The organism is Roseococcus sp. GW821-FHT12F05 (assembly GCF_058806835.1).
The window spans coordinates 1-55,496 of record NZ_JBXAQB010000012.1; the positions used below are offsets into that span (position 1 = coordinate 1).

55 protein-coding genes (1 of these 55 running past the window's edge) are annotated in these 55,496 nt (G+C 70.5%); 23 read left to right on the plus strand and 32 right to left on the minus strand.

Annotated features, from left to right (window positions below):
- The 8 genes from AC1ROY_RS23905 to AC1ROY_RS23940 form a co-directional block, all read left to right on the plus strand.
- Positions 1-747, plus strand: a 747-nt coding sequence (locus AC1ROY_RS23905) for a hypothetical protein (protein ID WP_493151410.1), incomplete at its 5' end; no start/stop codon positions are given.
- Between the two features lie 141 nt (positions 748-888).
- The gene (gene tolB / locus AC1ROY_RS23910; protein ID WP_493151602.1) at positions 889-2,211 is read left to right on the plus strand and encodes a Tol-Pal system beta propeller repeat protein TolB; all 1,323 of its coding nucleotides are present in this window, start codon (positions 889-891) and stop codon (positions 2,209-2,211) included.
- Positions 2,212-2,428: 217 nt separating this feature from the next.
- A complete protein-coding gene (gene pal, locus AC1ROY_RS23915) occupies positions 2,429-2,908 on the plus strand; it encodes a peptidoglycan-associated lipoprotein Pal (RefSeq protein WP_493151411.1) in 480 nt (159 codons plus the stop codon).
- Between the two features lie 12 nt (positions 2,909-2,920).
- Complete coding sequence (locus AC1ROY_RS23920; protein ID WP_493151412.1) at positions 2,921-3,754, plus strand: tetratricopeptide repeat protein; 834 nt, start codon at positions 2,921-2,923, stop codon at positions 3,752-3,754.
- Position 3,755: 1 nt separating this feature from the next.
- Positions 3,756-4,943, plus strand: a complete 1,188-nt coding sequence (gene tilS / locus AC1ROY_RS23925; RefSeq protein WP_493151413.1) for a tRNA lysidine(34) synthetase TilS — start codon at positions 3,756-3,758, stop codon at positions 4,941-4,943.
- Positions 4,944-5,034: 91 nt separating this feature from the next.
- Complete coding sequence (gene ftsH / locus AC1ROY_RS23930; protein WP_493151414.1) at positions 5,035-6,957, plus strand: ATP-dependent zinc metalloprotease FtsH; 1,923 nt, start codon at positions 5,035-5,037, stop codon at positions 6,955-6,957.
- Complete coding sequence (folP, locus tag AC1ROY_RS23935; RefSeq protein WP_493151415.1) at positions 6,954-7,985, plus strand: dihydropteroate synthase; 1,032 nt, start codon at positions 6,954-6,956, stop codon at positions 7,983-7,985. Before ftsH ends, folP begins: the two co-directional genes overlap by 4 nt.
- On the plus strand, positions 7,985-8,269 hold the full coding sequence (locus tag AC1ROY_RS23940; protein WP_493151416.1) for a hypothetical protein: 285 nt from the start codon (positions 7,985-7,987) through the stop codon (positions 8,267-8,269). Before folP ends, AC1ROY_RS23940 begins: the two co-directional genes overlap by 1 nt.
- Here the strand turns inward: AC1ROY_RS23940 and AC1ROY_RS23945 are convergent.
- Entirely contained in the window at positions 8,266-8,646 is a 381-nt protein-coding gene (locus AC1ROY_RS23945) for a cupin domain-containing protein (protein WP_493151417.1), read from the minus strand. The genes AC1ROY_RS23940 and AC1ROY_RS23945 overlap by 4 nt on opposite strands.
- Positions 8,647-8,780: 134 nt before the next feature.
- Here AC1ROY_RS23945 and AC1ROY_RS23950 point away from each other — a divergent pair, with 134 nt between their 5' ends.
- The 8 genes from AC1ROY_RS23950 (at position 8,781) to AC1ROY_RS23985 (ending at position 16,951) form a co-directional block, all read left to right on the plus strand.
- On the plus strand, positions 8,781-9,344 hold the full coding sequence (locus tag AC1ROY_RS23950; protein WP_493151418.1) for a MarR family winged helix-turn-helix transcriptional regulator: 564 nt from the start codon (positions 8,781-8,783) through the stop codon (positions 9,342-9,344).
- Positions 9,345-9,363: 19 nt separating this feature from the next.
- The gene (locus AC1ROY_RS23955) at positions 9,364-10,839 is read left to right on the plus strand and encodes a 4-hydroxyphenylacetate 3-hydroxylase family protein (protein ID WP_493151419.1); all 1,476 of its coding nucleotides are present in this window, start codon (positions 9,364-9,366) and stop codon (positions 10,837-10,839) included.
- Positions 10,836-11,711 carry a branched-chain amino acid ABC transporter permease gene (locus AC1ROY_RS23960; RefSeq protein WP_493151420.1) on the plus strand — a complete coding sequence of 292 codons (876 nt, stop codon included), beginning with the start codon at positions 10,836-10,838 and terminating at the stop codon, positions 11,709-11,711. Before AC1ROY_RS23955 ends, AC1ROY_RS23960 begins: the two co-directional genes overlap by 4 nt.
- Entirely contained in the window at positions 11,708-12,544 is an 837-nt protein-coding gene (locus AC1ROY_RS23965) for a branched-chain amino acid ABC transporter permease (protein ID WP_493151421.1), read from the plus strand. The genes AC1ROY_RS23960 and AC1ROY_RS23965 overlap by 4 nt, the downstream gene beginning before the upstream one ends.
- Complete coding sequence (locus AC1ROY_RS23970) at positions 12,541-13,317, plus strand: ABC transporter ATP-binding protein (protein ID WP_493151422.1); 777 nt, start codon at positions 12,541-12,543, stop codon at positions 13,315-13,317. The genes AC1ROY_RS23965 and AC1ROY_RS23970 overlap by 4 nt, the downstream gene beginning before the upstream one ends.
- Positions 13,310-14,053, plus strand: coding sequence for an ABC transporter ATP-binding protein (locus AC1ROY_RS23975; RefSeq protein WP_493151423.1), 744 nt, complete (start codon positions 13,310-13,312; stop codon positions 14,051-14,053). The genes AC1ROY_RS23970 and AC1ROY_RS23975 overlap by 8 nt, the downstream gene beginning before the upstream one ends.
- Positions 14,050-15,243, plus strand: a complete 1,194-nt coding sequence (locus tag AC1ROY_RS23980) for an ABC transporter substrate-binding protein (protein WP_493151424.1) — start codon at positions 14,050-14,052, stop codon at positions 15,241-15,243. Before AC1ROY_RS23975 ends, AC1ROY_RS23980 begins: the two co-directional genes overlap by 4 nt.
- Before the next feature lie 124 nt (positions 15,244-15,367).
- Entirely contained in the window at positions 15,368-16,951 is a 1,584-nt protein-coding gene (locus tag AC1ROY_RS23985; protein WP_493151425.1) for an ABC transporter substrate-binding protein, read from the plus strand.
- Here the strand turns inward: AC1ROY_RS23985 and AC1ROY_RS23990 are convergent.
- The 12 genes from AC1ROY_RS23990 to AC1ROY_RS24045 all read right to left on the minus strand — a co-directional run bounded on the left by AC1ROY_RS23990 (position 16,948) and on the right by AC1ROY_RS24045 (position 27,971).
- On the minus strand, positions 16,948-17,439 hold the full coding sequence (locus AC1ROY_RS23990; RefSeq protein WP_493151426.1) for a cupin domain-containing protein: 492 nt from the start codon (positions 17,437-17,439) through the stop codon (positions 16,948-16,950). The two genes, AC1ROY_RS23985 and AC1ROY_RS23990, sit on opposite strands and share 4 nt — an antisense overlap.
- 39 nt (positions 17,440-17,478) lie before the next feature.
- Positions 17,479-18,282: an enoyl-CoA hydratase/isomerase family protein gene (locus tag AC1ROY_RS23995; protein WP_493151427.1), complete on the minus strand. Its 804-nt coding sequence runs from the start codon at positions 18,280-18,282 to the stop codon at positions 17,479-17,481.
- A 124-nt stretch (positions 18,283-18,406) separates the two neighbouring features.
- Positions 18,407-20,044: a class I adenylate-forming enzyme family protein gene (locus AC1ROY_RS24000; RefSeq protein WP_493151428.1), complete on the minus strand. Its 1,638-nt coding sequence runs from the start codon at positions 20,042-20,044 to the stop codon at positions 18,407-18,409.
- Positions 20,045-20,054: 10 nt separating this feature from the next.
- Positions 20,055-20,750, minus strand: coding sequence for an ABC transporter ATP-binding protein (locus tag AC1ROY_RS24005; RefSeq protein WP_493151429.1), 696 nt, complete (start codon positions 20,748-20,750; stop codon positions 20,055-20,057).
- Positions 20,750-21,499, minus strand: coding sequence for an ABC transporter ATP-binding protein (locus tag AC1ROY_RS24010; RefSeq protein ID WP_493151430.1), 750 nt, complete (start codon positions 21,497-21,499; stop codon positions 20,750-20,752). Before AC1ROY_RS24010 ends, AC1ROY_RS24005 begins: the two co-directional genes overlap by 1 nt.
- Positions 21,496-22,413, minus strand: coding sequence for a branched-chain amino acid ABC transporter permease (locus tag AC1ROY_RS24015; protein ID WP_493151431.1), 918 nt, complete (start codon positions 22,411-22,413; stop codon positions 21,496-21,498). Before AC1ROY_RS24015 ends, AC1ROY_RS24010 begins: the two co-directional genes overlap by 4 nt.
- A complete protein-coding gene (locus AC1ROY_RS24020; RefSeq protein ID WP_493151432.1) occupies positions 22,410-23,279 on the minus strand; it encodes a branched-chain amino acid ABC transporter permease in 870 nt (289 codons plus the stop codon). The genes AC1ROY_RS24015 and AC1ROY_RS24020 overlap by 4 nt, the downstream gene beginning before the upstream one ends.
- A 10-nt stretch (positions 23,280-23,289) precedes the next feature.
- Positions 23,290-24,486 carry an ABC transporter substrate-binding protein gene (locus tag AC1ROY_RS24025; protein WP_493151433.1) on the minus strand — a complete coding sequence of 399 codons (1,197 nt, stop codon included), beginning with the start codon at positions 24,484-24,486 and terminating at the stop codon, positions 23,290-23,292.
- A 52-nt stretch (positions 24,487-24,538) separates the two neighbouring features.
- On the minus strand, positions 24,539-25,303 hold the full coding sequence (locus AC1ROY_RS24030; RefSeq protein WP_493151434.1) for an SDR family oxidoreductase: 765 nt from the start codon (positions 25,301-25,303) through the stop codon (positions 24,539-24,541).
- Positions 25,293-25,922 (minus strand): TetR/AcrR family transcriptional regulator, encoded by a 630-nt coding sequence (locus tag AC1ROY_RS24035; RefSeq protein ID WP_493151435.1) that lies wholly within the window; start codon positions 25,920-25,922, stop codon positions 25,293-25,295. Before AC1ROY_RS24035 ends, AC1ROY_RS24030 begins: the two co-directional genes overlap by 11 nt.
- Before the next feature lie 135 nt (positions 25,923-26,057).
- Positions 26,058-27,293 carry a CaiB/BaiF CoA transferase family protein gene (locus tag AC1ROY_RS24040; RefSeq protein WP_493151436.1) on the minus strand — a complete coding sequence of 412 codons (1,236 nt, stop codon included), beginning with the start codon at positions 27,291-27,293 and terminating at the stop codon, positions 26,058-26,060.
- 75 nt (positions 27,294-27,368) lie between these two features.
- On the minus strand, positions 27,369-27,971 hold the full coding sequence (locus tag AC1ROY_RS24045; RefSeq protein WP_493151437.1) for a DUF4189 domain-containing protein: 603 nt from the start codon (positions 27,969-27,971) through the stop codon (positions 27,369-27,371).
- Between the two features lie 298 nt (positions 27,972-28,269).
- Between AC1ROY_RS24045 and AC1ROY_RS24050 the strand changes: the two genes are divergently transcribed.
- A complete protein-coding gene (locus tag AC1ROY_RS24050; protein ID WP_493151438.1) occupies positions 28,270-31,683 on the plus strand; it encodes a PAS-domain containing protein in 3,414 nt (1,137 codons plus the stop codon).
- A gap of 41 nt (positions 31,684-31,724) precedes the next feature.
- Here the strand turns inward: AC1ROY_RS24050 and AC1ROY_RS24055 are convergent, their stop codons facing one another.
- The 10 genes from AC1ROY_RS24055 to AC1ROY_RS24100 form a co-directional block, all read right to left on the minus strand.
- Positions 31,725-32,438, minus strand: coding sequence for a response regulator (locus tag AC1ROY_RS24055; protein ID WP_493151439.1), 714 nt, complete (start codon positions 32,436-32,438; stop codon positions 31,725-31,727).
- 118 nt (positions 32,439-32,556) lie between these two features.
- A complete protein-coding gene (locus AC1ROY_RS24060) occupies positions 32,557-33,207 on the minus strand; it encodes a DUF4189 domain-containing protein (RefSeq protein ID WP_493151440.1) in 651 nt (216 codons plus the stop codon).
- A gap of 103 nt (positions 33,208-33,310) precedes the next feature.
- Complete coding sequence (locus tag AC1ROY_RS24065) at positions 33,311-34,576, minus strand: Hsp70 family protein (RefSeq protein WP_493151441.1); 1,266 nt, start codon at positions 34,574-34,576, stop codon at positions 33,311-33,313.
- 59 nt (positions 34,577-34,635) lie between these two features.
- The gene (locus AC1ROY_RS24070) at positions 34,636-35,691 is read right to left on the minus strand and encodes a 2Fe-2S iron-sulfur cluster-binding protein (RefSeq protein WP_493151442.1); all 1,056 of its coding nucleotides are present in this window, start codon (positions 35,689-35,691) and stop codon (positions 34,636-34,638) included.
- Positions 35,688-36,440, minus strand: a complete 753-nt coding sequence (locus AC1ROY_RS24075; RefSeq protein WP_493151443.1) for an FAD binding domain-containing protein — start codon at positions 36,438-36,440, stop codon at positions 35,688-35,690. Before AC1ROY_RS24075 ends, AC1ROY_RS24070 begins: the two co-directional genes overlap by 4 nt.
- Positions 36,437-38,749, minus strand: coding sequence for a xanthine dehydrogenase family protein molybdopterin-binding subunit (locus AC1ROY_RS24080; protein WP_493151444.1), 2,313 nt, complete (start codon positions 38,747-38,749; stop codon positions 36,437-36,439). The genes AC1ROY_RS24075 and AC1ROY_RS24080 overlap by 4 nt, the downstream gene beginning before the upstream one ends.
- Before the next feature lie 2 nt (positions 38,750-38,751).
- Positions 38,752-40,020: an amidohydrolase/deacetylase family metallohydrolase gene (locus tag AC1ROY_RS24085; protein ID WP_493151445.1), complete on the minus strand. Its 1,269-nt coding sequence runs from the start codon at positions 40,018-40,020 to the stop codon at positions 38,752-38,754.
- A gap of 13 nt (positions 40,021-40,033) precedes the next feature.
- Positions 40,034-40,864 carry an ABC transporter permease gene (locus tag AC1ROY_RS24090; RefSeq protein ID WP_493151446.1) on the minus strand — a complete coding sequence of 277 codons (831 nt, stop codon included), beginning with the start codon at positions 40,862-40,864 and terminating at the stop codon, positions 40,034-40,036.
- Entirely contained in the window at positions 40,861-41,625 is a 765-nt protein-coding gene (locus AC1ROY_RS24095) for an ABC transporter ATP-binding protein (protein ID WP_493151447.1), read from the minus strand. The genes AC1ROY_RS24090 and AC1ROY_RS24095 overlap by 4 nt, the downstream gene beginning before the upstream one ends.
- Entirely contained in the window at positions 41,622-42,692 is a 1,071-nt protein-coding gene (locus tag AC1ROY_RS24100; RefSeq protein ID WP_493151448.1) for an ABC transporter substrate-binding protein, read from the minus strand. The genes AC1ROY_RS24095 and AC1ROY_RS24100 overlap by 4 nt, the downstream gene beginning before the upstream one ends.
- An 84-nt stretch (positions 42,693-42,776) precedes the next feature.
- Between AC1ROY_RS24100 and AC1ROY_RS24105 the strand changes: the two genes are divergently transcribed.
- From AC1ROY_RS24105 to allE, 5 genes are all read left to right on the plus strand, one after another.
- Entirely contained in the window at positions 42,777-43,271 is a 495-nt protein-coding gene (locus tag AC1ROY_RS24105) for a MarR family winged helix-turn-helix transcriptional regulator (protein WP_493151449.1), read from the plus strand.
- Between the two features lie 81 nt (positions 43,272-43,352).
- Positions 43,353-44,330 carry a Bug family tripartite tricarboxylate transporter substrate binding protein gene (locus tag AC1ROY_RS24110; RefSeq protein ID WP_493151450.1) on the plus strand — a complete coding sequence of 326 codons (978 nt, stop codon included), beginning with the start codon at positions 43,353-43,355 and terminating at the stop codon, positions 44,328-44,330.
- 38 nt (positions 44,331-44,368) lie between these two features.
- Positions 44,369-46,057, plus strand: coding sequence for an FAD-binding protein (locus AC1ROY_RS24115; protein WP_493151451.1), 1,689 nt, complete (start codon positions 44,369-44,371; stop codon positions 46,055-46,057).
- The gene (locus AC1ROY_RS24120) at positions 46,057-46,386 is read left to right on the plus strand and encodes a 2Fe-2S iron-sulfur cluster-binding protein (protein ID WP_493151452.1); all 330 of its coding nucleotides are present in this window, start codon (positions 46,057-46,059) and stop codon (positions 46,384-46,386) included. The genes AC1ROY_RS24115 and AC1ROY_RS24120 overlap by 1 nt, the downstream gene beginning before the upstream one ends.
- Positions 46,383-47,153 carry a (S)-ureidoglycine aminohydrolase gene (gene allE / locus AC1ROY_RS24125; protein WP_493151453.1) on the plus strand — a complete coding sequence of 257 codons (771 nt, stop codon included), beginning with the start codon at positions 46,383-46,385 and terminating at the stop codon, positions 47,151-47,153. The genes AC1ROY_RS24120 and allE overlap by 4 nt, the downstream gene beginning before the upstream one ends.
- Before the next feature lie 100 nt (positions 47,154-47,253).
- Here allE and AC1ROY_RS24130 read toward each other — a convergent pair whose 3' ends face one another.
- From AC1ROY_RS24130 to AC1ROY_RS24150, 5 genes are all read right to left on the minus strand, one after another.
- On the minus strand, positions 47,254-48,072 hold the full coding sequence (locus tag AC1ROY_RS24130; protein ID WP_493151454.1) for an ABC transporter permease: 819 nt from the start codon (positions 48,070-48,072) through the stop codon (positions 47,254-47,256).
- On the minus strand, positions 48,065-48,895 hold the full coding sequence (locus AC1ROY_RS24135) for an ABC transporter permease (protein WP_493151455.1): 831 nt from the start codon (positions 48,893-48,895) through the stop codon (positions 48,065-48,067). Before AC1ROY_RS24135 ends, AC1ROY_RS24130 begins: the two co-directional genes overlap by 8 nt.
- 7 nt (positions 48,896-48,902) lie before the next feature.
- The gene (locus tag AC1ROY_RS24140; RefSeq protein ID WP_493151456.1) at positions 48,903-49,922 is read right to left on the minus strand and encodes an extracellular solute-binding protein; all 1,020 of its coding nucleotides are present in this window, start codon (positions 49,920-49,922) and stop codon (positions 48,903-48,905) included.
- A complete protein-coding gene (locus AC1ROY_RS24145; protein WP_493151457.1) occupies positions 49,919-51,028 on the minus strand; it encodes an ABC transporter ATP-binding protein in 1,110 nt (369 codons plus the stop codon). The genes AC1ROY_RS24140 and AC1ROY_RS24145 overlap by 4 nt, the downstream gene beginning before the upstream one ends.
- Before the next feature lie 72 nt (positions 51,029-51,100).
- Complete coding sequence (locus tag AC1ROY_RS24150; protein WP_493151458.1) at positions 51,101-51,769, minus strand: GntR family transcriptional regulator; 669 nt, start codon at positions 51,767-51,769, stop codon at positions 51,101-51,103.
- 78 nt (positions 51,770-51,847) lie between these two features.
- Between AC1ROY_RS24150 and AC1ROY_RS24155 the strand changes: the two genes are divergently transcribed.
- Positions 51,848-52,738 carry a polysaccharide deacetylase family protein gene (locus AC1ROY_RS24155; protein ID WP_493151459.1) on the plus strand — a complete coding sequence of 297 codons (891 nt, stop codon included), beginning with the start codon at positions 51,848-51,850 and terminating at the stop codon, positions 52,736-52,738.
- Here the strand turns inward: AC1ROY_RS24155 and AC1ROY_RS24160 are convergent.
- The 4 genes in view from AC1ROY_RS24160 to AC1ROY_RS24175 are tightly spaced (at most 50 nt apart) and all read right to left on the minus strand, a layout consistent with a single transcriptional unit that may run on beyond the window.
- On the minus strand, positions 52,724-53,581 hold the full coding sequence (locus AC1ROY_RS24160; RefSeq protein ID WP_493151460.1) for an alpha/beta fold hydrolase: 858 nt from the start codon (positions 53,579-53,581) through the stop codon (positions 52,724-52,726). The two genes, AC1ROY_RS24155 and AC1ROY_RS24160, sit on opposite strands and share 15 nt — an antisense overlap.
- Entirely contained in the window at positions 53,581-54,495 is a 915-nt protein-coding gene (locus tag AC1ROY_RS24165; RefSeq protein WP_493151461.1) for an allantoinase PuuE, read from the minus strand. Before AC1ROY_RS24165 ends, AC1ROY_RS24160 begins: the two co-directional genes overlap by 1 nt.
- A gap of 50 nt (positions 54,496-54,545) precedes the next feature.
- The gene (locus tag AC1ROY_RS24170; RefSeq protein WP_493151462.1) at positions 54,546-55,232 is read right to left on the minus strand and encodes a response regulator; all 687 of its coding nucleotides are present in this window, start codon (positions 55,230-55,232) and stop codon (positions 54,546-54,548) included.
- A protein-coding gene (locus AC1ROY_RS24175) for an ATP-binding protein (RefSeq protein WP_493151463.1) crosses the window boundary here: on the minus strand, positions 55,229-55,496 show its 3' end. It continues 2,402 nt past the right edge of the window; 268 of the gene's 2,670 nt are visible here — the last part of the coding sequence; the start codon falls outside the window, past its right edge; its stop codon occupies positions 55,229-55,231. The genes AC1ROY_RS24170 and AC1ROY_RS24175 overlap by 4 nt, the downstream gene beginning before the upstream one ends.

Consider the following 55,496-nt stretch of genomic DNA (forward strand, 5'->3'; position numbering starts at 1 on the left):
CCCCCTCCACCGCCGCCGCCCGCGCCGGCCGCCACGCCGGCGCCGCCGACTCCGCAGCCCCCGCGTCCCACGGCCGCCGCGCCGCCGCCGGAGCCCGCGCCCTCGCCGGTGCCGCTGCCGCCGCGGCCGCCGCAGCAGGTGGCCCAGGTCCCGACCCCGCCGACCCCGGCCGCGCCCACGCCCGCGCCGCAGCGCCCGACGCCGCCCCTGCCGCTGCCGCCCCCTCCGGTGCCGCCGCCGCCCGAGCCCTCGCAGGCGCCGGGAACCGGCCAGACGCCGCCCGTCCAGCGGCCGCAGGAGCGCAGCCAGTCGGTGCTCAACACGCTGGAGCGGCTGCGCCAGGCGCAGCAGCAGCAGCAGGCGCCCACCGCGCGGGCCAATCCGCGGCCGCCCAGCGCCCCGGCGCAGGCCGGCGGCACGCCCACCGGCGTCGCCAACCTGACGGCGGCCGAGCGCGCCGGCCTCGCCGACAAGATCGGCGAGTGCTGGGCCGTGGACGCCGGCGCGCCCAACATCTCGAGCATCGTGGTCGAGCTCCGCGTCCAGGTGGATGCGGGCGGCGTGGTGCGCCAGGTGCTGCCCAACGGCTCCCCGCCCAGCGACCCGCGGGCGCGCATGGTCTATGAGGCCGCCCGCCGCGCCCTGCTCGACCCGCGATGCAACCCGCTGCCCCTCCCGCGCGATAGGCTGGAGGCGCTGCGGAACACCATCTTCCGCTTCAACCCGAGGGAGCTGGGACTGCGGTGACGCGTCGAGCCCAGATCAACCCTTGACCCGGCCTTCGCAAAGGCCAAGGTGCGCCCCCGGAGGGGCCCAGGTAACCGGAGTATCCGAATCGTGACGCTCAACGTGAATCGCCGCTCGCTGCTGGCCGGCGGCGCCGCCGCCATGGTGGCGCCCGGCATCTGGACGACGCCGCTGCCCGCCCTGGCGCAGACCAGCGGCGGCAGCCCGCCGACCATCGTGGACATCACCCGCGCGCGGACCGAGCCCATCCCCATCGCCATCCCCGACATGGCGGGCACGGGCGCCGAGGGCGCGCGGCTCGGCCAGCAGATCTCGCGCGTCATCACCAACAACCTGCGCAGCTCGGGCCTGTTCCGGCCGGTGGACCGGCAGGCCTTCATCCAGACGCCGGAGGCCGCGGCCGCGACGCCGCGCTTCCAGGACTGGCGCGTCATCGGCGCGGTGGCGTTGGTCACGGGACGGGTGGACGGCAGCGGCGACCGGCTGCGCGTGGAGTTCCGCCTCTGGGACATCCTGCCGGAGCAGCAGGCCCTCGGCACGGCCTACAACGCCACCAGCAGCAACTGGCGGCAGATCGCGCACATCATCTCGGACGACATCTACAAGCGGATGCTGGGCGAGACCGGCTACTTCAACACGCGCATCGCCTATATCGCCGAGACCGGCCCGCGCGACCGGCGCGTCCGGCGCCTCGCCATCATGGACCAGGACGGCGAGAACAACCGCTTCCTGACCGACGGCCAGTTCCAGGCGCTGACGCCGCGCTGGCATCCGGACGCGACGCGCATCGCCTTCATGTCCTACCAGCGCAACGAGCCGCGCGTGTACCTCTTCAACCTGCAGAGCGGGCGGCAGGAGGTGCTGGGCAATTTCGGCGGCATGACGCTCTCGCCGCGCTTCTCGCCGGACGGGCGCTCGGTGGTGCTCTCCGCGATCCGCGGCGGCGACGCCAACATCTTCCTGGTGGACCTGGGCTCGCGGCGCGAGCGGCAGCTCACCAGTGGCGGCGGGCTGGACGTCTCGCCCAGCTTCTCGCCGGATGGCACGCAGATCGTCTTCAACTCCGACCGGGGCGGCGACCAGCAGCTCTACGTCATGGATGCGGGCGGCGGCGGCGCGCGGCGGATCAGCTTCGGCAACGGGCGCTACGCCACGCCGGTCTGGTCGCCGCGCGGCGACCTGATCGCCTTCACCCGGATCGGGCGCGGCCAGTTCGCGATCGGCGTGATGCGGCCGGACGGCTCGGGCGAGCGCATCCTCTCCGAGGGCTGGGGCATGGAGGGACCGACCTTCGCGCCCAATGGCCGCGTGCTGATGTTCTACCGGGAGTCCCCCGCGCGGGACAATCGCGGCGCAGGCTATTCGGCCCGGATCTCCTCGATCGACATCGCCGGCTTCAACGAGCGGCAGATTGTGACGCCGACGGATGCAACCGATCCGAGCTGGTCACCGTTGATCAGCTGACTTCGGCGGCAGGTCGTTTCGGCTGCTTATCGATTTGCGCCTTCGTCCAGTCGTCGTGGCGGCATTGTAAAGAATAGTCGCCCTGCGCGTGGCGCGCGGCCTTCCGCCTTGATTGCGCCATGGGGGAGGGTTAGTGCTGCACCGCGCGATGTTGCGCCTGCGAAGGCGGGACGGTCGCGGTAAGATGGTAAGATAGCAAGGCAGTAAGGAGAATATCATGGCCGCCACGAAGACCTTCCTCGCTGCCGTCGCGGCCGCAGGGCTGCTCGCCGCCTGCTCCTCCGACCCCGAGACGACGGCCTCCACCGGCGGTGCGGGCGCGGGCAGCGGCACGATCCGTCCCGGCAGCCAGGAGGACCTGGTCGCCAATGTCGGCGATCGCGTCTTCTTCGACTTCGACCAGAGCAGCGTCCGCGCCGACCAGCGGCCGGTGCTGCAGCGCCAGGCCGCCTGGCTTGCGCAGTATCCGCAGAACCAGGTCATCGTCGAAGGCAACACCGACGAGCGCGGCACGCGCGAGTACAACCTCGCCCTCGGCCAGCGCCGCGCCAATTCCGCGCGCGACGTCCTGGTGGCGAGCGGCGTGGCCGGCTCGCGCATCCAGACCATCAGCTACGGCAAGGACCGTCCGGACGCGCTGGGTTCCAACGAGGAAGCCTGGGCGCGCAACCGGCGCGCCGTCACGGTGGTCCGCTAAGCGGTTCGCATCATGCGGCGCATTGCGGTCCTGCTCGGCCTGACGTTGCTGGCGGCGCAGCCCGCCAGCGCACAGATGGACAGCCGCGAGGGCATCGCGCTGCAGAACCAGATCCTGCAATTGCGGCAGGAGATGGAGCAGCTGCGCCGCAGCGGGGGCAGCGTGCCGCCGCCGGCGCCCTCGCGCGGCGGATCCGGCGGCAGCGGCGAGCTGGTCGGCTCCCTGCTCGATCGGGTGAACAACCTGCAGGAAGAGGTCAGCCGCCTGCGCGGCCGGGTGGACGTGCTGGAGAACCAGAACCGGCGCCTCCGCGAGGATTTCGAGAAGTACCAGGGCGACATGGAGTTCCGGCTCGGCCAGGGCGGCGGTGGGGGTGGCGCTGCGGCGCCCGGCCGGCCGGCCGCGCCCGTCGCCCCCGCGCTCGCCCCGCCTCCCACCACCAGCACCGGCGCGCCGCCGCCGCGCACGCCCGACCGCGCCATCGCGGAGGGGAATGCGGCGCTCGGCCGCCGCGACTATCCCGCCGCCGAGGCCGCGGCGCGCGAGGTCCTGGCCAGCCGCTCCGGCGCGCAGGCCATCGCGGCGCAGATGCTGCTGGCCGACGCGCTGACCGGCAAACGCGACTTCGGCAATGCCGCGATCGCCTACAACGAGGCCTTCACCCGCGCCCGCACCGGGCCGCGCGCGCCGGAGGCGCTGCTCGGGCTGGCCAATTCCTTCCAGAGCCTCGGCAACAAGCGCGAGGCCTGCGACACGCTGAACGACCTGCGCAGCCAGTTCCCCAACCTGCGCCCGCCGCTGGCAACCCAGGCGACGGCGGCGCGGCAACGTTCGCAGTGCCGGTGATGTGACCGGCGCCTCGCCGGTCACGAGCGCGGAATTCGCCGCGCTGATGGCCCCGCTGGGGCCCTTTTCCGATCTGATCGCGGCGGGCTGCTCCGGCGGCCCGGACTCGCTGGCGCTGACGCGGCTCGCCGACACCTGGGCACGGGAGCGCGGGGCCTCGGTGCTGGCGCTGATCGTCGAGCACGGGCTGCGCGCGGAAAGCGCGGCGGAGGCCTCGGCGCTGGCGGAAGGTCTGGCCGCCGAGGGCATCGCGACGCGCATCCTGCCGCTCGGGCTGCCCCCCGGCCCGGGATTGCAGGAACGGGCCCGGCGGGCCCGCCGGGCCGCGCTCCTCACCGCCTGCCGGGAGGCGGGCGCGCTGCATCTGCTGCTCGGCCATCACGCGGAGGACCAGGCGGAGACGGTGCTCTTCCGGGCGCTGCGCGGCAGCGGGGATGCCGGCCTGGCCGGCATGATGCCCGTGACCATCGCGCCCGAGGCGCTCATCCTCCGGCCCCTGCTGCCCATCCCCAAGGCGCGGCTGGCCGCGAGCCTCGAGGGATGGTCGGTCCGCCCCGTCCAGGATCCCTCCAATGCCGATCCGCGCTTCGCCCGGGCCCGGCTGCGCTCGGCCGGCGGGACCGTCGCGGCCTCGGCGGTGGCTGAAAGCTTCGCGCGGCGCCGCGCCCGGCTGGCGGTGCGCGTGGCCGAGCGGCTGGCGGCGTCCGTTCGCCTCCTGCCCGAGGGCTGTGCCGAGATCGCGCCGGACCGGCTGGGACACGACGCCGTGGCGCGCCGGCTCATGGCCGCGCTGATCCGCGCCGTGGGCGGCGGGGAGCACGCGCCGGCCGAGGCCGCGGTGGCCGCCCTGCTGGCCAGCGGCTCCGGCTCCCTCGGCGGAACGACCTGGCTGCGCGGCGGAAGATGGCTGGTCCCGGAGGCCGGGGCCGGACCGGACCGCTTCCGTATGACCGTACCGGAGGGCTTGATCGCCGGCACGATCGGCCCGGATGCCCCCGCCTTCCGCGGCCGGGCGCGGCACCTACCCGCCGCCGCCCTCGCGGCCCTGCCGGCTTTGCGACAATCCGGAGACGGAATGCTGGCCGCGGCGGCACACTTGGCCTATCTTCGTCCTGAAATGGCGGTAAATTCTCCGCCAGTCTTCGCTCCCCCCGGCGGCCCCGTCACCGAATGTCACTTCGCAGGGTGAATTCTCTTCGGCTTCCGGGATTTTTTGGGGCGGCGGACACACTATGTTCACCAGATGCCGGTGCAATGGCCGGCAAAGGGGATCGCGCGACGTGAGCAATTTTGGCCGGAACCTGGCCCTGTGGGTGATCGTGGCGCTGCTGCTGGTGGCGCTCTTCAACCTCTTCCAGCCCTCGGGCACGAGCAGCCGGGCCCAGACGCAGGTGGCCTACAGCGACTTCATCAACGAGGTGAACGCCGGCCATGTGCGGGACGTGGTGATCCAGGGCCGGACGGTCTCGGGCCAGCTCACCGACGGTCGCGCCTTCAGCACCTACACCCCCGAGGATCCGCAGCTCGTCTCGCGCCTGACCGACAAGGGCGTGCGGGTCGTCGCCCGTCCCGAGGAGAGCGAGGTGAACCCGCTGTTCCAGATCCTCATCTCCTGGTTCCCGATGCTGCTGCTGATCGGCGTGTGGATCTTCTTCATGCGCCAGATGCAGGGCGGCGGCGGGCGCGCCATGGGCTTCGGCAAGTCCAAGGCCAAGCTGCTGACCGAGAAGCACGGCCGCGTGACCTTCGAGGACGTGGCCGGCATCGACGAGGCCAAGGCGGAGCTCGAGGAGATCGTGGACTTCCTGCGCGATCCCGCGAAGTTCCAGAAGCTGGGCGGCAAGATCCCCAAGGGCGTGCTGCTGGTCGGCCCTCCCGGCACCGGCAAGACGCTGCTCGCGCGCTCCATCGCGGGCGAGGCGAACGTGCCCTTCTTCACCATCTCGGGCTCTGACTTCGTCGAGATGTTCGTGGGCGTCGGCGCCAGCCGCGTGCGCGACATGTTCGAGCAGGGCAAGAAGAACGCGCCCTGCCTGATCTTCATCGACGAGATCGACGCGGTCGGCCGCCATCGCGGCGCCGGCCTCGGCGGCGGCAATGACGAGCGCGAGCAGACGCTGAACCAGATGCTGGTCGAGATGGACGGCTTCGAGTCCAACGAGGGCGTCATCATCATCGCGGCCACCAACCGGCCGGACGTGCTGGACCCCGCGCTGCTGCGCCCCGGCCGCTTCGACCGTCAGGTGGTCGTGCCCAACCCCGACGTGAACGGCCGCGAGAAGATCCTGCGCGTGCACATGCGCAAGGTGCCGCTGGCTTCCGACGTCGATCCCAAGGTGATCGCGCGCGGCACGCCCGGCTTCTCCGGTGCGGACTTGGCCAACCTGGTCAACGAGGCCGCGCTGCTGGCCGCGCGCACGGGCCGCCGCACCGTCGGCATGGCCGAGTTCGAGGCCGCCAAGGACAAGGTGATGATGGGCGCCGAGCGCCGCAGCCTCGTCATGTCCGACGACGAGAAGAAGATGACTGCCTATCACGAGGCGGGTCATGCGCTGGTCTCGATGCACGAGCCGGAATGCGATCCCGTGCACAAGGCCACCATCATCCCGCGCGGCCGCGCGCTGGGCCTGGTGATGAGCCTGCCCGCTGGTGACCGCTATTCCAAGCACAGGTCCAAGATGGAGGCCGAGCTCGCCATGGCGATGGGCGGCCGCGTCGCCGAGGAGATCGTCTTCGGCAAGGACAAGGTGAGCAACGGCGCCTCGGGCGACATCAAGATGGCGACCAACCAGGCGCGCATGATGGTCACCGAATGGGGCATGAGCGACCGGCTCGGCATGGTGGCCTATGGCGAGAACAGCCAGGAGGTGTTCCTGGGCCATAGCGTGACGCAGTCGAAGAATCTCTCCGAAGAGACGGCGAGGATCATCGACAGCGAGATCCGCAAGATCATCGACACCGCCTATGGCCGGGCGACGACCATCCTCACCGAAAACCGCGACGAGCTGGAGCGGCTGGCCAAGGGGCTGCTCGAATACGAGACGCTCTCCGGCGACGAGATCCGCACGGTGCTGCGCGGCGAGCCGGTGGTGCGCAACCGCCCCGACGAGCCGGCCTCCACGGGCCGTGGCAGCGTGCCGAGCTCGGGCCGCACGCCGCGGCCGGACACCGGTGGTGGGCTCAACCCGCAACCTGCGGGGTGAGCTTGCCCGAGTGGCTCGAACCGCTGGGCCTGCTGAATGGCCCGGCGGCCTTCGCCGCGATCCGTGATGGGCTCGCCCTGCCGCTGCAGGGCGGGCCCATCGCGTTTTCGCTGGTCCGCGGGCCGGAGGGCTCGATCATGCCGCCGCCGGAGGACCACCCGGCGCTGGAGCGGCTGACGCGAGGCATGCCGGAGTTTGCCGGCATCATCAGGCATCGGGCGCGGCCGCTGGTCATGGGCATCGTGAACTGCACGCCGGACAGCTTTTCCGGTGACGGGCTGGGCGAGGGCCATGCCGCCGCCATCGCGCAGGGCCATACCATGCTGGAGGCCGGCGCCGACATCCTGGACATCGGCGGCGAGAGCACGCGGCCCAACGCCGCGCCGGTGACGGTGGAGGAGGAGATCGCCCGCGTGCTGCCGGTGATCCGTGCGCTCGCGACCTCGGCACCGGTGAGCGTCGATACGCGCAACGCCCGCACCATGATCGCCGCGCTGGAGGCGGGGGCCGAGATGGTCAATGACGTGAGCGGGCTGCGTCACGACGCGGCGGCGCTGCGCGTCGTGACGCAGTCGCGCTGCCCCGTGGTCATCATGCACGCGCTCACCACCGATCCGCGCACCATGCAGCGCGACATCCGCTACGAGGATCCGGCCACCGAGGTCGCGCGCTTCCTCGAGGCGCGGGTCGAGACGCTGGAGCGGCTGGGCATCCCGCGCGGCCGGATCGCGGTGGATCCGGGCCTCGGCTTCGGCAAGCGGATCGAGGACAACCTCGCGCTGGTGGCGCGGCTGCCGCTGCTGGCGAATATCGGCTGCACCATCCTGCTGGGGGCGTCCCGAAAAACCTTCATAGGCCGGGTCACCGGGGTGGAGCAGGCGGGGCAGCGCGTGACGGGAAGCCTTGCGATCGCGCTGGCCGGGGCTGCGAACGGCGCGCATATCCTGCGTGTGCACGATGTGGCCGAGACGGTGCAGGCGCTGAAGATGGCCGAGGCGCTGGCGGCAGGATTCCAGGAGGGCGCGTGATGTTCCGAGGGATCGCGGCGATCGTCATCCTCTGCGCCGCGCCGGCCTCCGCGGCGCTGCCGCCGCAGTATCAGCGTGCCGCCGAGCTCCAGGCCGCGCTGCAGGCGGCCCTGCCGAAGCTGGGCATCCGGCCGGTGGACGCCATCGAATATGCCGGCGCCGATCTCTATCGGGTCCGTGCCGGGCATTGCACGCTGGAGGTCCGCATCGTGACGCGGCCCGATGCGCCGGCCATCCCGGGGCCGCGGCAGTTCACCGCGGTCGCCGGGGAGCCCTCCTGCTAGGCCGGATCGTAGGTGTGGCACTCGTAGAGGATACAGCCGTCCTCGCTGCGGAAGGGGCCGTGCCAGGCGCCCGGCGGGCGTGAGGCATAGGTCATCGGCCCGAATTTTTCGCCGCCCTTGCCCTCCGCGTCGTTGCCGACCCAGAGGTCGCCGCTGACGAGGAAGACCTCCTCCCAGTAGTCGTGCACGAAGGGCGCCGTGGTGAAGGCGCCGGGCTGGAAGCGCAGCAACCGTGTGCGGCAGCCCTGCCTGTTCGCCTCGTCCAGCGTTCCGGCCAGGATTTTCTGCTGGATGCCGGGCGGATAGCCCGCGGGTGTTTCCCATCCCGCGTCGAGGTCCAGCGCGTGGAATTCGAGATGGGCCTTGTTGATCGCCACGATGCTGCTCCTGCACGGGTGCCTTTTCCGTCGCCGCAGGATGCCGCCGCTTTGGGCATTTGTCGCCGGGCGGCAGGGTGCGACCCCGAAAATAGGCGTTGAGATAGCTAAGTTAGTTAAACTAGCTTTCCGCCATGGCAAGACGGAAATCCAATCCCGGCGACGCGAAACCGGCGCCCTCCGTGCCGCTCACCGTCACGCGCGCCGAGCTGCTGGAGAACGGGTCCGACGCTGCCTTCCGCCGGCTGATCAACGGGCTGCTCGGGCTCGCCTCGCGGCACCAGGCCTTGCGCGACGGACATGCGGCACGGATCGGGCTCGCGGGGCCGGCCTATTCCATCCTCATCTCCATCCTGCATCTCGGCACGGAGGGCGTCGTCTCGGTGGGCGGCGTGGCCGAGCACATGAAGGTCAGCGCGGCCTTCATCACCGCGGAATCCAACAAGCTCGAGGCGCAGGGGCTGATCGAGAAGCGGCGCGACCCCGATGACGGCCGCCGCGTGCTGCTGGCCGTGACGCCGGCCGGCTTCGCGCGGCTCGCGGCCCTGGCGCCGACGCAGCGGGTGCTCAACGACATCCAGTTCGCGCCGCTCAGCCGCACGGAGTTCCGCACGCTGCTGCGGCTGGTGGACAATCTAAATGCCGCGTCCGACCGCGCGCTCCTGGCGCAGCAGGCGCTGGACGTCGATGCCGCATGACACAAGAACGGAGGAACCCATGGCCGATGTGAAGACGGGGGCGCAGCACGTTGCGAGCCTGCGCGATGGGCGGGCCGTCTATCTCGACGGCGCGCTGGTCGCGGATGTCACGACGCATCCGGCCTTTCGCGGCGCCGTGCAGTCGGCCGGAAAATTCTACGAATACCAATCGCGGCCGGAGAACATCGAGGCCGCGACCTTCGATTGCGGCGGCGGGCGCCGCGCGAGCCGCGCCTGGCAGATGCCGCGCAGCTACGCCGAGCTCGTCACGCGGCGCAAGGCGATGACGGAATGGGCGCGGCTCTCCTGCGGCTTTATCGGCCGCAGCCCGGACCATGTGGCTTCGGCGCTGATCGGCCAGGTGATGGGCATCGAGGTCTTCGAGAAGCACGGACCCGCGCGGGCGAAGGCGTTGCGCGACTACGTCGCCGAGGCGACGCGGCAGGACTGGTTCCTCACCTATGTCATCATCAACCCGCAGGCAGACCGATCGAAGCCCTGGGGCGAGCAGGCGGAGCCGGATCTCTCCGCGCGCATCGTGGACGAGGATGCGTCTGGCATCACCATCCGCGGGGGAAAGATGCTCGGCACCTCGTCGATCATGGCGAACGAGGTGCTGGTGGCGAGCCTTCAGCCGCTGAAGCCGGGCGAGGAGGCGCTGGCCTTCTCCTGCGCGCTGCCGATGAATGCGAAGGGGCTGAAGGTGCTCTCGCGCAAATCCTACGAGGCGCATGCCGTCAGCGAGTTCGACAACCCGCTCTCCTCGCGCTTCGACGAGAACGACGCGGTGATGTGGTTCGAGGATGTGAAGGTGCCGTGGGAGCGTGTCTTCGTGCATCGCGACACCGACATGTGCCGCGCCCAGTTCCACGACACCTGGGGCCACACCATGCAGAACTACCAGGCGCAGATCCGCCTGGCGGAGAAGCTGCGCTTCCTGACCGGTGTGGCGCGGCGCGTGACCGAGACCATCGGCACGGTGGGCATGCCGCCGGTCCGCGATGCGCTGGGACGGCTCGCGGCGCAGGCGGCGGGCGTCGAGGCGACGATGCACGGGATGGAAGCCGCGGGCTCGCAGCAGGGCGAGTGGTACGTGCCCAACAGGCACATGATGTATGCGGCGCAGGTGCTGACGCAGGAGCTCTACCCGCAGATCGTCAACACGATCCGCGACCTGGCCGGCGGTGGGATGATCATGCTGCCCTCTTCCATCGCGGATTACGGCAACCCTGAAATGGCGAAGATCATCCGCACGATGCAGCAGTCGCCGGCGGCAACGCCGGACGAGCGGGTGAAGTTCCTCAAGCTGGCCTGGGATGCCGTCGGCAGCGAATTCGCGAGCCGGCATCAGCAATATGAGATGTTCTATGCTGGCGCGCAGTTCGTCACGCGCGGGCACTCGTTCCGGACCTACGACTGGAAGGGCGCGACGGCGATGGTGGACGGACTGATGGAGAGCTACGCGCTGCCATCAGCGCCGGGGCGTGCGGCATGATCACGCAGCAGCTGGTGAACGGGCTGATGCTGGGGGGCATCTACGTCCTCATCGCGGTGTCGTTCACGCTGTTCTTCGGCTGCCTCAACTTTCTGAACTTCTCCGTGCCGGCGCTGTTCATGATGGGCGGCTTCCTCACCTGGGCCGGCGTGGCGGAGGGGCTGCCCTGGCCGGTCGCGGTGCTGGTTGCGCTGGCCGTGGCCGCGGTCGCGTCGCTGGTGGTGGAGCGGCTCACCTGGCGTCTCCAGCGCGGCGGGCCGCCGCTGGTGCCGCTGGTCTCGTCGCTCGGCTTCCTCATCCTCTTCGAGAATCTGGTGCTGGTGCGCTGGGGCTCCGACGCCCGTGCGATCCGTTCGCCCTTCGGCGATGCGAACATCCGGATCGGCGATCTGGTCATCGGCGTGCCGCAGCTGGCGGGGCTGCTCATTTCCATCGGCCTCGTGATCGCGCTGCAGCTTCTGCTGTCGCGCACCAAGCTCGGCCGCGGCATCCGCAGCGTCGCGGAAAACCCTGAAACGGCGACCATGCTGGGCGTGGAGGTCGGGCGCGTGGTGCCGCGGCTCTTCGTGCTGGCCGGGCTCTTCTGCGCGCTGGCGGGGGTGCTGTTCTCGCTCTCCTACCAGCTCGTCTCGCCCTTCATGGGCGATCAGGTGGCGCTCAAGGGCCTCTCCGCCATGGTGCTGGGCGGGATGGGCAATATATGGGGCGCGGTGATCGGCGGGCTGATCATCGGGCTGGCGGAAATCTTCGCGGTGAGCCTGCTCTCCGCCGACCACGTGAACGTCGTCGTCTTCGGCATCCTCCTGGCGAGCCTGGTCATCAGGCCGACGGGCCTGTTCGGCGACCCCGCGCTCGGTCAGCAAAAGCTGTGAGCGGCTACACCGCCGCCATCCTGACGCTGCTGGCGATCAACGTGATCGCGGCTTATGCGGCCTGGCTGCCGCTGGCGGCGGGGCAGGTGAATCTCGGTACGGCCGGCTTCATGGCGATCGGCGCCTATGCCTCGGCCGTGATGTCCAACGAGTACGAGTGGTCCGTCGCCGCTTCCGTCGCGACGGGCGCGGCGGCGGCAGGGCTGCTCGCCTTCCTCATCGGCGGGCCCGTGCTGCGCACGCGAGGGCTCTACCTCGCTTTGGCGACGCTCGCCTTCAACGAGGTGGTGCGCGGCATCCTCATCAATCTCGACGTGGTGGGCGGCGCGGCCGGCTATCCGGTGATCGAGCATCTGGGACTTGTGCCCATCGCGTCCTGCGCGGCCGGCGTGATCCTGCTGGGCTGGTGGCTGAGCGCGAGCCGCTTCGGCATGACGCTGCACGCGATCGAGCAGGACGAGACGGTCACCTCCCTCTTCGGCGTGCACGTGCCCTTTACGCAGCTCGGCGCTTTCACGATCGGCGGCGCGTTGGCGGGGCTGGCGGGGGCGCTCTACGGATTCCAGTTCAACTTCGTCGAGGCGCAGCATTTCTCGGTCCTGCTGTCCGTCACGATCGTGCTGTCCGTCGTCCTGGGCGGCACGCAGACGGCCTGGGGCCCGCTGATCGGCGCGGCCTTCTTCACCCTGCTGCCGGAGCTGTTCCGGGGCGCGGCAGCCTGGCGCTACGTGCTCTTCGCGGCGGCCGTGATCCTGGTGATGGCGGTACGCCCGCAGGGCATCGTCACACGCGCGGACCTGATGCGGCTGTTCCGCCGGATGCGCCCCGCATGAAACGCCCGATCTTCGAGATCTGTGGGTTGAAGAAGAGCTTCGGCGGGCTCGAGGTCGTGCGCGGCCTCGATCTCGCGGTGGAGGAGGGCGAGCGCGTCGCGCTGATCGGCCCGAACGGCGCGGGGAAGACGACGGCCTTCAACCTCATCAACGGCTACTACGCGCCGGACGAGGGGCAGATCCTGCTCGACGGCGACGACCTGGTGCCGATGAAGCCGCGCAACCGCATCCGGCACGGGCTCGCGCGTTCCTTCCAGAACATCCGGCTGATCGGCCACCTCACCGTCGAGGAGAACGTGCTGCTGGGTGCGCATATCCGCGCGGGTGGCATGCTCGCGAAGCTCATGCCCATCGGCTTCGGCCCCGGGCGCGCGCTGCGCGAGGAGGCCCGGGCGCGCCTCGCCGAAGCCGGGCTGAGCGCGCATGCGAAGGGCCTTGTCGGCGGCCTCGCCTACGGTCTGCGCAAGCGTGTGGAGATCGTCCGCGCGCTGATGGCGCGTCCGCGCGTCCTGCTGCTCGACGAACCCTGCGCCGGCCTCAATACGCAGGAGCGCGGCGCGCTGCTGGACGAGCTGCACCGCGTGGCGGCGGGCGGCGTCACGCTGCTCGTCGTGGAGCACGACATGCATTTCGTCGGCGGGCTCTGCACCCGCGCGGCGGTGCTGAACTTTGGCGAGAAGATCGCGGAAGGAACGCCGGCCGAGGTGGCGCGCGACCCCGCCGTCATCGAGGCCTATCTAGGCCACGCGCCGGAGCGCTACGCGCATGCTTGAGGCCAGCGCACTCGCCGCCAGCTATGGCCCCATCCGCGCGCTGAGCGAGGTTTCGGTGAGCGTCGGCGAGGGCGATGCCATGGCGGTGCTCGGCGCCAATGGTGCCGGCAAGACGACGCTGCTGCGTACGCTGCTGGGCCTGATGCCCTCCAGCAGCGGCACCGTCCGCTTCGCCGGCGAGGATGTGTCCCGGCTCTCGCCCGCCGAGCGTGTCCGGCGTGGCCTCGTCATGGTGCCGGAAGGACGCCGCGTGCTGACGAGCCTGACGGTGGAAGAAAACCTCCTCATGGGCGCTTATCCGCGCCGCGACACGCCCGCGGCGCGCGAGCTGGACGCGATCTACGACCGCTTCCCCAACCTCGCGCGGCGGAAGCGGATGCACGCGGCCGTGCTCTCGGGCGGCGAGCAGCAGATGCTGGCCATCGGCCGCGCGCTGATGGCCAGGCCGCGCCTCATCATGCTGGACGAGCCCTCGCTCGGCCTCTCGCCGCGCCTCACCGCCGAGGTCTTCGAGCTGATCGCGACCCTGAACGCCGAGGGCATCGCGATCCTGCTGGTCGAGCAGAACGCGCTGCTGGCGCTGGAGGCCAGCCGGCATGCGCTGGTGCTGGAGCTCGGCCATGCGGTGATCTCCGGCGCTTCGAAGGACTTGTTGCGCGACGACCGCGTGCGCGGCGCCTATCTCGGCGGCGGCGCATCCCATACCGAACCCCACCAGGAAGGAGTTGCCCCATGATCCGCCGCCGTCCATTTCTGCTCGCCGGAGCGCTCGCGCTGCCGGCGCTGCAGGCCCGCGCGCAGGGCGCTCCCCTGCCGCTCGGCTTCACCACGTCCAAGTCCGGCAACTGGGTCTCGCTTACCCGCCGCAACGAGATCGCGGTGACTCTCGCCGTCGAGGAGGTGAACGCGGCCGGTGGCGTGAACGGCCGCCCCATCGCCATCCGCACCTTCGACGCCGCCTCGCGCCCCGAGCAGGCCGCCATCGCCACGCGGCAATTCGCCGAGGATGACGGCGCGCTGGCCATCATCGGCCCCTTCAGCAGCAGCGAATGCCGCGTGGCCTTCCCGGTGGGCGACCGGCTCGGCATTGCGCAGATGGCGATCGCGAGCTCCGCGCCGGGCCTGGCGGCGCCCTTCAAGTTCGCCTTCCGCAACACCTCGGACGAGGCCTATCTCTTCGAGCGCCTGTTGCCCATCGCGCGCGAAAAGGGCGTGCAGACGCGCAACGCGGGCATCGCCTACACGACGGACGAGGTGATCGGCCGCTCCATGGGCACCGACGTCTTCCCGCGCCTGCTGCAGGCGGCGGGCATTCCCGTCACCGGCACCGTCTCCTTCCCCGTCGCGGCCTTCGACATGTCGGCGCAGGTGGCGCAGCTGCGCGGCGCCAATCCGGACCTGATCTGCATGGGCGGCCCGCCGGAGCCGGCCATCGTGCTGGTGCGCGAGATGCGGCGCCAGGGCATGACCGGCCGCATCGTCGGCGGCACGACCATCGTGGACGTGAACCTGCCCTCGCGCATGGGCACCGATGGCAACGGCACGCTGGTGGCCTCCACGCATTTCTACAACTTCGACTCGCCCACCGCGCTCGCCTTCCGCGACGAGTTCGTGAAGCGCGCCCGGGCCGCCGGCGAGACGGGCGATCTGCGCCCCGGCATGTACGACGCGGCCGCGCACAGCATCGTGCATCTCTACGCCGAGGCGATGAAGCGCGCGCGCGTGACCGGCGAACGCCCGCGCCTCGCGGCCGAGCGCGCGGCGATCCGCGACGAGCTGCGTGCGCTGCGCAACGTGCAGACCATCGAGGGCACGCTGGCTCGCTTCACCGAGCAGGGCGACGCGCTGAAGACCACCTATGTGCTGGAGGTCCGGGACGGCAACTTCGTGCTCGTCGGCACCCGCCCCCCGCCCGGCAATGCCTGAGTCCTCATAAGGCTTGCCGCGCCCGGCGCGGCAAGCCAACCTGTGTCCGGGAGAGGGGGCGAGAGTTGCATGGAGAGGCCGGGCCGCGAGGCACCGGCCCTGCTGTCGTTCCAGGGAGGCTCCGATGTCGATTGCCCGCCGCCATCTTGCCGCCGCGCTCGCGGCGCCCGGCTTCCTCAGCGCGGCAACGCGCCAAGCCATGGCGCAGGATCCGCGCAAGGTGGTCCGATCCGTGCCGATCGGCGACCTTCGCGCGCTCGATCCGATCTGGACGACCACCTACCTCACGCGCAACCACGCCTATCTCGTCTTCGACACGCTCTTCGCGCTGGACGCGCAGAACAAGCCGCAGCCGCAGATGGTCGGCGGCTTCGAGCGCAGCGGCGATGGGAAAACCTGGACCTTCCAGCTCCGCGACGGCCTCCGCTGGCATGACGGCACACCCGTCACCGCCGCGGACTGCGTCGCCTCCATCCGCCGCTGGGGCGCGCGCGACGCGATGGGCCGCGCGCTCATGGCCGTGACCGACAGCCTGGAGGCCAGGGATGCGCGGACCTTCGTGCTCACGCTGAAGCGGCCCGTGGGCTTCGTGCTCGACGCGCTCGGGAAAATCGACAGCAACGTGCCCTTCATGATGCCGGAGCGGCTGGCGCGCACGGACCCCAGCACGGCCGTGACGGAGATGGTCGGTTCCGGCCCCTTCCGCTTCCTGCGGGAACAATGGATTCCCGGCGCGAAGACCGTCTACGAGCGCTTCACCGACTACGTGCCCCGCAGCGAGCCGCCGAGCCAGGCGGCGGGCGGCAAGGTCGCGAAGATCGATCGCGTCGAATCGCTTTACACGCCGGATTCCGCCACCGCCGCGGCGGGCCTCGCGACGGGCGAGTTCGATATCATCGAGAGCCCGGCGCCCGACCTCCTGCCGCGGATGGCGCGTCAGCGCGACGTGGTCGTCGCGCCCAATGATCCGCTCGGTTACACGCTCTTCGTCGCGATGAACCATCTCTTCCCACCCTTCGACAATGTGGGGGCGCGTCGGGCGCTGATGATGGCGATCAAGCAGTCGGACGTGATGAAGGCGACGGTGGGCGATTCGCCCTCGCGCGACTGCGGCGCGCCCTTCGGCTGCACCAGCGAGGAGGGCGCGCAGTTCGCCGAGCTCGGTTGGCCCGAATACAACATCGCCGCGGCGCGCGAGGCCTTCCGGGCCTCCGGCTATGACGGACGTCCCGTGGTCGTGATGGATCCGGCCGACAACGCCACGCTGCACCCGCCGGCGCTGATGCTCGCCGACGCGCTGCGGCAGATCGGCGCCAATGTCGACCTGATCGCGATGGACTGGAGCGGACTGGTGCAACGCCGCGCCTCGCGCAGCCCGCCGGCGCAGGGCGGCTGGAACTGCTTCATCACCAATGCGACGATCACCGGCATCCAGAACCCGCTGCTCAACACCTTCCTCGCCAATTGCGAGGGCGCCTGGTTCGGCTGGCCCTGCGACACGCGCGTGCCGGAGATGAATGCGGCCTGGGCCAGCGAGACCGATCCGGTGAAGCAGCGCGCGATCCTGAAGGAGCTGGAGCGCCTGCACATCGCGAATGTGACGAACATTCCGCTGGGGCAGTACCGCAGCATGATCGCGCATCGGCGCAACCTGCGTGGGATGATCCCGGCGCCGGCGCTGTTCTATTGGAACATCGAGAAGACCTAACGGGGCGGTACTGCTCCGAAGACGGTCGCCGCCTCGATCTGCAGGGCATCGGCGGGGCGCGGGAAGGGGGCCGGCGAGGCGTCGTCTTCCTGCCGCTCGCGGCCGATGCGCTCGAAGAAGACCTCGAGGCCGCCGGGCATCATCAGCCATAGGAAGACCATGGGGGCGTCCGGCGAGGCCTCGAAGCGGTGCAGGCGGCCCTTGCCGAGGAAGAAGCAGGTGCCCTTCTCCATCGGGTGCCTCGTTTCGCCGTCGAGCAGCGCCTCGCCGCGGCCTTCGAGGACAAGGATGACCTCCTCGTTCTCCGGGTGCATGTGCTCGCGCACGAAGCAGCCGGGATCGACGGTCTGCGTGCCCATGGAGAAGGGCGTCTCCGCGCCGATCTCGTTGGAGGCGAGCAGGCAGCGCACGAAGCCGTTGGCAGGCACGGGCTGCCAGTAGGAGCGGCCGCCCTCGGGCGGCACGATGACGAGCGGGGATGTTGGCATGCGCCGATCCTCCGCGAAGGAGGGCCGGCGACGCAAGCGTCAGACGGGGCTGCCCGGCGGAAATTCCGGCTTGCGGCGGGCGCGCATGGCGGCGACGCCCTCCGGCAGCTCCGGCCCGTTGAAGCCGAGGAATTCCATGGCGACCGCGGCCTCGAAGATCGGGCGCGCCTGCTGCAGCCAGAGGTTCATGGAATGCTTCGTCCAGCGCAGGGCGGATTGCGGGCCTTCGGCGAGCTTCACCGCGACATTCAATGCCTTCGCCTGGAGATCGTCGTCCGGCACGGCCAGGGAGACGAGGCCGATTCGCTCGGCCTCGATGCCGTCCAGCGGTTCGCAGGTCATGAGGTAGTATTTCGCCTTCGCCATGCCGCAGAGCAGGGGCCAGATGATCGGCGCGTGGTCGCCGGCGGCGACGCCGAGCTTGGTGTGGCCGTCGATGAGCTTGGCGGAGTGTCCGGCGATGGTGATGTCGGCCATCAGCGCCAGCACCAGGCCGGCGCCGACCGCGGGGCCGTTGATGGCGGAGATGATCGGCTTGGAGCAGCCGATCATGTTGTAGACCATCTCGCGCGCCTCCTTCCAGACGCGGATGCGCGTCTCGAAGTCCTGCATCATCTCGGTGACGAGATCGAGGTCGCCGCCGGCCGAGAAGCCGCGCCCGGCGCCGGTGATGATGACGACGCTGACGGTGGGGTCGGCGTCAATCTCGCGCCAGACGTCGGTCAGCGCGCGGTGCATCTCGGGCGCGAGGGCGTTGAGCTGGTCCGGGCGATTCAACGTCAGGCGCAGCACGCGCTGATGCGGGCGATCGGCCAGTACGTTCGGAAGGTGGTCGTAGCTCACGGCGTCTTCTCCAGAAATCGTTGGAAGCGGCACGAATTCTTCCTTCGTGCCGAGCGCCCGAACGGGCGCCGCCGCCAGCGCGGCGAAGCCAAGCGCGCGCCCGGCATTTGAGGGCACGAGAAAGTCAAGCCGGCGATCTTTCACCGGCATCGCGGGCGAGGATGGCCAGAGCCAGCTTGTGGCGCTGGATCTTGCCGGTCGGGGTGAAGGGCAGCTCGTCGAGCACGACGAGGCGCTCGGGCAGCTTGTAGGTGGCGAAGCCGTCGCCCAGGAACTCCAGCACGGCCGGCAGGTCGAGCACCGGATGGCCCTCGCGCGGCACGAGGCAGAGGCAGGCGCGCTCGCCGAGCCTGATATCGGGCAGGCCGACGATGGCGCAGTAGAGGATGGCGGGGTGCGTGTAGAGCACCTCCTCGATCTCGCGCGGGAAGAACTTTTTCCCGCCGCGGTTGATCATCTCCTTCACGCGGCCGCTGATGCGCAGGTTGCCTTGTGCATCGACGAAGCCGAGGTCGCCGGAGCGGAACCAGCCGTCGGCGGTGAACGCCTCGGCATTCGCGGCAGGATTCGCGTGGTAGCCGAGATGCACGGAGGGGCCGTCGGCGGCGATCTCTCCCTCGCTGCCATGCGGCACGTCGTTGCCCTCGGGGTCGAGCAGGCGCAGGCCCATATGGCTGGCGGTGCGGCCGACGGAGCCTGCGACCTCTTCCGGATCGTCGGTGGCGCGGGTGTAGGTCTGATAGCCGTCCTCCAGCATGCCGTAGAGCTCGAGGAAATGGCCGGGCGCCGCGGCGCGCCAGGCGCGGATGGTCTCGACGGGCGCGGAGGCGCCGCCGGAGACGACGAGGCGCAGCGCGGAGAGATCGGCCTCCTTCATCTGCGGCAGGGCGAGGATGGCGGTGAGCGAGGCCGGCGCGGTGGGCACGTAGGTGCAGCGCTCGCCGGCCAGCAGTGCCAGCGCGGGTGTGGAGGAGAAGCGCTCCAGCAGGACGGCGGTCGCGTTCGCCATCACCGACTGCACGAGGGTGAGGTAGCCCCAGTTCAGCCCGAGCGGCAGCCAGACCATCATGCGGTCCTCGGCACCGAGGCCGACATCGGTGTTGAGGATGCGCGCGGCGGGGAGCGTGGTGTCATGGCTGTGCATGACGCCCTTGGGATTGCCGGTGGTGCCGGAGGTGAAGGCCATCCGCATCACCGCGTCCGAGGACTGGCGGAACGGTGTGAAATCCTTCGGCGGGCCTTCTGCGGCGATCACATCATCCAGCGCGACAACGCCGTCGCGCGGTGGGGAACGGAAGCTGCCGACGAGCTTCAGCTCCGGCAGCTTCTCCCGCAGGTCGAGCGCCATCGCGAGATGGTCGAAGCCGCGGTAATTCCCGCAGGTGACGAAGCCGCGCGCCTCGCTGAAGCGCAGGATGTATTCCAGCTCGCGCGCCCGGAAGTCCGTGGAGACGGTGACGGCGACGGCGCCCACGCGCTCCAGGGCGAAGAAACAGGGTGCGAACTCGATCCAGTTGGGCAGCTGGATCGCGACCACGTCGGTCTCGCCGATGCCGAGCTCGCGGTAGCGCGCGGCCATGCGGTCGGTGGCGTCGCGCAGCTCGGCATAGGTGACGCGGTTCGTGCCGTCGGTGATGGCGATCTTGTCGGGCGTGGCGTCGGCGGTACGGCTCAGCAGGTCGAAAAAGGTCTCGCCAGTCCATTGGCCGATGGCACGCCATCTGGCGGCGCGGGCCTCGTCGCGTCTGGGCTCGAAACGCATGGTCAGCTCCTCACATCGTCAGCCAGCGGTGGCGCAGATCGTCCTCGGCGGTGCGGAAGGCAGCGGCGCTGTCGTCATGGACGATGCGGCCGCGCGCCATGATGAGGATGCGATCGGCCACCGCCTCGGTCAGCCGCAAATTCTGCTCGACGAGGAGTACGGCGACGCCCTCGCCGGCGAGCTGGCGCAGCACATGGGCGAGTTCCTGCACGACCATGGGCGCCAGGCCCTGGCTCGGCTCGTCCAACAGCAGCACGCGGGGATCGGTGACGAGGGCGCGCGCGATGGCGAGCATCTGCTGCTCGCCGCCGGAGAGCGCGCGGCCGGCATTGGCGCGACGCTCGCGCAGGTTGGGGAGGAGGGCGAAGAGACGGTCCTCGGGCCAGTTGCGAGACGGCTTGCGCTGGCCGACGGCGAGGTTCTCCATCACCGTGAGCTCGGGAAAGATCTGGCGGCCTTCCGGCACATAGCCGAGGCCGGCGCGGGCGATGCGGTGTGTGGGCAGCCCGATCAGCTTCTCGCCGCTCAGCGTGATCTCGCCGGAGAGGCGCGGCAGCAGGCCCATCAGCCCGCGCAACAGCGTCGTCTTGCCGACGCCGTTGCGGCCGATCAGCGCCGTGACCTGGCCGGACCCCGCGCGCAGGTCGGTGCCGCAGAGGACCTGAGCCGGGCCGTAGCCACCGGTGATGCCGCGCAGCTCCAGCATCAGTCGAGCCCGCCGAGATAGGCCTGCTGCACGGCCTCGTTGGCGCGGATTTCGGCGGCGGGGCCGTCGGCGATCTTGCGGCCGCGGTGCAGCACCACGATGCGCGGCGCGAGGGCGAAGACCACGTCGAGGTCGTGCTCCACCAGCAGGACGGCGGTGGCGGCTTGCGCCATCACGCCATGGAGCAGGTCGACGGTGCGGCGCGTCTCCTCGACCGACATGCCCTGGGTGGGTTCGTCGAGGATGAGCAGGCGCGGCTCCTGGGCCAGCGCGACGGCGACCTCCAGCAGGCGCTGGTCACCATGGGCCAGCTCGCCGGCTCGCGTGGCGGCGCGGTCGGTGAGGCCGAGGCGCTCCAGCCAATGCATCGCGCGCGCCTCACCCTCCCGCATCGCGGCGCCACCGCCGAAGGGGCGCCAGCGCAGGGCCTCGCGCGCCTGCACGCCGAGGCGGACATTCTCGAGCGCCGTGAGGCCGGGACAGATCGCGGTGATCTGGAAGCTGCGCGCCACGCCGCGCGAGGCCAGCGCGGGCGCGGAAAGGTCCGACACGTCCTCGCCATGGAAGCGCACGCTGCCGCCGCTCTTGCGCAGGTTGCCGGCGATCATGGCAAAGAGCGTGCTCTTGCCCGCGCCGTTGGGACCGATGACGGCGCAGATCTCGCGCTCGCCGAGGTCGAGGTCCACGCCATCGACGGCGCGGAAGGCGCCCCAGGCGCGGGTCAGGCCGCGGCATTCGAGCAGGCTCATGATGCGCGCCTCGCCAGGCCCATCAGCCCTCGCGGCGCAAAGATCACCACGAGGATGAAGAGCAGGCCGAGGAACAGGCCCCAGCTCTCCGTCAGCGCGGAGAGCTCGTGCTCGGCATAGAAGAAGACGAGCGCGCCCAGCATCGGTCCGATCAGCGTGCCGGCGCCGCCGAGGATGACCATGACCAGCACATGGCCTGAGACGGTCCAGAAGAAGAGGTCGGGCGAGACATAGCCCGCGAAGCCGGCATAGAGAGCGCCCGCGATGCCCGCGAGGAAGTAGGAGAGCACGAAGACCGTCAGGCGGATGCGACGTGGGTCGTGACCGAGGGCCTCCGCGCGCTGCTCGTTCTCGCGCACGGCGGCGACGATGCGGCCGAGAGGTGAGGTGATGAAGCCGTGCGCAACCAGATAGGCGGCGGCGAGGAAGGCGGCGACGAGGAGGTGGTAGCCGTCGCGCCCGGCGAGGAAGTCCCGCAATCCCGCGCGCGGAATTCCGGCGAGGCCGTCGGAGCCGCCCGTCACCGCATTCCACTTGAACACCACGGCATAGCCGAGCTGCGCGAAGGCCAGCGACAGCATGGCGAAGGTCACGCCACCCGTGCGCACGCAGAGCCATCCGATCGGGATCGCCAGAACCGCCGTGCCGAGGCCCGCCAGCAGTACGGCGAGCGGCAGCGGCACCCCCCAGGACAGCATCATCGCCCCGCCCAGATAAGCGCCGAGCGCCCAGGGCCCCGCATGGCCGAAGGAGGTGAGGCGCGCATGGCCCACCAGCAGGTCGAGGCTCAGCGCAAAGAGGGCCAGGATCAGTGCCTCGGTCAGCAGCGTCGTGGCGTGGCCTGGCAGCACGAAGCCCAGTGCGCCGGCGAGCGCGATCAGCAGCAGCACGAGACGGGGATCGGCCGGCCTCATTCCGCGCGCCCGAACAAACCGCCGGGGCGCGCGACCAGCACGGCGATCATCAGCGCATAGGTCATGCCGAGCGCGAGCTCCGGCACGTAGTAGTTGCCGAAGGTCTGCGCGAAGCCGACCAGCAGGCTGCCCGCGGCCGTGCCGATGAAGCTGCCCATGCCGCCGATCATCACGATCACGAAGGCGTCGATGATCACGTTGGAGCCGAGGCCGAGCGAGGCGCTGAGCAACGGCGCGGCCAGTGCGCCGCCGAGCGCCGCCAGCGCGCAGGCCATGGCGAAGACGGCGGCGCGCACGCGGCCCACGTCGTTGCCGAGCGCGGCCGTCATCGTCGGATTCTGCGAGGCGGCGCGCAGCAGCAGGCCTAGGCGCGTGCGCTGTAGCCCGGCCCAGCAGAGCAGCGCGCAGGCGAGGCCGGCGCCGATCAGCAGCAGGCGGTAGATGGGGAAGGGCTCGTCCATCACGAAGACGATGCCCGAGAGGGAGTCCGGCAGTTCTGCCTGACGTGCGTCGGCGCCCCAGATCAGGCGAATGGCCTCGGTCAGCACGAGCGCCAGGCCGAAGGTGACGAGCAGGAAGGCCGAATGCTCGCGCGCATAGAGGCGCGAGAGCGCGCTGCACTCGAAGGCCAATCCCAGCACAGCGGCGGCCAGCGGCGCTGCGATCAGGGACAGGAGAAAGCTGCCCGTCGCCGTCTGTGTCGCCACGCCCACATAGGCGCCCAGCATGAAGAGCGCGCCGTGGGCGAAGTTCACCACCCGCATGATGCCGAAGATCAGGGTCAGGCCCAGCGAGATGAAGAACAGCAGCGCCGAGAGCGACAGCGCGTTCAGCGTCTGCAGCGTGAAGAGGGCGAGCGGATCCACCCGAAATCCTTCAGGTGAAGTTCGAGGCGCGGCAGGCGGGCGTGACCTCGGCGGCCGTGAAGGTCGAGATCACCTCCGGCACCGGATGCGGGAAGCCGTCGCGCCGCGCGACTCGGACCACGAAGCCCTGCTGCTCGGCCTGGCCGTCGCAGGCGCGGACCTTGAGCGGGCCCTTGATGGAGCTGAGCTCGAGGTCGCGCAGCGCGGCGACGACCTGCGGCGTCTCGGTGGAGCCGGCCTTGCGGATGGCGGCGGCCAGCACCTCGCAGGCCTGCCACTGCTCGCCGTCATAGGTGTCGGGCAGCTCGTTGTACTCGGCGCGGAAGCGGCTCACGAAGGTGTTGTTGGCGGGGATGTCGTAGGCGAAGGAATAGCGGCTGCCGCCGACCAGCCCGATCGCCGCGTCGCCGGCGGGGCGGGTGAAGAGCATGTCCACGGTCTCGGTCACCACCGGCATGCGCTCGAAGAGCCGGTACTGCGCGGCCTGGCGCAGGAAGGCGGTGCCGTCGTCGCCGGTGAGCGCGATGTAGAGCGCCTGCGGATTGGCCTGCCGCACGCGGGTGATGAAGCTGGAATAGTCGCGCGTGCCGACGGGTGCGAAGACGCTGCCGATGGAGCGCTTGCCGATGCCGCGCAGCAGCCCCTCGAAGGTCTCCACCGAGGAGCGGCCCCAGGCATAGTCCAGCGAGAGCGAGAAGAAATCGGTCTGCGGCGAGTTGCGCAGCCAGAGCGCCAGCGCGCGCGCGCCCATCGGGCCGGAGGTGTTGGCGCGGAAGGCGTTGGGCACCCAGGATTCCGCGGTGATCGAGCCGGCGCCGTTCACGGAGGAGATGAACAGCGCGTTCCATTCGGCGAGCTTGGGCATCACGGCCAGCGCCTCGCTGCTGGCCATCAGGCCGAGCAGGATGTTCACGCGGTCGCGCTCCACCATCTCCTGCGCCTTGCGGAGGCAGTTGGCGGGCGTGCCCTGCGTGTCCTCGAAGAGGAACTCGATGGGCCGGCCGAGCAGCCCGCCCTCGGCGTTCATTGCCTTCTGCCAGAGCCGGCAGCTGCGCACGACCTGCGAGCCGAGCGCGGCCCAGGTGCCGGTCATGGCGGTGGGCACGCCGATCTTCAGCGGCTGGCCTTGCGCGCGGGCGGTACCCACGCCGATCAGGGTGGGCGCGGCGAGCAGCGCGGCCAGCGGCCGGCGGGCGATCTTGGTCATCTTTGTTCCTCCAGGTTCGGCGCCGGTATTCCGGTCGCCCTTCATTCACGCATCAGCCGGCGATGATCTGGCCCCCGTCGAGCTGCAGCACCTTGCCGGTGAGGTAGCTGCACGCCGCGCTCATCATGAAGCAGGCGACGCCCGCGACCTCTTCTGGCGTCCCGACGCGCTGAAGGGGGATGCCCTTCACGATGCGGGCCGTCGTCTCGGGCCCCCAGGCGTCGAAGGCGGTCTGCGCCATGTCCGTCGCCGTAAGGCCGATGGCGATGGCATTGGCGCGGATGCCGTGCCGTGCCTCTTCCTTGGCCGTGACGCGGATCAGCGCCTCGACGCCGGCCTTGGCGGCCGCGCCCTGGGCATTGCGCGCCTGGCACATCTGCGAGGCGATGGAGGAGATGGCGAGGATCGCGCCGCTGCCGGACTTCCGCAGATGCGGGATGGTCGCGTGCAGCGCGAAGAAGCAGCCGTTGAGGTCGACGGCGATGTAGCGCTGCCAGTCGGTCGGCGACATCTCGGCGATGCTCGCCCACTGGCCCATCGCGCCCGCGGCGTGGGCGAGCAGCGAGATCCCGCCCATCGCCTCCGCCGCCGCGTCGATGGCGGATTGCGTGGCCTCCGGATCCGCGAGGTCGGCCTGCACGGCGTGCGCCTGGCGGCCCTTGGCGCGCACGGCCTCCAGCACGGCCTCCGCTTCCTCGGCTCGGCTGCGGTAGAGGATGGCGACATCGGCGCCGCGCTCCGCGCCGGCCAGCGCGATGGCGCGTCCCACGCCACGGCTGCCGCCGATCACCAGCAGGCGCTGCCCTTCAAGTTCCATCGGAGATGCCCAGTCCGCGCATGAGGAAGGCGACGACCTCCGCCTCAGCCTCTGCGCCGGGCATCATGTCGCGGATGTGCCAGCGACGGAGCGAGAGCATCACCGGCAGGAAGGTCACGATGTCGGCGGCCAGCTTCCCGGCGCCGGGAAGCTCCATGCCGGCCGCGCGCGCTTCCTCGATGAGCTGGCCGAAGCGCTCGATGAAGAGCTCCGTCTGCGCCAGCACCGCCCGACGGGATTCGCCGCCGAGCGCATGCGTCTCCTGGTAGATGAGCGCGATGTCGCCATGGCGCTCGCGCATCGCATGCACGAAGGCGGCGAGGGCGGCGCGCAGCCGCGCGCGCGGTTCCGTGAGCCCGTCGATCGCCGCTTCCACGTCGCGCGCATAGGCCGCCGTCATGTCCTGGTGGACGAGGTAGAGGATATCGTCCTTGGTGCGGACGTAGTTGTAGAGGCTGCCCTGCGAGAGCCCGGCCTCGACCGCGACGTCGCGGATCGTCGCGCTGTGGAAGCCCTTGGCGCGGAAGACGCGGGCGGCGGCCTGCGCGATATGCGCGCGGCGCTCGGTGACGAGCTCGGCGTCCTTCACCTGAGCCGCAATGATGCGGGGCTGTGCCATGCGTTTCCTCTCCGGCGCCGAGACTGCGCCCAGCCTTGTCCCTACGTCAAGAAAAAATGAGTGAGCGTTCAGTCATAATATGAAAGCGACGCTGACCTATCGCTTGGAGCAGGTTTTCAGGAGGTCAGGGGCGCGTCAGGCGCCCCCGTGCAGCACCACGCCTTCCGCGCGCAGTCGGGCCAGTTCCTCGGCGCCGAGCAGCGGAAGCAGCAGCGCGTCATTGTCCTGGCCCAGGGCGGGGGCCGGGTTGCGCAGGAGGCCGGGCGTCCGCGACAGGCGCGGGATCTCGCCATGCATGGGCAGCCAGCCGCCGGGCATCTCGTCGTCCGGCACCTCGATCAGCGCCTCGCGCTCGGCGATGTAGTGGTCCTCGTCGAGGCCGGCGACATCCATGATCGGGCCGATGGTCACGCCGTCGCGGTCGAACTGCTCCAGCGCCTGCGCCATGGTGATGCCGGCGATATAGTCGCGCACCACGCCGTCGATTTCGTCGAGGTGCCGGATGCGGTCTGAATTGGTGCGGAAGCGCGGATCGTCGATGAGCTCCGGCCGGCCGAGGCTCTTCATCAGCTTCACGAACACCCCCTGGGTGGAGCTCGACAGCCCGACCCAGCCGCCGTCCTTCGTCTGGTAGGCGTTGCGCGGCGCGGTGTTGGTGCTGCGGCTGCCGGTGCGCGGCTTCTTCTGGCCGGAGATGCGGTAGTTCGCCATCTGCGGCTCGAGCATCGCGAAGATCGGCTCGAAGAGGGAGACGTCGATCACCTGGCCCTCGCCGGTGGCCTTGGCGTGATGCAGCGCGATCATCGCGGCCGAGGAGCCGTAGAGCCCGGCATAGGCATCCGCCATGAACATGGGCGGCAGCACCGGCTCGCGGTCGGCGAAGCCGTTGATGGCGGCGAAGCCCGAATAGCCCTCGACGAGCGTGCCGAAGCCGGGCTTGTGCGAGAAGGGCCCCGTCTGGCCCCAGCCGGAGACGCGCACGACCACCAGCGCCGGGTTCAGCGCCAGCAGCACCTCCGGCGCCAGGCCCATCTCTTCCAGCACGCCGGGGCGAAAGCTCTCCACGAAGATGTGCGCTGTCGCGGTGAGGCGGCGCACCACCTCGATGGCTTCCGGGTTGCGCAGGTCGAGGCAGAGGCTGCGCTTGTTGCGGCAGAGCGTCTTCCAGGAGGTCTCCACCCCGCCGGTCTTCCAGGCACGGAGGGAATCGCCGGCCGGCGGCTCCACCTTGATGACCTCGGCGCCGTGGTCGCCCAGCACCTTGGTCAGGATATTGCCGGCCACGAGGCGCGAGAGGTCCACCACGCGGAGGGAGTCCAGCGCTCCCTTCGCCTGCGCATCGAATTGGCGCCGGCGCAGCTTCGCGGTCATCGTCACAAACCCCTTCAAGGGCTCAGACGCTATGGGCGGGCAGAGGGCGGGTCAATGCAGGGGCGGAACGCCAGCTCAGCTCCGCGGCGCGCCGCATTGCACCGCCGCGACCCAGCAGGTGGCGCCCGGATCCTTCGAGCGGCACTCAGCCATCGCTTCGGACTCGGCTTCCGCCCGGTCGCCGGCCACGCCGCTGCTGACCGAGGTCACCACATAGGTGTTGGGATCGGAGGTCATGACGAAGGCGCCGCGGGCGCGCCGCACGCCCTGGGCCACCGCCCCGCAGGCCTCCGTGAACTCGGCGATGATCCGGCAGCCGGGGCCGCCGGCGGTGCAGCGCTGCTCGGCGAGCCGGTAGGCGGCGAGGCGATCGTGCTCACCCACCACGAGGCCGAAGCTGCCCGAAGGCTGGCGCGCGGCGTAGATCACGCCATGGCCGTTCGGCGCGGCCGGGACCGGCACGCCGGTGCCGGCGGCGCGGACCCCGCGGCCGGAGAGCACAGCCTCGGAGCGGCCCTCGCCCTCCCCGAAGACGGCCGCGGCGCCGCAGCGGATCGTGCAGGCCTGCGGGGCAAGCGGGTTGACGCTCTGCGCGGCGCGGGAAAGGCAGTCGGCGCGGCAGGCCTGGGCCAGCTCCGCGACCGCGCGGCTGATGCGGTCGCCGCTGCCCAGGGGCATGGCGGGCGAAGGCGGGAAGGCTGAGGAAGACGGCGGTGGTGGCGAGAATGAAGCGGCGCATCGGTCGATCTCCAGGGCAACGTTTCGTGGCCCGGCCTTCTGACGCCCCATCGCCGCAGGAGCATCGCGCGATGCGTGCAAACCTGTCGCATTTGTCGCGCGGGACGTGCGCGCCCGGCCGCGCGACAGACGCGACAGAACGGTCAACCCATCCTATGGCACCCTTCGGCCTAACCCTGTCCCCTCGTGAGACTCCGTGAACGAAGACGCCACGCTCCTGGCTTGCCTCCTGGATCATATGCCCTCCGGTCTGCTGCATATCGGCCCCGACGGGCGAGTGCTGCGGGCGAACGGCCGGCTTGGCGAGTTCTTCGGCGTCACGCCGCCGCGGCAGGGCAGCGCCCTGTCCGCCTGGCTCGACCGCCTGGATGCGGCGGGGCGGCTGCGCCGTCCGCTCGACCGCGCCTCGATGGAGGCGCCCTTCGCCGGTCCGCCCGGCAAGAGCCGCTGGCAGCTGGTGGGCGGCGGCATGCTGGAGCTGTCGGTGCAGGCGCTGCCCGACGGCGCGCGCCTCTGTCTTTGGACCGAGTCGCCGACCGACGAATCGCTGGCCGAAGAGCGCGCCCGGATGGCGCATATGCTGGAGAACATCACCGACAGCGTCGTGCTGATGGATGCCGAAGGCCGCATCCTGCAGAACTCCAACAACAGCGGCGCGCTGCTGGGCATGCCGGACCACCTGGCGCAAGCGGGCAGCACGCACCAGGAGATCATCCGCTTCCTCCACCGCCGCGGCGATTTCGGCTTCGAGCAGGACGAGGAGAGCTTCATCGCCGAGCGCCGCGCGCGCATCCTCGCCGCTGGGCGTCTCACCTATTCCGAGCACATGCCCAACGGCCGCTGGGCCGAGTACAATTTCCGGCCGCTGCCCAACGGCGAGCTGCTCGTCATGGTGCGCGACGTCACCGAGCTGCGCGAGGCGCTGGCCCGCCTCGAGGCCGAGCGCGCCGAGCGCGAGGAGGACCGCCGCCGCGCCAACCTCCTGCTGGAGAACACGCGCGACATCGTGATCCTGACGGCGGCCGACGGGCGCATCCTGGAGAGCTCCAGCCGCAGCAACGCGATGTTCGGCCTGCCGCCGGAGCTCTTCGCGCCCGGCGCCCATCGCCGCGACATCCTGCGCGCGCTCTACCGGCGCGGGGATTTCGGCTTCGAGATGGGCGAAGAGGAGTTCATCCAGGACGTGCGCGCTCAGCTCGCGGCGCCGGTGCCGCTGCAGCGCACGCGGCAGATGCCCGACGGGCGCTGGGCGGAGTTCAACCTCATCACGCGCGAGGACGGGATGTTCGTCATCAGCGTCCGCGACGTGACGGAGCTGAAGGAGGCGCAGCTCGCCCTGGAGCGCGAGCAGGAGAAGCTGCGGCTCGTCGTGGACAACATGTCCGACGGCGTGATGCTCTTCGACGACGAGATGCGCTGGCGCATGCTCAGCCGTCCCCTGATGAAGTTCCTCGAGCTTCCGGAGGAGTTCTACAAGCTCGGCACCAAGGCACGCGACGTCATCGGCTGGCAGATGAAACGCGGCGATTTCGGCCCCGCGCCGGAGGATCCGGACGAGTTCGAAGAGGCGCTGGATTCGCGCATCGCCAATCTCCGCCAGTCCGGCGGCGCGCAGTACATCCGCAAGACGCATGCGGGCTACTGGCTCGACGTGCGCATGCAGCAGCTGCCCAACGGCGGCATGCTGGCCTTCTATCGCGACGTCACGCGCCTCAAGCAGCAGGAGGAGCAGACCGAGGCCGAGCGCTCGCTGCTGCGCGAGGTGCTGAACAGCATGCAGGAGATGGTCGTCCTGCTCGATCCGGAGGCGCGGATCCTCCTCTCCAACGGCTGGGGCCGGAACCTGCTGGACCTGCCGGAAGCCCTGGTGCAGCCAGGTGCCATGATGGCCGACGCGATGGCGCATATGTACCGCCGGGGCGACTTCGGCTTCGACGTACCGGAGGAGCAGATCGTGCACGGCCGGGTGCGGGCGGTGCTGGCCGGCCCGGTCCATCTCACGCGCCGCACCGCCTCGGGCAAGTGGCTGGAGTTCACCTACACGCCGATCTCGGGCGGCCGCGTGGTGACCGTCGGGCGCGACGTCACCTCGCTGAAGGAGAGCGAGCAGACGGCGATCGCGGCGCGCGACGCGGCGGAGGCCGGCGCGCGGGCCAAGGCCAACTTCCTCGCCGCCATGAGCCACGAGATCCGCACGCCGATGAACGGGGTGCTGGGGATGCTGGAGATTCTCGCACGCAGCGAGCTGAAGCCCGACCAGGCGCGCAGCGTGCATGTGATGCGCGAGAGCGCCGAGGGCCTGCTGCGCATCGTCGACGACGTGCTGGACTTCTCGAAGATCGAGGCCGGCCGGCTGGAGATCGAGGAGCTGCCCTTCTCGCTGCGCGGCCTGATCGAGGGCACGGTGGAGACCCTCGCCCCGGCGGCGGCAGCCCGCGGGCTGAAGCTCTTCGCGGACCCGCCTGAGCCGGGGCCGGACTGGCTCTCCGGCGATCCCACGCGCGTCCGGCAGATCCTGTTCAACCTGATCGGCAATGCCCTGAAGTTCACCGAGCGCGGCTACGTGCGCATCTCCGCCGAGACCCGGGTCGAAGGGGGCACGGCGCTTCTGAGCCTGCGGGTCCAGGACAGCGGGATCGGCATGGATCCCGGCACGCTGGCGCGGCTCTTCCAGCCCTTCACCCAGGCCGACAGCTCGACGACGCGCCGCTTCGGCGGCACCGGCCTTGGCCTGTCCATCGTCCGGCGGCTCGCGGAGCTGATGGAGGGCGAGGTGAGCGCCGAGAGCGAGCTCGGCCGGGGCAGCCGCTTCACCGTGACGCTGCGGCTCGGCCTGGCCTCGCAGGCGGCGAAGGCGGAGCGTCCATGGGCCGAGCCCGGCGCGCCGCCGCAAGCCGAGAGCCTGAGCGGCCAGGACGGCGTGCTGGTGGTGGACGACCATCCCGTGAACCGCGAGGTGATCGGCCGGCAGCTCGAACTCATCGGGCTGCAGTCCGACATGGCGGAGGGCGGCGCCCAGGCGCTGGCGCTCTGGCGCCTGCGGCGGCACGGCATCGTGCTGCTCGACATCCATATGCCCGGGATGGACGGCTTCGAGATGGCGCGGGCGATCCGGCAGGAGGAGCAGGCGGGGGACCTGCCGCGCACCACGCTGATCGCCGTCACCGCGAACGCGCTGAAGGGCGAGGCGGAGCGCTGCTATGCGGCCGGGATGGACGGGTTCCTCGCCAAGCCGGTGACGCTGGACGGCCTCTCGCGCATGCTGGGGCGCTGGTTGCCCGGGCTGCCCGGCGCCCATCAGGGCGGCACGCTCTTCGATCCGGACGCGCTGCGCAGCCTTTTCGGCCAGGATCGCGAGCGCCTCTCCTCCATCCTCGAGAATTTCTCGCAGACCGCGACACGCGACCTCGGCGCGTTGCAGGCCGCCCAGGCGCTGGACATCGTGGTGGAGATCGCGCACCGGCTGAAGGGCGCGGCGCGCATGGTGGGCGCGCGGCTGCTGGCCGAGCAGGCGCAGGGCGTGGAGCATGCGGCGCGGGCCGGCGGGCTGGGCGCGGCCCAGGCGGCGGCCTCGCAGCTGCCGGCACTGCTGGAGGAGACGATGCGGGTGGCGCGGCCATCGCTGGCGCCGGTGGAAGAAGCGTCGCGCTGAGGGCTTAATTGCTTCGGGGAAGAGCCTGAAGCGATCCGGGTTCAGTCCGTCGGCGGCACGAAGATGTAGCCGACGCCGCGCACCGAGCGGATCGCCTCCGGCTTGGAGGGATCGGCCTCCACCTTGCGGCGCAGGCGCATGATGCGGTTGTCGATGGCGCGGTCGAAGACCTCGGCCTCGCGATGCGCCGCCGTCTCCAGCAGCCATTCGCGGGTGAGCGGGCGGTTCGGGTGCTTCACCAGCAGCTGCAGCAGGTCGAACTCGCTGGCCGAGAGCTGGTCCTCGCTGCCGTCGGCCATGATGAGGATGCGCCGCTCGAGGTTCAGCCGGGCGGTGCCGACGCGGATCTCGGTGAGCAGCGGCGGCGGCGGCGGCGCCTCGGAGGCGCGGCGCAGCAGGGCCTTGATGCGGGCCAGCAGCTCGCGCGGCTCGAAGGGCTTGGTGACGTAGTCGTCGGCGCCGGATTCCAGCCCGACCACGCGGTCCACCGTGTCGCCGGCGGCGGTCAGCATGATGATGCCGATGCGGCTGGAGCGGGAGCGCGCCCAGCGGGCCAGGGCGAAGCCGTCCTCCACCTCGTTCAGATGGACGTCGAACAGCGCCAGATCGGGCAGGGACTGGGCATGGGCGCGCTTGAACTCGGCACCCGAGGCGTAGGGCTGCGGCCGCAGCCCATGCTGCGCCAGGTATTCCGAGACGATGCGCCGCTGGAGCGGGTCGTCCTCGACGAGCGCAAGACGGAGCGGGCCGCTCATAGGCGACCTCCCCGGACCGGCTTCGCTGCGACTCGCCCTATCGACATGGCGCGCAGGATGACAAGGGCCGGCGGGATTGCAAGTATTTGGTTGCAGCGAAAATACCGCGGCCGTGTCTTCAGGTGCGCGTGCCGCACCGCGCGGCCACGATCCGGCACGACGCGGCCCGGTCGAGCGAGCGGCAGGACGACAGGGCGTCGGCCTCGGCATCGGCGCGGTTGTCGGCCGATCCGCCATGGGTCGAGGTGACGACGTAGGTGTTGGGGTCCGAGGTCATGAAGAGGGCATTCGGGCTGCGCCGGATCCCCTGCGCGACGGCGCCACAGGAACCGGCGGCTTCGGCGATGACACGGCAATCCGGGCCTGTGGAGCGGCAGCGCTGCTCGGCGAGGCGGTAGGCCGTCAGGCGATCCGTTCCCACCCCCATGCCATAGCCGGCCGAGGGGGTGCGGGCTGCGAAGACGACGCTGACATGGCCCGGAACGAGCTGGGCCGCCATCTGGACGGGCTGGACGGAAACGCGGGCGCCACGACCGGACACGACGGCCCGGCTGCGCCCCTCGTCACGTGCGAAGGACAGGGCGGCGGCGCAGCGGATCTGGCAGGCCTGGACCGGCTGGGGACGGCCCGAGCGCGAATTCTGCTGCAGGCAATCCGCCTGGCAATGGCTGGCGAGGGCGTTCCGCGCGCGGCTGGCGCGATCGGCAGGGGCGGCCATGACGGGCAGGGTCAGGAGCGTCAGGGCGGCGGTGAGGACGAGGCGATGCATGGGTTTGCTCCCGTGCATTTGGTTCATGCACCTCCATACAACGTCCGCAACTATTGGTTGAAGGCATGAGGGTCGAAATATATTATTCGAATTGTGTCTGTTCTTAAGGTGCCACTTTAAGTGGTGTAACGGTCGTCTCGCCCATCAGCGCCAGGCCCTCGGCCACCGAGACGAATTCGCCGCCCGCGACGACCCGCCCAGCGCCGAAGCGGTCCTCGAACAGCCGGCGGACGGCCGGGACGAGTGAGGTGCCGCCGGTGAGGAAGACGCGGTCCACCTGGTCCGGCGCCATGGCGGCGTCATCAAGGGCAGCGTCCACGGCGCCGGCGATGGCGGTGAGCTCCGGCGCGATCCAGGATTCGAAATCGGAGCGGGCGATGTCGGTCTCGACGATGAAATCCGCGTGGCGGAAGCTGAGGCGGGCCTGGTCCGCGCCGGAGAGCGCAGCCTTCACGCCCGAGACGGCGCGGTAGAGCGCGTAGCCCGCCTCGTCCTCGATGAGCCGGACGAGATGCGCCAGCTTCTGCGGCTCGGCGGCGGTGCGGGCCACGTCGGCGATGTCGCGCAGCGTCTTCGGCGCGCGCATCAGCGAGAGCAGGTGCCAGCGCGCGAAGTTCACGTACCAGCTGGGCGGGATCGGAAGATCATTGCCCCAGGGCCGGTAGGTGCCGCCCTTGCCGAGCAGCGGCGAGACCACGTGGTCCATGATGCGGAAGTCGAAGGCGTCGCCGGCGATGCCGACGCCGGAATGGCCGAGCGGCGTCACGCGGCGGGGCGGACCGGGATCGAAGCGCAGGACGGAGAAGTCACTCGTGCCGCCGCCGAAATCGGCGACGAGGACGGTGGCAGGCCGGTCGAGCGACTGCGCGAAGCGATGGCCGGCGGCGGCGGGCTCGAAGGCGACCTGGACGTCCGGCAGGCCGGCGGCGGCGAGGGCGGCGACGAGGCGCTGGTTGCCGAAGGCGTCGTCCGCCGTCTCGCCGACGAAGCGCACCGGGCGGCCGACGACGACTTGCGCGCCCGCGAGCTCGTCCTGGAAGGGCGCCAGGAGATGGCGCAGGAAGGCCGCGATCAGGTTCTCCAGGTTCCAGGAGCGGCCGAGGATGCGCGTCTCGGAAAAGCTGCGCTGCGCCAGGTAGCTCTTCATCGACATGATGAGGCGGGCGTCGAAGGGGTCGTCGAGATAGGCCTCGATCGCCCTCGGGCCGGCCGCGTGACGCGTACGCCCTTCGGTGTCCATCCAGAAGCAGAGGACGGAGCGGAAGACCTCGGCGGTGTCGTGCTTCAGCACGGCGACGCTGCCGTCCGCGCGCAGGGCGGTGACCACGCTGTTGGTGGTGCCGAAATCGATGCCGATGACGGGGGACATTCTTGCGACCGGATGGGGAGGGGCGCGCCTTGAAGCCTGTACGCGCCGCTTTGGCAAGCCTACCGGCCGAACCAGCCGCGGACCATCCGCATCATCATCGCCCAGATAGAGGGCTGCGCCGGCAGCGCCTCGCCACGCGCGGCGCGTTCGAGGTTGCGCGCGAATTCGGAGGCGAGGCCGGCGACCAGCCCGCGCACCAGCCCGGGCCGCGAGAACTGCGCCAGCGGGCCGGTCAGGCGCCAGCCGAGATCGAGCTTCAGCAGGCAGCCCTTGCCGGCAGGCTCCAGCCGCCAGGTGACCTCGCCCTCCGCCCCGTTGCCGCCGTCGCGGCCCTGGCCCCGCAGCGTGCCGCTATGGGCCGCGTGATCGAAGGTGAGGGTGCCCTTGCCGGCGAAGCGTGCGGTGAAGGGGCCGAGGGCGGCGGCGACCTCGCCCTCGACAGCCTCGCCTTCCTGGCGGATCAGCCGCGCACCGGGCAGGCAGGCGGCGACGCGCGTGGGGTTGGAGAGGATGGCCCAGGCATCGTCCAGGCCGAGGGCGATCGTCTCCTGGTGCTCCAGCCGGTTGGCGAGCGGCGTCGCGGCGGATTCCATGCGGGGCATGGCGGCGGGTGGCGGCGTCGAAGGCGCCTCGCGACGGGGCTGCGCGGCTACCGTTGCCGGCCGGCTCGCCGCGACCTCGGCGATGGCGCGCACGATGCCGCGATAGCCGGTGCAGCGGCAGAGGTTGCCGGCGAGCTCGTCGCGGATGCGCGCCTCGTCCACGGCGCCGAGACGCGTCACGATGTCACGCGCCGTCATCATCATCCCCGGCGTGCAGTAGCCGCATTGCAGCGCGTGATGCTTGCTGAAAGCGGCGCGCAGGGCCTCGGCGACGGGGTCGTCGTCCAGGCCTTCGATGGTGGTGACCTCCATGCCCGCGGCTTCGTGCGCGTAGAGCAGGCAGGAGCGCGCGGGCGAGCCGTTCACCATCACGGTGCAGGCGCCGCAGACGCCCTGCTCGCAGCCGAGATGGGTGCCCGTGAGTCCGCAATGCTCGCGCAGCACATCGGCGAGATGCGTGCGGGCTGGGGCGGCGAGAGTCCGTGCCTCGCCGTTGACGGTCAGGGTGATCACGGGGCTTCCATCATGGCGATCGCGCGCTGGACGGCGATAGTGGAGAGGCGCTGCTGGGCTGTGTCGAGCCATGTCAGGCGCGCCGGGATGTCGTCGACGGAATCGAGCAGCGCCGGCGGTCCGTCCACCGCGCCGGCGAGGAGGCGGCGCGGCGTCTCGATCGCGACCCCGATGGCCTTGGCGAACTCGCCGATTTTTCTGTTGATCTTGCAGTAGCCCCAGCGTGCAGAGATGCGCGGAATCTCCACGGCGAGGATGATCTCGCCAGGCTTCAGCGCCGTGGTGAAGGAGGCGAGCATGAAGGCGTCGGCGGGGATGCGCCGCTCACCCTCCGCGCCGAGCGCCACGATGGTCGCGCCCAGCGCGGCCATGACGTTGGGCCAGTCGCCAGCCGGATCGGCATGGGCGAGGCTGCCGCCGATCGTGCCGCGGTTGCGCACGGCGCGATAGGCGATGCCATGTGCGACGTGGCGCATCAGGCCATTGGTCACGTCGGGCACGAGGCCGTCCTCGATCTCGGCATGCGTCGTGGCGGCGCCGAGGCGGAGATGGTCCGCCTGCTCGGAAAATCCGCGCAGCCCGGGCAGGCGCTTCACGTCCACGAGCAGCGCAGGCCGCACGAGACGCAGGTTCATCGTGGGCGCAAGCGACTGCCCGCCGGAGAGCGGTTTCGCGCCCGCGCGTGTCAGCAGGGCGAAGGCGTCCTTCGCCTCGGCGGGCGACGCATGCTCGAAGGCGGCGGGCTTCATGCGAGGGCAGCCAGGATTCGCTCGGGGCTGGCGGGCAGGTCCGTGACCTCGCGGCCGAGATGCGCGATGGCACTGTTGATCGCGTTCACGATGGCGGCCGGCGGGCCGATGGCCCCGCTCTCGCCGATGCCCTTCTGGCCGAAGCGGCTGATGGGGCTCGGCGTCTCCATGTGCAGGATCTCGATGTCGGGCACCTCGGCCGCGCCGGGCAGCATGTAGTCGACGAAGGTGGAGGCCAGCGGCTGGCCGGCGCTGTCGTAGGGCATCTCCTCCAGCAGCGCGGTGCCGATGCCCTGCGCGGTGCCGCCCAGCACCTGGCCGTCGGCGATCATCGGATTCAGCAGCACGCCGCCATCCTCGACGATCACGTAGCGCGTCAGCGTCACATGGCCGGTGGCGGCGTCGAGCTCGATCTCCACGGCATGCGCGGCGTAGCTGAAGGTGCCGGTGTCGCGCTTCGTCTTGTGGCCGACGGTGCATTCCAGCCCCTCGGCCTGCATCGGCTCGGTGAGGTTCTGGGGAGCGCGGAAGAAGGTGCGCGCGATCTCGGCGAGGCTGACGCTCGCGCCGCCCACGCGGACGGCGCCGTCCTCGAAAACGGCCTCGGCGGGATCGGCCTGCAGGAGATGCGCGCCCATGGGCAGGAGGCGCCGGCGCAGCTCGGCGCAGGCGTCACCCACCGCGCCGCCGGCCATGACGGCGCTGCGGCTGCCCCAGGTGCCGGTGGAATAGGGCGTCAGTGCCGTGTCGCCGTGGATGAGCTGCACGCGGTCGACCGGCACGCCCAGCACCTCATGCGCGACCTGCGCCAGCGTGGTCTCCATGCCCTGGCCATGGCTGTGCACACCGACGCGCAGCTCCAGCCCGCCATCGGGCGTGAGGCGCGCCTGGCAGGCCTCCGCGCCAGGCACGAAGGGGATGCCCCAGCCGTGATAGACGCTGGTGCCGTGCGCGCCCTGCTCGCAGAAGACGGCGAAGCCCTGGCCGATGAGGCGGCCCTTGTCCCGCGCCTCGGCCTGGCGCGCGGGGAAGCCCGTCGCATCGACCGCTTCCGCTGCGCGCCGCATGGCTTCGGGATAGTCGCCACTGTCGAAGATCTTCTTCGTGACGTTGACGTAGGGCATCGCCTCCGGCGGCGGCAGGTTGCGCAGGCGCAGCGTCACGGGATCCACGCCGGCCTTTCGCGCCACGGCGTCCAGCGTGGTCTCCAGCGCGTAGCACACGCCCGTCCGCGCCACGCCGCGATAGGGCAGGATCGGCGGCTTGTTGGTGGCGACGCTCCAGGTCCGGCAACGGAAGCGTGGCACGACATAGGGGCCGGGGAGGATGGAGCCGATCTGCGCCGCCTCCAGGCAGGCGCTGAAGGGATAGGCGGAATAGGCGCCGCTATCCACATGCGCCTCGCAATCGATGGCGAGGATGCGCCCGTCGCGGTCGGCATGGACGGTGATGTCGTAGTGATGCTCGCGGCAATTCGCCTGGCCGGAGAGCGCCTCGCGTCGGTCCTCGATCCAGCGCAGCGGCGTGCCGCCGAGGCGCCGCGCGAGCCAGCCGATCGCGACCTCCTCCTGGAGGAGGATCCCCTTGTAGCCGAAGCCGCCGCCGACATCGGGGCTGATGACGCGCACCGCGGATTCCGGCAGGCCCAGGCATTCGGCGAGGCCCGTCTTGGTCACATGCACCATCTGCGAGGAGGAGTGCATCTCCAGCTGGCCGAGGCGCGGGTCCCAGCGCGCGACCATGCCACGCCCTTCCATCGGCGCCATGTGCTGGCGGGCCGTGCGCAGGCGCCGACGCACGACGATGTCAGCGTCGATGTCGGAAAGGTCGTCCGCGACGTTGGCTTCCAGCACGACATTGTCGGGCCAGCCCTCGTGGATCGGCGGGCCGGCGCGATGCGCGAGCATGTCGGTGGCCGCGGGCAGCTCCTCGATGTCGAGGGCGATGGCCTCGCAGATGTCCTCGGCCTCGGCCCGCGTCGCGGCCATCACCATGGCGATGGGGTCGCCGACCTGTCGCACGCGGCCATGGGCGAGCGGCCACTGGTCCGTCTTGCGGAAGCCGGGCAGCGAGGAGGGCGCGCGGATGGGCAGCACGCCGTCGAGGTCGGCCATGGTGAAGACCTGTCGCTCGAAGCCGACGGGCTTGCCGATGGACCGCACGATCCCATGCGCCACCGGGCTGCGCAGGAAGGCGATCTCGCGCAGGCCCGGCATCGCAATGTCGGCGACGTAGCGGCCGCGTCCGCGGAGGAAGCGGTCGTCCTCCTTGCGGAGGACGGCCGCGCCGACGCCCTGACCTTCCCGCATGCTCAGGCCGCGATGGCCGCCGGCAGGATGGGCGCCGTGGCATCGTAGCGCACCCCATCCTTCAGGCAGAAGGCGGGCTGCAGCAGGCGGTCGGCGATGACCTCCGTGCCCTCGTTGTCGGCCATGCGGAATTTCCCCCGCAGGTCGTTGAGGACGGAAACATCCGCCGCGGCGCCGATGCGCAGCGTGCCGATGCCGTCGTCCATGCGCAGCATCGCGGCGGGGCCGGTGGTGACCATGCGGATCACCTTCTCGAAGGGCACGCCGAGCGCGAGCATCTCGCTCATCGCCAGGGTCAGCGAGAAGCGGGCCTTGCCGGTGAAGGGATGATCCTCTTCCGGATCCGAATGCTTGTCGGGCGTGCCGGGCGCGGGCATGCGGGTGTTGTAGCCGTGCATGTCGGCGCCCAGCGTGTCCGGCATGATGCCGGCGTCGAGGCTGATCCGCGCCATCTTGAAGGAGAAGTGGGAGCCATGCCCCACATCCGTCTTCAGCCCGGCATCCAGTGCGGCCTGCACGATCTCGTGCACCTTGCCCGTGCGCGCATCCACGAAGCCGCCGGGATGGCGCGTGAAGGGATGCGCGAGGATGTCGCCGGGGCGCAGCAGCGGGATGATCTGCGGCAGGATCTCGTCGGGATCGACGCCGTTGGTGCCGCCGGTCGGCGTCGGCCAGAGCTGACCGAAGTGGCAATAGACCGGCAGGTCCGCCTCGCGCCCGATCTGCGCGGCCTTCTTCATCACCTCGAGGCCGTAGCGCGCGATGCCGCCCAGCTCCGCATGCGCCTTCACGCCGCGCACGAGCCCGGGATGGGCGTGCGCCATCTTCACGGTGGCATCGACATCCACGTTCTCGGGACCGTAGAGCGTCGGGTAGTAGTGCCCCTCCAGCCCGCCCACGACATAGGCGCTGATGAAGCTGAAGACGCGCGATTTCGCGGGCTTGGCGATGAACTCGCGGAAGCCCGGCAGGGTCATGCAGGAGGCGCCGCCCTGATCCACCAGCGAGGTCACGCCGCTGTCCACGCCGGCCATGTCGGCGGGCAGGCCGAAGCGGCCGGACACGTAGGTGTAGATATGCGCGTGGGTGTCGATCATGCCGGGAAGGACGATCTGGTCCTTCACGGAGATGACCTCCTTCGCCGTGCTGGGCAGGATCTCCGTCTCGATGGCGGCGATCCTGCCGTCCTTCACCGCGACGTCCATGACGCCGTCGATGCCGGAGGCGGGGCAGACCACTCGGCCGCCTTTCAGCAGGGTGTCGTATTGCATGGCCTATTCCTCCTCAGTGACCGAATCTGCGCAGGATGATCCGCTCCAGCCCGGCGACGATTCCGTAAAGCAGCAGGCCCACCACGCAGAGCATGGCGATGGAGGCCAGGACGAGCGCCGTCTCCGCCTGGCTGGCGGCGAAGAGGACGAGATAGCCGAGCCCGGCCTGGGCCGTGATGAACTCGCCCACGATGACGCCGATGATGGCGAAGGTCACGGCAATCTTCAGCCCGGCGAAGATATGCGGCAGGGCATAGGGGAAGCGCACCGAGAGGAAGACCTGCCAGGACCGCGCCGTCAGCGCCTTGCAGAGGCGGAGCATGTCCGGCGGCGTGGCGTTGAGCCCGGTCTGGGTCGCGATCACCACGGGGAAGAAGGCGATGAAGACCGAGAAGGCCAGCCGCGAGGAGGAGCCGATGCCGAGCCAGACGATGAAGAGCGGCGCCAGCGCGATCTTGGGGATGAGCTGGAGCAGCACGACATTGGGATAGAGCGTCACATAGGCCCATTTCGAATAGGTCAGCAGCAGGGCGATGCCCATGCCGAGCACGGTGGCGAGCACGAAGCCCAGCGCCGATTCCCCGCCCGTCGGCACCGCGTGCTGCAGCAGGAAGGGCCAGGTCTGCAGGATGCGCCGCCAGACGCGGCTCGGCGCGGGCAGGATCACCTCCGGCACTGCATACCACGTCACCATCGCCTCCCAGAGGCCGATCACCGCGGCCGCGAAGAGCAGCGGCAGCAGCAGGCGCGTCAGCGGGTGGTCGGCGAGGCTGCGTCGCTCGGCCGGAGGCAGGGCGGTAGCCGCCTCCTGCGGCGGGATGAGCACAGTCTCCGTGGCGCTCATGCCGCGGCCCGGATGCTGTGCTCGATCATGCCGCGCAGCCGCGCCACGATCGCGATGAACTCCGCGCTGTCCTGCACGGTCTCGTCGCGCGGGCGGGCGAAGGGGATGCGGATGTCGGCCACGACGACGGCCGGACGGCGCGTCATGACCAGCACGCGGTCGGAGAGCATCACCGCCTCGCGGATGCTGTGGGTGATGAAGATCCCGGTCTTGCGGTGCCGGGCCCAGAGGTCGAGCAGCACCAGCGCCATCTCGTCGCGCGTGATGGCGTCGAGGGCGGAAAAGGGCTCGTCCATCAGCATGATGGAAGGCTGCTGGATCAGCGAGCGGCAGAGCGCCACGCGCTGCCGCATGCCGCCGGAGAGCTCGCGCGGGCGCTTCTCCATGAAGTCGCCGAGGCCGACGGAGGTCAGCAGCTCCTCGGCGCGCGCGACGTAGTCCTGGCGCGGCAGCCGCATCATCTTGATCGGGAAGAGCACGTTGTCGCGCGCGGAGAGCCAGGGCAGCAGCGTCGCGTCCTGGAAGACCAGGCCCACATCCCGGCGGGGTCCCTCCAACGGCTTGCCGTCGATCTCGATGCTGCCGGCGGTGATGCTCTCCAGCCCCGCCAGCATCATCAGCAGTGTGGACTTGCCGCAGCCCGAGGGGCCGAGGATCGAGACGAACTCGCTCTCCGCGATGTCGCAGGAGACGCCCGCCACCGCCTCGACCGGACCGGCCGGCGAGGCATAGGTCTTGCGGACTCCGCGGAGGCGGATCACCCGAGCATCGCCTTGAAGGGCGCGAGGCGTGTGCTCTGTGCTGCCCACTCGGCCGGCGTCAGCTTGATCTTGCCGGCGAAGCGGTTGGTGATGATGGCGTCGGTGGCCGGGCGCTTGGCGTCGGCGGGCGCACCGAACTCCATCACGAGGTCGGTCATGGCGTTCCAGGCGGCCATGTCGGTGATGCCGAGGCCGCCGTCGATCGCCTCGGGCCGCAGGATCGTCGCCTGCATGATGCCCTGGGACAGCCGCGCATTCTCGCGTCCGCCCGAGGTGATGCCGATCTCCGGCACCTGCTTGACGAACATGTCCAGCGCGCGTTCCGGCTCGCGGAGCTGGAAGGCCGTAGCCTCCAGCAGCGCATCGGTGATTGCCTCGGCCTGGGCCGCGTTGGCGCGCAGCGTCTCGGGCCGCGTGCAGATGACGTTGGCGTAGAAGTTCAGCCCGGCGGAGGAATAAGGGATGAAGCGGCTCTGCGCGTTCTGCGCCTGCATCACCGGGATGCTGGAGGAGGCGATGGAGGTGATGGCGTCCACCTGCCGGTCGATCAGCGAGCGCTCCAGCACGCGGTTGTCCACCTGCTGAATCGTGATCTTCGAGAGGTCCACGCCGGCGCGGCGCGCGAAGGCCGGCCAGAAGGGGTATTCCGCTGATGTCGGCACGGCGCCGATGCGCTTGCCATCCAGGTCCTTCGCGGTGCGGATCGGGCTGTCCGCGCGGATCATGATGCCCATGGTCATGTCGTAGTTGACGGTGGCGAGGCCGGTGATGGGCAACTCGCGCGCCGCGGCCAGGATCATCGGGCCGGCGCCGACCACGGCGTAGTCGAACTGGCCCTGCGCCAACGCCTGCGCGGCGGCGACGGAGCCGAAGCCGCGCGAGGTCTCGACGTTCAGGCCGCGTCGGGAGAAGGCGCCCATCTCCTTGGCGATGTAGCAATAGGCGGTCGAGCCCTGGGCCAGCCAGGGCAGCGTCAGCTTGATCGCGGCCTGCGCGCGGGCCACATGCGGCGCGGCCAGCAGCGTGGAGCCGGCGATGAGGGCCGAGCGGCGCGAGAGCGTGGGCATGGCGATCTTCTCCGGCAGATGTTACGTATGCTGAAGATATGCGCGGCGCAATCCGGCCGGCGCAATCGACTTCGGAGGCCTGCCTTGGAGCTCGACGGGACGCCTGCACGGAATCGCGGCAGGGGCGCGGCGGCGACGCCCGATTCCTCGGCAGAAGAGGCCTGGCCGCTCGCCGATCGACCGGGCTTCCTCATCCGCCGGCTGCACCAGCTCCACGTCGCGCTCTTCATGGAGCTCACCGCGGAGTTCGGCGTGACGCCGGTGCAGTACAGCCTGCTCAGCGCCATCGCCGCGCGCGGCACGGCCGACCAGAGCACCCTGGCCGCCGACGTGGCGCTCGACCGCAGCACGGCGGCCGGCACGCTCGGGCGGCTGGAGGCCCGCGGGCTGATCCAGCGCCGGCGCGACGCGTCGGACGGGCGCGCCATGCTCTGCACGCTCACGCGGGCCGGTCGCACGCTGCTGCCGCGCATCGAGCCCGCGGCGCGCGAGGCCCATCGGCGCACGCTGGCTGCGTTGGACGGCGAAGCCGCCGCGCAGCTGCAGCGGCTGCTGCGTGCCGCGCTGGCGACGGCGTAGAAGCCTCTTCCTCGATCCCGCTTCGTCTGCTCATATCCGCCGCAGGGAGAACAACGCCGGCCTTTCCTCACTGGAGGTCCGATGCCCGTTCTGTCCCGCCGCTCCCTGGCCACGCTCACCTTCGGCCTCGCCGCGCCCCGCCTTGCCCTGGCGCAGTCGGCGCTGCCCTCCGGCACGGTGCGGCTGGTCGTGCCTTACAATCCCGGCGGCATCACCGACATCCTCGCGCGCGGGTTGATGCAGCCGATGACGGCGACGCTCGGCCATACCGTCGTCGTGGAGAACCGCCCGGGGGCCAATGGCAGCATCGGTGCGACGCTGGTCGCGCGCTCGCCGGCGGACGGGCTGACGATGCTGGTGGGCGTCACCGACACGCATGCGGTCAACCCGGCGGCGATGCGCAACCTGCCCTACGTGCCGGAGCGCGACTTCATCCCGGTGAACCTCATCACCCGCGTGCCGCTCGCGCTCGCGGTCGGGCCGACCCAGCGGAGCCTTGCGGACCTCCGCGCCTTCGTCGCCGCGGCCAAGGCGCGGCCGGGCGGGCTGACGCATTCGAGCTGGGGCGTGGGCAGCGTCTCGCAGATCGCCATGCTGCGCATCGCCGAGACGGCCGGGATCGAGCTGCTGCACGTGCCCTTCACCGGCGCGGCGCCGGCGGCGCAGGCGCTGGCGGCAGGCCAGGTGGATTCCATGATCCTGCCCGCCGGCGCGGCCGAGGCGCTGGCGCGCGATGGCAATGTCCGCGTGCTTGCCGTGCTCTCGCCGGAGCGCCTGCCGCTGCTGCCCAACGTGCCGACGATGAAGGAGCAGGGCGTGGACCTCTCCGTCAGCATCTTCCAGGGCCTCTTCGCCCCGGCGCGCACGCCGGCGCCGGTCGTGGCGCTGCTCAACGAGGCGGTGGCGCGCGGCCTGCAGGATCCGCAGATGCTGGAGATCCTGCGCGGCCAGGCCTCCGTGGCCGAGCCGATGACCACGCCGCAGCTCGCCGAGCTCGTGAAGGAGGAGCAGGAGGCCTGGGGCCGCGTGATCCGGACCGCGAACATCCACCTCGACTAGGCACGCGCCCGTGCGGGGCTATGCTGCGGCGCATGATCGTGAACAGCACCGCGGACGTGCGGCATCTGGAAGCCGATGTCCTCATCATCGGCGCGGGCGGCGCGGGGATGTACGCCGCGATCGAGGCGGCCCGGCGCGGCGCCGAGCGGGTGCTGCTGCTGGACCGCAGCCTGATCGGCCGCGGCGGCGCGACGGTGATGGCGCAGATGACCGTCGCCGCCGCCGTCGGGCCCGATGACCACTGGCAGCATCACCTCGCCGACACGCTGACGGCGGGGCGCGGGCTCTCCGATCCGAAGCTGGCGGCGCTGCTCTGCGAGGTCGGCGCGGAATGCATCCTGGAGATGGATGCGTGGAAGGTCGGCTGGGCGCGCAGCGGCAACGGCTTCGCCGCGGTCCAGGCGCCGGGGCATGACCGGCCGCGCTGCGTCTATGTGGATTTCCTCGCCACCGGCCCCGCCGTCTCGCGTACGCTGCGCGCGCAGGTGCAGCGCGTGGGGCCGGCGATCCGGCGCATCGGCGAGGTCGCGGTGACGGACCTCATCGTGCAGGACGGTGCGGTGACGGGCGCGGCCGCGCTGCATGTCGCGACGGGCGAGGCGCTGACCATCGGCGCCGGCGCCACCATCGTCGCGACGGGCGGGCTCACGCGGCTCTACGCGCGCAACAGCGCGAGCCTCAACATGTCGGGCGACGGCTATGCGCTGGCGCTGCGCGCGGGCGCCGTGCTGCAGGACATGGAGTTCGTGCAGTTCTTCCCGATCGGGCACCTCGCGCCGCGGCTGATCGGCATGGACCCGATCATGTGGGATCCCTTCCGCTACAAGCTCGGTGGCCGGCTGCTGAACGGCGCGATGGAAGACTTCCTCGACCGCTGGGGCGGCGATGCCGAGAACGGCAAGTACAGCACCACGCGCGACCTCGCGACCTATGCGATCACCAAGGAGGCCGAGGCCGGCCGCGGCTCGCCCGCCGGCGGGGCCTGGCTCAGCTTCACGCATGTGCCGGAGGCGGAGCTCCGCAGCGCCTTCGGTCCGGTGATCGACAGGCTCGCGGCGAACGGCATCGACCTCACGCGCGACGCCATCGAGGTCTCGCCCATCGCCCACTACCACATGGGCGGCGTGCGCGTGGATACGGCGATGCGCACCAACATCCCGGGACTGCTGGCGGCCGGCGAGGCCGTGGGCGGCGCCAATGGCGCGAACCGGCTCTCCGGCAATGCGATCACCGAGGCGCTGGCCTATGGGCGCGTCGCGGGTGCCGAGGCGGCGCGGATCGCGGCCTCCGGGGAGACGCCCGCCTTCTCGCGTGCCGCCGCCGCGACCGCGACCGGGCGCCTGCACGCGAGGGCCCCCGAGGCGAACACCGCCGAGATGCTCGCGCGGCTGCAGCGGCTGATGTCCACGGATGTCGGTCCGTTCCGCACCGCAGCCGGTCTGGCGCGCGCTGCGGCCTCCTTGGAAGCGATGCGCGAGGAGATCGGCGATGCGCCGCCCGGCGTTCCGGGCGTGCCCCATGACCTCGCGCGGCTCGACTGGTTCGACCTGCGCCAGATGATCCTCGTGGCCGAGACGGTGGTGCAGGCCGCGACAGCGCGCACCGAGAGCCGCGGCGCCCATCAGCGCGAGGACTTTTCCGAGACGGACGAGGCCTGGCGCGTGAATCAGCTGCTGGAGATGCGCGGGGAGCGCCTCACGCTCTCTCGCCTGCCGGTGGCCGCCTGATGCCTGTCGCCACGCTCTCCATCCATCGCGGCGGCATCGGCGATGCGCCGCGCCGCGACGAGTTCGAGATCGCTTTCGAGCCCGGCGAGTCCGTCCTCGATGGCCTCCGCCGCCTGCGCATCGCCCGCGATCCGACGCTCGCCTTCCGCTACGCCTGCCTCAACGCGAATGCCTGCAAGGAGTGCATGATGCTGCTGGACGGCAAGGTCATCTACGCCTGCACCGCTCGCCTGGAGCCACGCGAGATGCGGCTCGATCCGCTGCCCAACAAGACCCTGCTGCGCGACCTCGCCACCGTCATCGCGCCGCCCGACGAGAGGCTGGAATGAGCATGCTTCCTGGAACCATCCCGCCCGGCATCTTCGGGAACAACCGCACCATGGTGACGCCGCATTACGCGGTGATGCCGCCGGAGGGCATCCTCGAAAGCCGGCTCCCCGGCTTCGTGAAGACCAAGGTGCATTTCCACACGAGCCCCCAGATGGGCGCGCGCTTCGCCCAGGCGCTGCTGGTGATGGAGCCGGGCGGCGGCACCACGGCACCGCGCGAGGACCGGCTGGAGCACTTCTTCTATGTGTTGGACGGCCAGGTGGAGATCGGCGTGCCCGCGGAGACGCGCTCGCTCTCTGCCGGCGGCTTCGCCTATGTGCCGGCGGGGGCTGCCTACACGATCCTCGCCGACACGGCGGCGCGCATCATCTGGATCAAGCGCCGCTTCGAGCCGGCGCCCGGCCTAGCGCCACCCGGCCATCTCTTCGGCAGCCGCCAGGAATCGCCGCGCGTCGTGAAGCACACCACGGGGCGCGCCTGGCAGTATCTGCTCGGCGAGGCGCGGATGGAGATGGACATGGAGGTCAACATCCTGTCCTTCGCGCCCGGCACCTACTTTCCCTTCGTCGAGACGCATATCATGGAGCACGGGCTCTACATGCTCGAAGGGCAGGGGCTCTACCTCCTTGGGCGCGACTGGCACGAGTGCTGGAAGGACGACTTCATCTGGATGGGCCCCTACGTGCCGCAGCAGTTCTACGCGACCGGATGGGGCGAGACGGCCTATCTGCTCTACAAGGACGTCAATCGGGACGTGGCGCTTTAGACCATGATGCGTTCGCATTCGCTCAGGCATCATGGTCTAGCCTTTTGTTTTAGCGCGTGATTCAGACCCCCGGCGCCTTCGCGCCTTCGGTCATCACGCTTTAGACGGACATCCGCCGCGTCAGCCCGACCGCGCGGTCCATCACCAGCAGCAGAACGAAGGCCACGGCGACGAGGACGCCGGAGGCCGCGGCCACGCGCACGTCCAGCGCCGTCTCCATCATGCCCCAGAGGCGGATCGGCAGCATGTCCGTCTGCGCCGAGGACAGGAACAGCGACACCGGCACGTTGTCCAGCGAGGACACGAAGGACAGGAACGCGCCCGCCGCCACGCCGGGCATGATCAGCGGCAGCACCACCTTGCGGAAGGTACGCCAGGGCGAGGCGCCGAGCACCTCGCTGCTCTCCAGCAGCGCGGGGTTGAGGCTGGCCGCGCTCGCGCCGACGGTGCGCAGCGCGAAGGGTGCGGCGATCATCGTGTGGCCCGCCACGAGCAGGAACAGCGAGGGCGGCTGACGCAGCCAGGAGAAGAACATCAGCGCGGCCAGGCCGAAGGCGATGCCCGGTAGCACCAGCGGCGCGAGGAAGGCGCCCTCGGCGACGCGCGCCCAGGCCGCCCGCGTGCGCGCCACGGCGAGCGCCGCGCCCGTGGCCAGCGTCGTCGCCGCGATGGCCGTGAGCGCGGCGACCATGAGGCTGTTGCCCGCCGCCACATGGATCTGCGCGGACCGCACCGGATCGAAGAGCTCCCGGTACCACTGGAAGGTCAGGCCCGGCGGCGGGAAGCGCAGCGCGCGCGAGCTGGTGAAGGAGGTGATCAGCACGATCAGCACCGGCCCCACCAGGATCAGGAACCCGATCGCGGCCAGCGCCAGGATGACCAGCGCGACCAGCCTGTCCGTGCCCGTGAGCCTATGCATGCCGTGCCCCCCGCCCGACGAGCGACAGCGCGCCCGCCACCATCAGCACTGAACCCATGAGCGTCAGCGCCATCGCCGCCGCCATCGGCCAGTCGAAGACCACCATCGCCTGCTGCCAGACCTGGGACGGCAGGTAGTTGAGCCGCCCGCCGCCGATCACCGATTGGGAGATGAAGGCCGTCGCCGCGCTGGCGAAGACCAGCGTGGCGCCGGCGATCAGTCCCGGCAGCGCCAACGGCAGGATCACGCGGTGCAGGGTGCGGAACAGCGATCCGCCGAGGGAGACCGATGCGTCGAGCAGCGCCGGATCGATGCGCGCGGTGGCCGCGATGAGCGGCAGCAGCATCAGCGGCATCTCGATCTGCGTGAGCGCGATGATCAGGCCGGGCTCCGTCTGCAGCAGTGCGACGGGTGTGGAGGTCAGCCCCGTCGAAAGCAGCACCGAGTTGATGACGCCCTCACGCCCGAGGATGACGATCCAGGCAAAGGTGCGCACCACCACGGAGGTCAGCAGCGGCAGCACCGCCGCGATCAGGATGGCGCGCTTCAGCGCCGGCCCCGCCGCCATGTGCACCAGCGCCAGCGGCACCGCGAGCAGCGAGGTTGCGATCACCGCCAGCGCGCCCAGCCGCAGCGTGTTCAGCAGCGACTGGATGTTGAAGCTGTCGCCCAGCACCTCGCGCCAGGCGCGCAGCGTGAACTGCGTCATGTTCTCGTCAGTGGCGACCGAGGTGCCGACGAGCAGAAGTAGCGGCGCGAGGAAGAACAGCGCCTGCGCGATCGCAAGCGGCAGCGCGAGCCGCCAGACGCCGTTCCCCGTCATGCCCGGTTCAGCCCGCCATCTCGCGGTTGAAGCGCTGGATCCAGGCGTTGCGCAGCGGGTTGATCACTGCCCAGTCATGCGTGACGAAGTTGGTGATGTCGGCGATGGAGCGCATCGGCACGTCCGCGCCCGGCGTCACCTCCTTGTTCACCGGCACGAAGAAGTAGGGGTCGGCGGAGAGCGCGGTCTGCACCGGCGTGCTGATCATCGTGTCGATGTAGGTGTAGGCTTGCGGGATGTTCCGGCTGCCCTTGGCGATGTGCATCGTCGTCACGAAGGCGGCGGCGCCCGTCTCCGGTACCGCGAATTCGATGGGCACGCCGCGCGAGCGCAGCAGCGTCACCGTGTAGGTGTTGGTGTACATCACGTCGATCTGCCCCTGCTGGAACAGGCCGGGCATCGCCGCCGGCTGCGCCACCGCCGCCACGCTCGGGCGGATGCGGCGGAGCTCGGTGAAGAGCGGGTCCATGTTCTGCTCGGAGCCGCCGAGCGCCTTCGCCATTTCGATCAGCGAGATGGTGCCGAAGGTTGTCCCGAAGCCGGTGAGGCCGAGCTTGGACGCGTATTGCGGCGTGAAGAGGTCGCGCCAGCCGGCCGGCTTCGGCACCTTCTGGGGGTTGTAGGCGATGCCCACCACCTGCGCGGCCACCGCCGCGCCGTAGCGGTCCGCGTAGCCGGTCGGCAGCACGCCCGCGCTCGGCAGCTTGGTCGGGTCGAAGGCCTCGAAGAGGCCGAAGTCGATGCCGCTCACGCGCGGGCCCGGATCGAGCACGAAGACGTCGAAGGGCGGCGTCCCGCGCGAGGCGCGGGCCTTGGTGATCTGGTCCACCGCGAAGAGTGGATCGAAGGATACGGCGATGTTGTGCTGCTCGCGCAGCCGCGTGGCGAGCACGGCGCGCAGCGCCTCGTCCCAGCCGCCGGGATAGACGGCGGCCGTCATGGCGGCCTGCGCGCGCGCGTCGGCGAAGGGCAGCGCGGCGCTGCCGAGTCCCGCAGCGAGCAGGCTGCGGCGATGAATCGGGCTCATGCGGATTCTCCTTCGGGAAAGAGGCTGGGGCGCGCGCCGGGCAGGAGGCCGAGGCGGACGGGGCCGGGCGCCGGTGGCGCGCCGCGTCGGGATTCGTGCAGTTTGAGCTCGGCGGTGCCGGCCTCGACGTCATGGATCGTGGCGGGGCCGAGGGGCAGCGAGAGGCGGAGGCGGCCGGACCAGGTCGCGGGATCGGCGTCGTCGGCGGCGCGCAGGGCCAGCTGCTCCGGCCGCGCGCAGAGCAGCACGCGGTCACCGACGGCAAAGCCTCGCGGGCTCTCGACCGGGACGATGGCACCGACATCCAGGCGCACCAGATAGGCCGCGCCCTCGCGCGCCTCGATGCGGCCATGCAGCCGATTCGTGGTGCCGACGAAGCCCGCGACGAAGGCCGAGGCCGGCCTGTCGTAGACCTCGGCCGGCGCGGCGACCTGCTCGACGCGGCCGGCATTCATCACGGCCATGCGGTCGGCCATGCTCATCGCCTCGTCCTGGTCGTGTGTGACGAGGACGCAGGTGACGCCGAAGCGGCGCTGGATGCGCTTGATCTCGAGCTGGAGATCAAGCCGCAGCGAGCGGTCCAGCGCGGCGAAGGGCTCGTCCAGCAGCAGGATCGAGGGCTCGATGGCCAGCGCGCGGGCCAGCGCGATGCGTTGCTGCTGGCCGCCCGAGAGCGCGCCGGGCTTGCGCTCGCCATAGGCCTCCATGCGAACGGCGGCGAGCGCGGTCTCCACGCGGCGGACGATCTCGGATTTGGGGCGCCCGCGCGCTTCCAGCCCATAGGCGACGTTCTGCGCCGCCGTCATGTGCGGAAAGAGCGCGTAGGACTGGAAGACAATGCCGACGCCACGCTTGCCCGGCGGCAGCTGGTCGATCGGCGCGCCGTCCACCAGGACGCGGCCGGCCTCCGCCTTGATGAAGCCGGCGACGGTGCGCAGCAGCGTGGTCTTGCCGCAGCCGGAGGGGCCGAGGAGCGCCAGGATCTCGCTGGGCGCGACGCTCAGCGTGACGTCGCGTACGGCGAGCGTCTGGCCGTAGCGCACGCGGATGCCGTCCATGTCGAGCCGATGCCCGAGGCGGGCCGCACTGTCGGTGCCGTCAGCCATGGGCGGGTGCACCGCGCATCGAGGTCTTTCCAATCTTGTATGCAAGATGGAAGCAATGCTCGTGCCAGCGCGTCATTCCGCGGCGACGAGGGCGCGCCGCAGCCGGCTCAGGTCATCCTCCTCACCGAGGGCCTGCAGCTTCCTCCTCCAGCTGCTCAGATGGAAGGCCATGCATGCCTCCGCCTTGGGCATGTCGCCGGTCTCGAGGGCTTGCACGATGTCCTCATGCTCGGCGAAGGAGTGGACCGCCTCTTCGGGCGTCTGGTGCTGCAGCGCGGCCAGCGTCGTGCAGACCGTGAGGTCGTGCAGCGCGGCGGCGAGCCTGTGGTTCCCGAGGCACTCGGCCAGGCAGACATGGAAGTCGCCGAGCAGCATGGTGCTCTGGCCCGCATCGTCCCGCCCCAGGGCGGCGCGCTGGCGGGTCATGTGGGAGCGGATGCGCTCCATCTCCCGCGGCGCCAGGGCGGGCGAGCAGCGCAGGAGGCCGGTCTCGATCACCAGGCGCGCCTCGAAGGCCTGGCGCACCTCCTCCTCGCCGGGTTCGACGACGAACCAGCCGCGCCGTGGCCGCACCGCGACGATGCGGCGCGCCGCGAGCCGGATCAGCGCCTCGCGCACGATGGTTCGGCTGCAGCCGAACAGGGTCGCGAGCTCGCTCTCGCCGAGGCGCTCGCCGGCCGCGAGCCGGCGCGTCAGCACGGCGCGCACGATGCGTTCGCCGATGTCTTCAGCCGTGGCCATGACCGGGCCCTCCACATGCTCATCTGGTATACAAGCAAGACCTGGGCCGCGCGGCATGCGGCGTGCATGGTGGGCGGCATGATGCGTGACCTTCTCGGCTATGGCGGCGCCTGGCCCGATTTCCGTTGGCCCAATGGCGCCCGCCTCGCCGTCTCGGTGGTGGTCAACTTCGAGGAGGGGGCCGAGCAGCAGGTCGGCGACGGCGACCCGCAGTCGGAGCGCATGGGGGAGGTGCTGAGCGTCGTCGCCCCCGGCACGCGCGACATGGGCCAGGAGCAGATCTTCGCCTACGGCATGCGCGCCGGCCTCTGGCGGATGCTCGACGCGCTGGACCGGCATGGGCTGAAGTCCACCTTCCTGATGTGCGGCCGCGCGGTGGCGCGCGCGCCGGCGCAGGCCGCGGAGGTCGCGCGGCGCGGACATGAATGTGCGGCGCATGGCTGGCTCTGGCGGCCGCATGCCGACTACGCGACATCAGAGGAGGAGGCGCGCGACCTGGACCGCAACATCGCGGCCATCGCAAAGGCCTGCGGCGCGCCCCCGCGCGGCTTCTTCTGCCGTGGCTCCGAAAGCATCTGGACCCGTGGGCTGCTGGCGGAGCGCGGCTTCCTCTACACCTCCAACGCCTTCGACGACGACCTGCCCTATCGCGACCCGAAGCATCCGGGCTTGCTGGTGGTGCCCTATGCGCTCGACACCAACGACATGAAGTTCTTCCATCCGAACGGCTTCGTCCGCGCGGGCGAGATGGTGGAGTATCTGGAGGATGCACTGGAGATCCTGCTGGCCGAGGCCGCCGCCGGGAAGCCGCGGCTGCTCAACATCGGCTACCACCTGCGCATCGTGGGCCGCCCGGCACGCTTCCTGGCCTTCGAGCGCGTGCTGGCGCAGCTGGCGAGCCTCGGCAACCAGGTCTGGGTCGCGCGGCGCGACGCGATCGCGGAGGCCTTCGCCTCAGCGGTGCGCTGAGAAGAAGCGCGCGATCTCGCTCGCGGCGCGATCGGGATCCTCGCGGTGCGGGAAATGCCCGACGCCCTCGAACATGGCGAGGTCGAGGTCCGAGAATGTCTCGCCGAGGCGGTCCGTCCAGGCATAGGGAAAGAGCGGGTCGTGCTCCGCCCAGCGCACGCAGGTGGGCACCGTGATAGGCGGCAGGGCGGGCGTCTCGCCCTTCATCATCGAGATGCGGCCGGCATGCGCGGCGCGATAATAGGCGAAGCCGCCCTCCAGGTTGCCGGGCTTGAGGAAGTTGTCGGTGAATTCCTCCAGCACCTCGTCGAACGCGTCCTTCCGGTGCGACCAGTGGCGCAGGAAATGCGCGAAGTAAGTCCGGCAGGAGTCGCGCGTGGCGCCGACGAGGGCGGGCGCCATCTCCATCTGGTGAAAGGACTGGTACCAGATCTCGCTGAGCCGGTCGGGCAGGCCCATCCGCGCACCGATGCCGGGATAGACGAAGTCGAAGAAGAACAGCCCGGTCCAGCGCTGCGGCGCCATGCGCGCGAGCGGCTGCATCACCGCGCCGCCCACGTCGTGGCCCACGACACCCGCGCGCTCCACACCGAGCGCGTCGAGGATCGCGACCAGATCGGCGGCGTGCTCGACCGCGCCGAAATCGGCGCGCGGCTTGTCGCTGTCGCCGAAACCGCGGAGATCCGGCGCGATCAGCGTGAAACGGTCGGCGAGGCGCTGCATCACCGGCTCCCAGGTCAGCCAGAATTCCGGCCAGCCATGGATGAGCAGCAGCGCCGGCCCCTTTCCGGTCCGTGCGACGTGCAGCGTCGCGTCCCGCACGGAGACGGAAAGGTGCTCCATCACTTCGCCTTGTAGGGGTGCGTCGCCACCCAGTGCTTCGCGATGTCCACACGGCGTGTGATCCAGACGTCCGGCCTGCTCGTCATGTAGTCCAGCAGTCGCTGCAGCCCCATGGCGCGCGCGGGATGGCCGATCAGCCGCATGTGCAGGCCCACCGACATCATCTTCGGCTTTCCTTTGGCTCCCTCGTCATAGAGCATGTCGAAGGCGTCGCGGATGAAGGAGAACCACTGGTCCGAGGTCCCCATCCAGCCCGAATATTTGCCGTCGTTGTTGGTCAGCGAATAGGGAACGACCAGATGCGGCTTGCCCTCCACAGTCAGCCAAAGCGGCAGCTCCTCGCCGTAATAGTCGCTGTCGTAGAGGAAGCCGCCCTCCTCGACCACGAGGCGGCGCGTGTTCACGGAAGGTCCGTAGCGGCAGTACCAGCCGTCCGGTCGATGGCCGACCGTCTGCTGCTGGCTCGCGACGGCGAGGCGGATGTGCTCGCGCTCCTCGTCCTCGCTGAGCTCGAAATGCTTCACCCAGCGCCAGCCATGCGAGCAGACGTCAAAGCCGCTGGCGCGGATGGCGGCGGCCGCTTCCGGGTTCTGCTCCAGCGCCAGCGCGCAGCCGAAGACGGTCATCGGCAGGCTGCGCTCCTGGAAGAGGCGCATCAGCCGCCAGAAGCCGACGCGGCTGCCGTATTCGAACATCCCCTCGCCGGCGAGGTCGCGGCCGGTCTTCACCTGGCCGAGGCCCATGGATTCCGTCAGCCCGACCTCGGTATAGCCGTCGCCGTGCTGGAAGGACGGCTCCGAGCCCTCCTCATAGTTCATCACGAAGTTGACGGCGATCTTCGCGCCGCCGGGCCATTGCGGATCGGGCGGATTCGCGCCGTAGCCGATGAAATCGCGTTGGACCTCGTAGGGCATGGGACCTCGTTCGGAATGTCGGGAAACTCTCCCGGCAATCGGGCGGACGTTCAAGTCTCCTCGAGCAGCCGGTAGCCCACGCCGGGCTCCGTGCGCAGCAGCCGCGCCGCCTCGCCGAGCTTCTGGCGGAGCTGGCCGACATAGACGCGGAGATACTGGCTGTCCTCGGCATGCGCGGGGCCCCAGACCTCGGTGAGCAGGCGGCGCTGCGTCACCACCTTGCCGAGGTCGCGGGCCAGGGCCGCCAGCAGCTCCCATTCGCGCGGGGTCACCGCGACCTCGGCGCCTTCCACGCGCACCATGCGATGCTCCAGATCCACCTCCAGCGGACCGGTGGTGATGGTGGGAGAGGGCGTCTCGGCGATCAGCGCGCGGCGCGTCGCGGCGCGCAGCCGCGCCAGTAGCTCCGCAAGGCCGAAGGGCTTTTCGACGTAGTCGTCGGCGCCGGCGTCGAGGGCTGCGACCTTCTCCGCCTCGCGGTCCCGCGCGCTGACGACGATGACCGGAATCTGGCTGAAGGCGCGCAGCCGCTGCAGCACCTCCTTGCCGTCCATGTCCGGCAAGCCGAGGTCGAGCAGGATGCAGGCCGGGCCGCGCGCGGCGGCGAGGCGTAGGCCCTCGCGCGCATTGTCGGCGCGCAGCGGCGCGTAGCCGGCGGCCTCCAGCGCGGGGCCGAGGAAGCGATGGATCTGCGGCTCGTCGTCGATGACGAGGATGGCGGGCGGTGCGGGGCTCATGTCGGGAATCGCAGGGTGATGCGGGTGCCGCGACCGGCGGCGACAGGGCTTTCCGCGGCGATGCGGCCACCCATGGCGCCGACCAGGCCCTTGCAGATGGAAAGGCCGAGGCCGGAACCGGCGGCCACGCTGTCGCTGCGGTTCGCGCGGAAGAAGGCATCGAAGATGCGCGGCAGGTCCTCGGACGGAATGCCGGGGCCGTCATCCTCCACCGCGAGCACGACCTGCGCGCCGTCCTGCCGCGCGGCCAGACGGACCGTGCCG

Coding starts and splice junctions, on each gene's coding strand:
- tolB (WP_493151602.1), top strand. CDS start 889: ATGGTGGCGCCCGGCATCTGGACGACGCCGCTGCCCGCCCTGGCGCAG.
- pal (WP_493151411.1), top strand. CDS start 2,429: ATGGCCGCCACGAAGACCTTCCTCGCTGCCGTCGCGGCCGCAGGGCTG.
- AC1ROY_RS23920 (WP_493151412.1), top strand. CDS start 2,921: ATGCGGCGCATTGCGGTCCTGCTCGGCCTGACGTTGCTGGCGGCGCAG.
- AC1ROY_RS23940 (WP_493151416.1), top strand. CDS start 7,985: ATGTTCCGAGGGATCGCGGCGATCGTCATCCTCTGCGCCGCGCCGGCC.
- AC1ROY_RS23950 (WP_493151418.1), top strand. CDS start 8,781: ATGGCAAGACGGAAATCCAATCCCGGCGACGCGAAACCGGCGCCCTCC.
- AC1ROY_RS23955 (WP_493151419.1), top strand. CDS start 9,364: ATGGCCGATGTGAAGACGGGGGCGCAGCACGTTGCGAGCCTGCGCGAT.
- AC1ROY_RS23960 (WP_493151420.1), top strand. CDS start 10,836: ATGATCACGCAGCAGCTGGTGAACGGGCTGATGCTGGGGGGCATCTAC.
- AC1ROY_RS23970 (WP_493151422.1), top strand. CDS start 12,541: ATGAAACGCCCGATCTTCGAGATCTGTGGGTTGAAGAAGAGCTTCGGC.
- AC1ROY_RS23975 (WP_493151423.1), top strand. CDS start 13,310: ATGCTTGAGGCCAGCGCACTCGCCGCCAGCTATGGCCCCATCCGCGCG.
- AC1ROY_RS23980 (WP_493151424.1), top strand. CDS start 14,050: ATGATCCGCCGCCGTCCATTTCTGCTCGCCGGAGCGCTCGCGCTGCCG.
- AC1ROY_RS23985 (WP_493151425.1), top strand. CDS start 15,368: ATGTCGATTGCCCGCCGCCATCTTGCCGCCGCGCTCGCGGCGCCCGGC.
- AC1ROY_RS23990 (WP_493151426.1), bottom strand. CDS start 17,439: ATGCCAACATCCCCGCTCGTCATCGTGCCGCCCGAGGGCGGCCGCTCC.
- AC1ROY_RS24000 (WP_493151428.1), bottom strand. CDS start 20,044: ATGCGTTTCGAGCCCAGACGCGACGAGGCCCGCGCCGCCAGATGGCGT.
- AC1ROY_RS24005 (WP_493151429.1), bottom strand. CDS start 20,750: ATGCTGGAGCTGCGCGGCATCACCGGTGGCTACGGCCCGGCTCAGGTC.
- AC1ROY_RS24010 (WP_493151430.1), bottom strand. CDS start 21,499: ATGAGCCTGCTCGAATGCCGCGGCCTGACCCGCGCCTGGGGCGCCTTC.
- AC1ROY_RS24015 (WP_493151431.1), bottom strand. CDS start 22,413: ATGAGGCCGGCCGATCCCCGTCTCGTGCTGCTGCTGATCGCGCTCGCC.
- AC1ROY_RS24025 (WP_493151433.1), bottom strand. CDS start 24,486: ATGACCAAGATCGCCCGCCGGCCGCTGGCCGCGCTGCTCGCCGCGCCC.
- AC1ROY_RS24030 (WP_493151434.1), bottom strand. CDS start 25,303: ATGGAACTTGAAGGGCAGCGCCTGCTGGTGATCGGCGGCAGCCGTGGC.
- AC1ROY_RS24035 (WP_493151435.1), bottom strand. CDS start 25,922: ATGGCACAGCCCCGCATCATTGCGGCTCAGGTGAAGGACGCCGAGCTC.
- AC1ROY_RS24040 (WP_493151436.1), bottom strand. CDS start 27,293: ATGACCGCGAAGCTGCGCCGGCGCCAATTCGATGCGCAGGCGAAGGGA.
- AC1ROY_RS24045 (WP_493151437.1), bottom strand. CDS start 27,971: ATGCCCCTGGGCAGCGGCGACCGCATCAGCCGCGCGGTCGCGGAGCTG.
- AC1ROY_RS24050 (WP_493151438.1), top strand. CDS start 28,270: ATGCCCTCCGGTCTGCTGCATATCGGCCCCGACGGGCGAGTGCTGCGG.
- AC1ROY_RS24055 (WP_493151439.1), bottom strand. CDS start 32,438: ATGAGCGGCCCGCTCCGTCTTGCGCTCGTCGAGGACGACCCGCTCCAG.
- AC1ROY_RS24060 (WP_493151440.1), bottom strand. CDS start 33,207: ATGCATCGCCTCGTCCTCACCGCCGCCCTGACGCTCCTGACCCTGCCC.
- AC1ROY_RS24065 (WP_493151441.1), bottom strand. CDS start 34,576: ATGTCCCCCGTCATCGGCATCGATTTCGGCACCACCAACAGCGTGGTC.
- AC1ROY_RS24075 (WP_493151443.1), bottom strand. CDS start 36,440: ATGAAGCCCGCCGCCTTCGAGCATGCGTCGCCCGCCGAGGCGAAGGAC.
- AC1ROY_RS24080 (WP_493151444.1), bottom strand. CDS start 38,749: ATGCGGGAAGGTCAGGGCGTCGGCGCGGCCGTCCTCCGCAAGGAGGAC.
- AC1ROY_RS24085 (WP_493151445.1), bottom strand. CDS start 40,020: ATGCAATACGACACCCTGCTGAAAGGCGGCCGAGTGGTCTGCCCCGCC.
- AC1ROY_RS24090 (WP_493151446.1), bottom strand. CDS start 40,864: ATGAGCGCCACGGAGACTGTGCTCATCCCGCCGCAGGAGGCGGCTACC.
- AC1ROY_RS24100 (WP_493151448.1), bottom strand. CDS start 42,692: ATGCCCACGCTCTCGCGCCGCTCGGCCCTCATCGCCGGCTCCACGCTG.
- AC1ROY_RS24110 (WP_493151450.1), top strand. CDS start 43,353: ATGCCCGTTCTGTCCCGCCGCTCCCTGGCCACGCTCACCTTCGGCCTC.
- AC1ROY_RS24120 (WP_493151452.1), top strand. CDS start 46,057: ATGCCTGTCGCCACGCTCTCCATCCATCGCGGCGGCATCGGCGATGCG.
- allE (WP_493151453.1), top strand. CDS start 46,383: ATGAGCATGCTTCCTGGAACCATCCCGCCCGGCATCTTCGGGAACAAC.
- AC1ROY_RS24130 (WP_493151454.1), bottom strand. CDS start 48,072: ATGCATAGGCTCACGGGCACGGACAGGCTGGTCGCGCTGGTCATCCTG.
- AC1ROY_RS24135 (WP_493151455.1), bottom strand. CDS start 48,895: ATGACGGGGAACGGCGTCTGGCGGCTCGCGCTGCCGCTTGCGATCGCG.
- AC1ROY_RS24140 (WP_493151456.1), bottom strand. CDS start 49,922: ATGAGCCCGATTCATCGCCGCAGCCTGCTCGCTGCGGGACTCGGCAGC.
- AC1ROY_RS24145 (WP_493151457.1), bottom strand. CDS start 51,028: ATGGCTGACGGCACCGACAGTGCGGCCCGCCTCGGGCATCGGCTCGAC.
- AC1ROY_RS24150 (WP_493151458.1), bottom strand. CDS start 51,769: ATGGCCACGGCTGAAGACATCGGCGAACGCATCGTGCGCGCCGTGCTG.
- AC1ROY_RS24155 (WP_493151459.1), top strand. CDS start 51,848: ATGATGCGTGACCTTCTCGGCTATGGCGGCGCCTGGCCCGATTTCCGT.
- AC1ROY_RS24160 (WP_493151460.1), bottom strand. CDS start 53,581: ATGGAGCACCTTTCCGTCTCCGTGCGGGACGCGACGCTGCACGTCGCA.
- AC1ROY_RS24165 (WP_493151461.1), bottom strand. CDS start 54,495: ATGCCCTACGAGGTCCAACGCGATTTCATCGGCTACGGCGCGAATCCG.
- AC1ROY_RS24170 (WP_493151462.1), bottom strand. CDS start 55,232: ATGAGCCCCGCACCGCCCGCCATCCTCGTCATCGACGACGAGCCGCAG.